The following is a 47,439-nucleotide window of genomic DNA, read 5'->3' as shown; positions in this document are numbered from 1 at the left end:
AGCCTTCCTAAGGAGATGCTACCTAAGCTATGTGACGAGCTACGTACTTACTTACTCAACTCAGTGAGCCAGTCAAGCGGACACTTAGCGTCTGGCTTAGGCACTGTAGAGCTGACTGTCGCACTGCATTATGTTTACAACACGCCATTTGACCAGTTGGTCTGGGATGTTGGCCATCAAGCATACCCCCATAAAATTTTGACGGGTCGTCGCGACCAAATGCCAACCATTCGTCAGAAGAACGGTCTACACCCATTCCCTTGGCGTGAAGAGAGCGAATACGACACCTTATCTGTCGGCCACTCCTCTACCTCAATCAGTGCGGCGTTGGGGATGGCGATCAGCGCCGGTAAAGAGGGCAAAGAGCGTAAAGTTATCAGCGTTATCGGTGACGGCGCGATTACCGCGGGCATGGCATTCGAAGCGATGAACCACGCGGGTGACGTTCACCCTGATATGTTGGTGATTCTCAACGACAACGAAATGTCGATTTCAGAGAATGTTGGCGCGCTGAACAACCACCTTGCTCAAGTCCTTTCTGGTAGCCTGTACACCTCTATTCGTGAGGGCGGTAAGAAAGTACTGTCTGGCGTTCCGCCAATCAAAGAGTTGGTTCGACGTACCGAAGAACACCTCAAAGGTATGGTAGTTCCAGGCACGTTGTTTGAAGAATTCGGTTTCAACTACATTGGCCCGGTTGACGGGCACGATGTTAACGAGCTGGTTAAGACACTGAAAAACATGCGCGAGCTGAAAGGTCCTCAGTTCCTGCATATCATGACTAAAAAAGGTAAAGGCTATGAGCCGGCGGAGAAAGATCCGATCGGTTATCACGGTGTACCTAAATTTGACCCAAGCCATAACTCACTGCCGAAAAGTAGCGGCGGTAAGCCAAGCTTCTCGAAGATCTTTGGTGACTTCCTATGCGATATGGCCGCGCAAGACCCTAAGCTCATGGCGATTACGCCTGCGATGCGTGAAGGCTCTGGTATGGTTCGTTTCTCAAAAGAGTATCCAGAACAATACTTCGACGTTGCTATCGCTGAGCAGCACGCAGTCACACTGGCGACAGGTATGGCAATCGCGGGCAACAACCCGATCGTGGCGATTTATTCGACGTTCCTTCAACGTGGTTACGATCAACTGATCCACGATGTAGCGATCATGAACCTGCCAGTGATGTTCGCCATCGACCGCGCGGGGCTCGTGGGCGCTGATGGTCAAACCCACCAAGGCGCGTTTGACCTAAGCTTTATGCGCTGCATTCCCAACATGGTGATTATGGCGCCGAGTGACGAAAATGAGTGTCGCCAGATGCTTTACACTGGCCATAAGCACAACGGTCCGTCTGCGGTTCGTTACCCACGTGGTACAGGCATGGGCACTGAGATTGAACAAGAGTTTACCGCGCTTGAGATCGGTAAAGGTCGTATCGCTCGTAAAGGTGAGAAAGTTGCTATCCTCAGCTTCGGTACGTTCCTAGAAAATGCACTGCAAGCGGCTGAAGCGCTTAACGCCACCGTGGCTGACATGCGTTTTGTCAAACCGCTAGATGAAGCCTTAATTCGTCAGTTGGTGGCCGAGCACGATGTCATTGTGACATTGGAAGAGAACGCGATTGCTGGCGGTGCAGGTGCGGGAGTGATTGAGTTTATGATGCAGGAAAAACTGCTAAAACCGGTTCTAAACCTAGGTTTGCCAGACCAATTCATCGCACAAGGCACCCAAGAAGAGCTGCATGAAGAGCTTGGATTGGACGCCAAAGGCATCGAAGCTTCGATTCGCCAATACATGCAAAAGTAAACGCCGAACTCAAAAAAGCCCTCCGACAATGGAGGGCTTTTTACTATTCAACGCCCAGCAACGACTAAGCGGTTTGTTTTAGTTCATTCAGCATGCGTTTCAAACTGCCATTTTCCGCAAATTCTGCCACCAGCTTGTCTTCAAAACGTAACCACTTGCGCTGCACTTTGCGTTTGCCGAAAAAGCCGATATAGCTGCTGAGAGGGATAAACTCAGCGTTGCCAATATTGTCAATCACAACCATCCGAGAAATACCTGCTGAGGTCTTCTGGCAGACGATATTACGGTGAGCAAGACTTTTGGTAATGATCCTATCGTGAAGCAAACCATCTTTTAGCTTAATGAGTGCATTTAGAAGTTGCTGGTAGTACTTGCCTGTCCTGCTCTCATCTGCAAGATAATAGCCTAATGTTTTCGACACGTTATCGTCGTCATCCAAGATCAAATCAAACATCGAGCCGACGCCCAAATCGGTTTGAATATCACCATAGTAGCGAGATAGCGATTCCCAGCGAATCCCGCGTTTCTCAAGGTGTTCGAAATAGGCGTTTTCACGCTCAATCTCGCGAGTGTCATAGTGTTCATCAACATTGATTTTTACGCACAGTGCTGATTGCTTGGGGTGACGGTAGACTTCTCTATGGTGACCTTTACCGACAAATTGTGACTTATCAATAATAATCATGGTTACGCTTTCACATAAACGGATACACGATGAGCAGCCACAAAGCCGCCCATCACTTACCTAAGTAGTCACTGTGTCATTCATCGATGAACAAACAATCACTACTGCCTAGAGGGCAAAGGTAGCTTGCCATTTTATTGATAAGAGTAATAATAAAAAATTATTAATAAATAAAAACCAGAAATGCACTTTAAGGACACATTTTTATATCCAATAAATTCAAAATGATAGTGAGCATTTTGCTCAAAAAGCGTTCACCCTACTCTGGTATTGCCCAACCAAACTCAGCGCATAGCCGTTGCCAAGTTTGATCCACACCCGCTTTAATGACGATTTCTTGCTGAGTAAACGGATGCACGAACTTCAACGATGATGAATGCAACAACAATCTATGTGAGTCAAAAACGTCTCTAAACAGCTTGTTATGTTTACCGTCACCATGAGTGGTGTCACCAACAATTGGATGACGTAGGTGCGCCATATGGCGTCTCAGTTGGTGTTTGCGTCCAGTTAGCGGCTGCATCTCCATAAGACAGTAACGTGTGGTAGGAAATTTACCCGTCGAGTATGGAATCTCCACCTTTGCCAACGGCCTATAATCTGTAATCGCCTCTTGCGCTTCTTTATCTTGGCTGGCGTGCTTATCGGCGATTTTGTCGAGCTCCACTTTTAAGGTGTAATCCAACCGCCCTTGCTCTTCAATCCAACCGCGGACGATCGCATGATAGGTTTTCTCCATTTCGTGATTGGCAAACATCGGCATCACTTGCGACGCCACTTCACTCGACAACGCAAAAATCAACACGCCAGAAGTTGGACGGTCTAATCGGTGTAGAGGAAACACATGCTGACCAATCTGGTCACGCAAGGTTTGCATCACGAACTGAGTTTCATGCTTATCTAACCAACTGCGGTGAACCAACATTCCCGCAGGCTTATTGACCGCAACGAAATACTCGTCTTGATAAATGATTTCCAACATTAAGCGCATACCTCGTCAATGGAACGTAACAAAGAGATTAGAGGCATGTACTCACCATGCTCTTTCCAGCATTCTTCAAAATAGGGGGAGATCGCAAATCCACGCGGTAAAGGAAGTTTTTGCTCAATGGTGACGAACATCTTAGGTATAAACACCCATTGAAGCCACTGCTCCGGCGCTAAGCTATCTAAGGCGAAGGGGTCGCTACTTTGCAACGCTTCCACTTGCGGCGCGTGTTCCTGCCACAGGTTTAAACGCTGCATCATTGGAGACAATTGGTCGAGAAGTAATAACAATTGTTGTTCTTTTGTCATAAACACATCATGGTGACCTTGAAAATAGGCGTAAGAGTACCATTTATAGAGGAAAGAAAGTTAGGACTATTCACTAATGGAAAACATACATACCCTTACCCAACTATTGACCAATAGCGATTGCCACTACCAAGTGTATGATCTTGGACGTCGTATCAGGCAGATAGACAATAAAGTCTTCGCTGACGTGGAAAAAGGACAGCTACCTTATCCATTTCCATTACAACGTAAAGCGCACTTGGCCATTGCTTACTGGAACGAACATAAACAACCGTGGATTTGGTTCTTGAAGTTCGAGTTGGATGAACGCGGTTTATTAAAACAAGCCGATGTGGGGAACTTCATTAAGTATGTTGTGGAAGCGATGGGAACCCGTCTAAGCCAAGAGATGAGTGAAGAGCAACAGCAAAAGCTGTCTAACAACCCTTATACCTTCAAACCAGCAGAAGAAAAAATGGCAGTGTTCCACAGTCAAGTACGCGCGCAGCTCGACTTGCCATGTAGCCAGTATTACGAACACGCCCAGCACTACTTCACTGGTGGTCTAGGCTGGGACAAGTGGCACACCGTCGGCCTACAAGGCGTAACGGATATCTGTGCGAGATTAGGCCAAGAGCAAAACGGCGTGAATTTGCGTAAAGCGTTACCCCACTTACCAAATGAGCCACTCTACGCACTGTTGGGCGCTTTGGAGCACACCAACTTGCCGGACAAGCTCGCGCAGCGAATTGCCGAACTGGCACTTGAGCAAATCAACAATAACGATCCAGACATTTTCTTGTTGGGCGCATTAGCGCGCGCACTTTCGGGGGCTGATGCTTCAATCGCGCAGCCAGTTATACAACAGATCCTCGCTTCTCCTCGTTTAAGTCACCAAGAAGTATTGATTGGGATTGCGGGACGAAGCTGGCACCTACTCGCCCAAGCAGAAATGGCAGAAAGCTTCTTATTACGCTTAGCGCAAACTGGCAACCAAGTTCTATTTAATCAATTGTTTGCTGATTTGGTTATGCTGCCGGAGTTACGTATGGTCCTATTGCCATTACTGCATTCCAACCCATCCCAAGAGTTAGCTAACGCACTGCTTTCTTTGCAACAATCCGCTAAGGGTAATGAATGATCGCTGACCTTCTCGCCATACTTGGCTTAACGCTGATCTGTTTCCTGTTTTGGCAGCAGAGACGCCAAGCCGAACTCGCAAAACTGTTCGCGACCAGAAAATGCGACCAGCTTGATTTGCAGCTCATCAGTATCGCGTTAAAAGGTCACAAGCTAAAAACGCCAGACGGTGTCTGGCGTTGGCATTCTGTCTATCAGTTTGAATTTTCTTCGCTTGGTGATGATTGTTACCAAGGCACGCTTATCATGCAGGGTTTTCACTTAGCGAAGTTTGATGTTCCACCACATCGGATGTAAAACGAAACTCGTCATAAGGACCGAATGTATCACGCTTGTGCGCCACTAATTTGAATCCGAGTTTTTGCAGTATTTTAATCGACGGTGTGTGCACACTATTCACCGTTGCGATGACATAGGATAAGTCTAAATCTCTTACTGCACGGTTAAAAAATGCGGTCAATACTTCGCTAGCGATCCCCTGCCCCCAGTACAACTTATCAAAGATGTAACCAAGCTCCGGTGCGCCGTCCAAATCGGAGATAAACACGTGCCCCATATATTCACGAGTTCGGCTATCAAGCACCGCGCGAGCATAGATAGTATCGTCGTGGATCATACGTGCGAAGAGTTGTTTTGCCGAAGAGACTGTATGCGGCCCATTCATTTGAGCTCTATTTTTTGCACAGCAATTTAGCAGTAAGAAGTCAGATTGTAACGACTCGTTATAGGGAACCAATAACGATCGGCGAGTCACTATTGTCATGAGACATCCTTGTAAACAGCAAGCTGTTTATTGTTTTATAAAAACAAAGCCGAAAAGTTATACCAACTTAATAATATTGTTATTGTTCTAGATTATTTTTCTTGGCATTAATGATGAAAATATTGTTAGAAACCAAGAAAAGCCCCGACACTTGCGTATCGGGGCTATAGTCTTACTCGCAGCAGTCCGGCTACAAAAGGTGCTCCATGCATCTTCCATAATAGTTACTGAATCCTTCAGTAAAATCCTATCCTCGCCGTCCTAGCGGTGTCCTAATCATCCTGATGGCTAACAATCCACGTTAGCGAACTTCACTTGTTCCTTGAGCGGTGTCCTTTGTATCATCCTGATACTTAATCCCGCCTCATCCTAGAGGTGTCCGTTCATTCCTTTGTCGCTGAAATCCTATCAACGAGCGTGTCCGTACACTGTCCTTCGCTTCATGCTGGTCAACTATCCTAGTTAACCAAATCTTCTTCCTGAAGATAACCAATCCTTGGTGAGTTCCTGTTCCGTGTCAGCATCCTTCCGACACCTACTAATCTACGCTTTATGACGAATTAGACAATGCCTCGGAAAAATATCTTTATTGAAACATCTATTAAACAATCGATAAATACCAATATTTTCATGACGTTAAAGGTTAAAATCGACTTTCGCCCAGATAACGCAATCGTTTTGTCTCACATCGCGTGTAAGAGATCTCGCACAACAAATTTCCGAATTCTCTATTCGCTATCGATAGCAAACGTCAGTATTATTGGCTAAGAAAGGAATTTGGAGGTTATATGCTTACCCAAGATGTCAGCCAAGAGCTCAAAGATGTATTGGAACAGTTACATCAAGAAAGAAAAGAACCCACTGTCGCGTTAGTCAAAGCGCGCTTGAATACGTCAATTCCGATGCCGGCGTTAATTACTGCATTAAAAAGCTGGAAAAGTGCTAATCGAGTACCAAAAGTAGAAATTGCAGCTAAACAGCAAAGCGATCAAGACAGAATCAGTGAACTGGAAAAGCAAGTTGCCGAGTTACAGCAACAGCTCACCGTGCTGGAAAGGAAGCTGGATTAACGATAAAACTCTGCGCGTATCGAACAAAGAAAACAAAAAAGGCTTGGCACATTGCCAAGCCTTTCTATTTAGCTATTAGCTAGTAGCGGTTGATTACCAACCTGTTACTTCACGTAGACCTTTACCGATCTCTGCTAGAGATTTAACAGTCTTAACGCCAGCCGCTTCTAGTGCAGCAAATTTATCTTCAGCAGTACCTTTACCACCAGAGATAATCGCACCAGCGTGACCCATACGCTTACCTGGAGGCGCAGTTACACCAGCGATGTAAGAAACCACTGGTTTAGTCACGTTCTCTTTGATGAACGCTGCCGCTTCTTCTTCTGCTGTACCACCGATCTCACCGATCATTACGATCGCTTCAGTTTCTGGGTCTTCTTGGAACAGTTTTAGGATATCAATGAAGTTTGAACCTGGAATTGGGTCACCACCGATACCAACACAAGTTGACTGGCCGAAACCTTCGTCAGTTGTTTGCTTAACTGCTTCGTAAGTTAGCGTACCGCTGCGAGATACGATACCTACTTTACCTTTCTTGTGGATGTGACCTGGCATGATACCGATCTTACACTCGTCAGGAGTGATAACACCCGGACAGTTAGGACCGATCATGCGAACGCCAGTTTCTTCTAGCTTCACTTTCACGTCGATCATATCTGTTGTAGGGATACCTTCCGTGATAGTTACGATTAGCTCGATACCCGCGTCAATCGCTTCTAGGATTGCATCTTTACAGAAAGGTGCTGGTACGTAGATTACTGTCGCTGTTGCGCCAGTCGCTTCTACTGCTTCGCGAACTGTGTTGAATACAGGAAGACCTAGGTGAGTTTGGCCGCCTTTACCTGGAGACACACCACCAACCATTTGCGTACCGTATGCGATAGCTTGCTCTGAGTGGAAAGTACCTTGACCACCAGTGAAACCCTGACAGATTACTTTAGTGTCTTTATTAATTAGTACAGACATTATTTAGCCTCCGCAGCAGCAACAACTTTCTGAGCAGCATCAGTTAGCGACTCAGCAGCAATGATATCAACATCAGAATTAGCAAGAACTTCGCGACCTAAGTCAGCGTTAGTACCTTCTAGACGAACAACAACTGGTACGCTTACGCCTACCTCTTTAACCGCACCGATGATACCTTCCGCGATCATGTCACAACGAACGATGCCGCCGAAGATGTTAACGAGTACCGCTTTCACGTTGTCATCAGATAGGATGATCTTAAATGCTTCAGCAACACGTTCTTTGGTTGCGCCGCCACCTACATCTAGGAAGTTAGCTGGTTTGCCGCCGTGTAGGTTTACGATGTCCATCGTACCCATTGCTAGGCCAGCACCGTTAACCATACAGCCAACGTTGCCGTCTAGTGCTACGTAGTTCAGCTCCCACTGAGCTGCGTGCGCTTCACGCTCATCTTCTTGTGATGGATCGTGCATTTCACGAAGCTTAGGCTGACGGTAAAGCGCATTTGAGTCGATGTTGATCTTACCATCAAGACATAGCAGGTTGCCTTCAGCAGTAATTACTAGCGGGTTGATCTCTAGTAGAGCAAGGTCGTACTGAGAGAACATAGTGCCAAGACCCATAAAGATCTTAACGAATTGTTTGATTTGGTCGCCTTCAAGACCAAGTTTGAACGCAAGCTCGCGACCTTGGTAAGCTTGTGGGCCTACTAGTGGATCGATTGCTGCTTTGTGGATTAGCTCCGGCGTTTCTTCCGCAACTTTTTCGATTTCCACACCACCTTCTGTTGAAGCCATGAAAACGATCTTACGGCTAGCACGGTCAACGACCGCACCAAGGTATAGTTCGTTAGCAATGTTTGAAGCTTCTTCTACAAGGATTTTTGTTACCGGCTGACCATTCGCGTCTGTTTGGTAAGTTACTAGGTTTTTACCTAGCCACTTCTGTGCAAACTCTTTTACACCATCTTTGGTATCGTGCAGTTCAACACCGCCCGCTTTACCACGGCCACCAGCGTGAACCTGACACTTAACTACTTTCTTCTCAGTACTGATGCGGCCAGCAGCTTCAAAAGCTTCTTGTGGGGTATCACATGCGTAGCCTTCAGGCACTGGCAATCCGAATTCTGCAAACAGCTGTTTGGCTTGGTATTCATGCAAATTCATTTTGATATTCCGTTTGTTCTTCCCTTGAGGGATTTATTATTTCCATAACGCTGCAGTCTTGGCTGCGTATGCGTCTGTAGGGCGTTTTCAAATAAGTCGTGAGACTACAATGAAGGCCAGATGTTGAGCAGTCTAGCCTTACAAACTATAGACGTCTAGCCACCTTGGGTGACTAGACGTTTTAGCGATACTAAACGTCTAATAGCAGACGTGCTGGATCTTCTAGTAGCTCTTTAATCGTTACTAGGAAGCCCACTGACTCACGGCCATCGATTAGACGGTGGTCGTAAGATAGTGCCAAGTACATCATCGGCAGGATTTCAACTTTACCATCTACCGCCATTGGACGCTCTTGGATCTTGTGCATACCAAGAATCGCTGATTGCGGCGGGTTGATGATTGGCGTAGACATTAATGAACCGAACACACCACCGTTAGTGATGGTGAAGTTACCGCCCATTAGCTCATCTACTGTCAGTTTGCCGTCACGACCTTTGATCGCTAGCTCTTTGATGCCTTTTTCGATGTCAGCGAAACCTAGTGTGTCACAGTCTTTTAATACTGGAGTCACTAGACCACGTGGGGTCGAAACCGCCATGCTGATGTCGAAGTAGTTGTGGTAAACGATATCATCGCCATCGATTGATGCGTTCACTTCTGGGTAACGTTTTAGCGCTTCAGTTACTGCTTTCACGTAGAAAGACATGAAGCCTAGACGAGTACCATGGCGCTCTTCGAACTGGTCTTTGTACTGCTTACGAAGATCCATGATTGGCTTCATGTTTACTTCGTTGAACGTGGTTAGCATCGCAGTGCTGTTTTTCGCTTCTAGCAGACGGTTCGCAACTGTCTTACGTAGACGAGTCATAGGAACACGTTTTTGGCTACGCGCCGCGGCAGGAGCTTCAACCGCTGGAGCCTCTGCTTTAGGCGCTGCTTTAGCGTTTGCTAGGTGCGCTTCGATATCTTCACGAGTGATACGACCACCAACACCAGTACCTTTCACTTGGCTAGCTTCAAGGTTGTGTTCTGCCAATAGGCGACGAACAGCTGGGCTTAGTGCATCGTTGCTTTCTTCAGTCAATGCCGCTTTGTGGCGCTTATCAGGAGAAGCCTCTGTACCTTCCGTTTTATCTGCGGTTGGCTCTCCCGCAACTGCACCAGGTTTTAGCTTAGCAAGCAGTTGCTTAGAAAGTACTGTTGCACCTTCTGCTTCGATGATCGCTTCCAAAACACCTGCTTCTGGCGCTGGTACTTCAAGGACGACTTTATCCGTTTCGATATCAACCAGTACTTCATCGCGCTCTACTACGTCGCCTGGTTGTTTGTGCCATGTTGCTACCGTAGCGTCAGCGACAGATTCAGGTAAATCTGGAACCAGAATTTCAATTGTCATATCTGTTTCTTCCTTTAACTTCTAGTTCTTAATCCGAAGTTTTTGTATTCACGTTTAGTGCGTCTTCAACTAACGCTTTCTGTTGTTTCAAGTGTACTGACATGTAACCTACTGCAGGAGATGCTGATGCTGGACGGCCAGCGTATTTGAGATCAGCGCCTGCTGGGATAGCAGCACGGAAGTTATGTTGGCTACAGTACCAAGCACCCTGGTTTTGAGGCTCTTCCTGACACCAAACAAAATCTTCTACATTGGTGTATGGTGCGATGGCTGCTTTTACGTCTTCCATTGGGAATGGGTAAAGCTGTTCGATACGAACAATCGCTACGTCGTCTTGTTCATTGTTACGACGCTGCTCAAGAAGGTCGAAGTAAACCTTACCTGAACAGAACACTACACGTTTCACTTTCGCAGGGTCCAGATTATCAATCTCAGGGATTGCTGGTTGGAAAGTGCCTTCTGCAAGATCTTCCATAGAAGAAATACATAGCGGGTGACGCAATAGTGACTTCGGAGACATAACAATCAGTGGACGACGCATTGGGCGTACAACCTGACGGCGAATCATGTGGTAAACCTGCGCAGGTGTTGATGGCACAACCACTTGCATGTTTTGTTCAGCACATAGCTGTAGGTAACGCTCAAGACGTGCAGATGAGTGCTCTGGGCCCTGACCTTCGTAACCGTGAGGTAGAAGCATCGTTAGACCACACAAGCGAGCCCATTTCTGCTCACCAGATGAAATAAATTGGTCGATTACTACCTGCGCACCGTTGGCGAAATCACCAAACTGAGCTTCCCAGATAGTTAGACCGCCTGGTTCGGCAGTCGCGTAACCATATTCAAACGCCAGCACCGCTTCTTCAGACAATACAGAGTCAAATACTTGGAAAGGACCTTGCTTGTCGTGAATGTTCGCTAGCGGGATGTAAACACTCGCATCGTTCTGGTTATGCAGTACTGAGTGACGGTGGAAGAAGGTACCACGACCAGAATCCTGGCCCGAGATACGGATACGCTTACCATCATCGACCAGTGTTGCGTACGCTAGAGTTTCTGCCATACCCCAGTCGATTGCTTTCTCGCCGCTCACCATCGCAATACGATCGTTGTAAAGCTTGTTTACACGGCTTTGTAGCTTGTGGCTTTCTGGGTACTGACAGATACGCTTACCTAATTCGATTAAGCGTTCTTTATCAAACTGGTTCGCCCATTCGGTATCCCAGTCGTGTCCTAAATAAGGTGACCAGTCAACAGAATGCAGAGCCATTGGACGCCACTCTTTCACCACAACTTCACCGTGGTCAAGAGCATCACGATATTCGTTTACCAGTTGCGTTGCTGTGTCGATACCAAGCACACCGCGCTCGATCAGTACGTCTGCGTATAGCTTACGTGGCGTCGGGTGTTTCTTAATTTTTTGGTACATCAGCGGCTGAGTCGCGTTTGGCTCGTCCGCTTCGTTGTGACCATGGCGACGGTAACAAACCAAATCGATAACAACATCGCGTTTAAATTCGTTGCGGTAATCCAGAGCGATACGTGTAACAAATGCGACGGCTTCTGGGTCATCCGCGTTAACGTGGAAAATCGGCGCCTGTACCATCTTCGCGATATCAGTACAGTACATGGTTGAGCGTGTATCACGTGGGTTAGACGTTGTGAAACCAACTTGGTTGTTCACTACGATACGCACCGTACCGCCGACTTGGAAACCACGCGCTTGAGACATGTTGAATGTCTCTGCTACCACACCCTGACCCGCGATAGCTGAGTCACCGTGAATAGTGATTGGCAGTACTGTGCTGCCGTCTTTGTCGCCTAAGCGATCCTGACGAGCACGTACCGACCCGATAACTACTGGGTTTACGATCTCTAGGTGAGATGGGTTAAATGCTAGAGCTAAGTGAACGTCACCACCTGGAGTCGCAAAGTCTGCTGAGAAACCTTGGTGGTACTTAACATCGCCCGTACCCCATGTTTCGTCGTGCTTACCCGCAAACTCATCAAACAGATCTTGTGGTTTCTTACCTAGAACGTTGACCAGCATATTCAGACGACCACGGTGGGCCATACCGATAACCACTTCACGCATTCCACTTGTACCCGCATGACGAATCAATTCTTTCGTCATTGGGATCAATGCATCACCACCTTCCAAAGAGAAACGCTTCGCACCTGGGAATTTAGCACCCAAGTAACGCTCTAGACCTTCAGCTGCAGTCAGCTCGTCTAGGAATGTGTGTTTTTCTTCTTCAGTAAAAGATGGCTGGCCGACGACTGATTCAAGACGTTGTTGAATCCAACGTTTTTGCTCAGTGTCTGTCATGTGCATGTATTCTGCACCGATTGAGCCACAGTAGGTCTTTTTCAGAGACGAGTAGATGTCTTTTAGCTGCATCGTTTCTTGGCCGATAGCAAAAGAACCTACGTTGAAAGACTCTTCAAAGTCGTCTTGGGTGAGATTGTGAAATGCAGGTTCTAGCTCAGCCACAGGTGGGCGTTGCCATAAACCTAGAGGGTCAAGCTGTGCCGCTTCGTGACCTCTGAAACGGTAAGCATTGATTAATTGAAGTACTTTAACTTGTTTAGCGTCGACATCTGGATCACTAACTTGGACACTGTAATGCTTTGTTTCTTGAGCGAGTCGTCGGAAGTAGTCACGGATACGCGAATGTGGTTGTTCTGCCACCTCTCCTGAAGGCTTAGGTAGGCCATCAAAAACGCGTTTCCACTCCTCACTTACCAGATCGGGATCACTTAGATACAGTTCGTAGAGGTCCTCTACATACGTTGCATTGGCGCCAGCCAAGTGTGAAGACTCGAGCCATGCCTTCATCACGCCGTTGTGCATATTTTCCCTTAACCAGTAGTTTTCACGTTTGCTTCGGTCTTTGCCGAGCTATTAAAAGCCGGTCACACCATCGTGACCGGCAATTTTGTTATTAAATTTAAACCGAACGATTCACAAGCATGGTCTTAATATGACCAATGGCTTTCGTTGGGTTTAGCCCTTTAGGACAAACACTTACACAATTCATGATGCCATGGCAACGGAAAACGCTAAATGCATCATCAAGATTTGATAAGCGTTCGTCTGTTGCTGTATCACGGCTATCAATTAACCAACGGTAAGCGGCTAGAAGACCAGCTGGGCCGATAAATTTATCTGGGTTCCACCAGAACGATGGACAAGATGTTGTACAACATGCACACATAATACATTCATACAATCCATCTAGATGCGCACGCTCATCTGGAGTTTGCAAGTTCTCGCGAGACGGTGGCAATGCACCATCATCAATCAAGAACGGCTTCACTTTCGCATAGTTATCGTAGAACTGCGTCATGTCAACGATAAGATCGCGAACAACTGGAAGCCCAGGAAGTGGACGGATTACAATTTTATCACCCTGCAGTGCAGATAGCGGTGTGATACATGCAAGACCGTTCTTGCCATTCATGTTCAGACCATCCGAACCACAGACACCTTCACGACACGAGCGACGGAAAGAAATGCTTGGATCTTGCTCTTTCAGTAGGATTAGAGCATCCAATAGCATCATGTCAGAGCCTTCTTCCACTTCAAGTGTGTACTCTTTCATGTAAGGCTTTTGGTCGACATCCGGATTGTAACGGTACAAAGAGAAATTCAGTTTCATATTCTTACCCTCCTTTCCTTAGTACGTACGTGCTTTTGGTGGAAATGCTTCACGATGAACAGGTTCCATGTTTACATCACGCTTGGTCATCGACTCTGTCTCAGGATTGTAGATAGAGTGACATAGCCACTGCTCATCGTTACGATCTGGGAAGTCAAAACGAGCATGTGCACCACGACTTTCTGTACGGTAGTTAGCCGCGACAGCTGTTGCAAACGCTGTTTCCATCAAGTTTTCTAGCTCTAAACACTCAATACGCTGCGTGTTGAACTCTGTCGACTTGTCCGCTAGGTGTGCGTTTTTCAAACGCTCACGAATAACTTTCAACTCTTCTAAACCTTTCGCCATTGCATCCCCTTCGCGGAATACCGAGAAGTTGTTTTGCATGCATTGCTGTAGGTCTTTACGAATCTGAGCTGGATCTTCACCGTCAGTGCTATTTTCCCAACGGTTGTAACGCTCAAGAGAACGTTCAATATCAGCTTCAGTAGCAGGTTTAGCGTCAGCTTGCTTAAGTAAAGTTTCACCAAGATGCAGACCTGTTGCACGACCAAATACCACTAAGTCTAGTAGTGAGTTGCCACCTAGACGGTTAGCACCGTGCACAGATACAGATGCGATTTCACCACAAGCGAATAGACCTTGGATTTCAACGTCTGCACCATTTTGATCTTGTTTGATTGCCTGACCTGAAACCTGAGTTGGAATACCACCCATCATGTAGTGACAGGTTGGAATGACCGGAATCGGTTCTTTAACTGGATCCACGTGTGCAAATGTACGAGAAAGTTCACATACACCCGGCAGACGAGATTCAAGCGTGTCTTTACCTAGGTGATCCAGTTTGAGTTTAATGTGTGGACCCCAAGGACCATCACAACCACGCCCTTCACGGATCTCAATCATCATTGAACGCGCAACCACGTCACGACCAGCAAGGTCTTTCGCGTTTGGTGCGTAACGTTCCATGAAGCGTTCGCCATCTTTATTAAGTAGGTAACCACCTTCACCACGACAGCCTTCAGTAACCAGAACACCAGCACCAGCGATACCTGTCGGGTGGAACTGCCACATTTCCATGTCTTGCATTGGTACGCCAGCACGTAGTGCCATACCAACACCATCACCCGTGTTGATGTGTGCGTTAGTTGTCGACGCGTAGATACGACCTGCACCGCCTGTCGCTAGGATTGTCGCTTTAGACTTAAAGTAACAAACCTCACCCGTTTCCATGCAAAGAGCAGTACAACCTAAAACAACACCGTCTTCATTTTTAACCAGATCGAGCGCATACCACTCAGAGAAGACGGTTGTTTTATGCTTAATATTTTGTTGGTAAAGCGTATGCAATAATGCATGGCCAGTACGGTCAGCTGCAGCAGCTGTACGTGCCGCTTGCTCACCGCCAAAGTTCTTCGACTGTCCACCAAATGGGCGTTGGTAAATTGTACCATTGTCAAAACGAGAAAAAGGAAGACCCATTTTCTCTAATTCGATAACCGATTCTGGACCATTCTTACACATGTATTCGATTGCATCTTGGTCACCGATGTAGTCAGAACCTTTAACAGTATCGTACATGTGTTGTTCCCAATGATCCTCATGCGCATTACCGAGCGCTACAGTGATACCACCCTGCGCAGATACGGTATGAGAACGAGTTGGGAAAACTTTTGATAGTAGAGCACAGCTTAGACCTTGCTCTGAGATTTGTAGCGCAGCACGCATGCCTGCACCACCAGCGCCGATTACTACGGCGTCAAATTCGCGAACTGGAATAGACACTTACGCACCCCACAAAATAAATAGACCAGAGAAGAAGTAACCGAATAGAACAGCAATAACACCTAGCTGTAGGCCACCACGAAGCTTAGCGCACTTAATGTAGTCTGTTAGCACTTGCCACAAGCCAATCCAGGCGTGGATAAGAACAGAAACCAATGCAAGCATCGTAAACACTTTAGTGAATGTGCCACCAAAGAATTGGGTCCAAGATACGTAAGAAATATCTGTGAAAGCGCAGAAGCTCACCAGATAAATAGTATAAAGCGTCATGATGATCGCGGTAGCACGAATCAGTAGGTAATCGTGTACACCATTACGACCAAATGAGGAAATGTGTTTTACCATACCAATACCCCTGCAAATAGTGACAGAACGGCTGTCGCTGCGAATGCAACCTTAGCGCTCATCGCACCAGATTCCAGCTCTTCAAAATGACCTAGGTCCATAAGTAGGTGACGGATACCGCCAGCAATATGGTAGGCCAACGCCGTTAGAATGCCCCACAAGATAAACTTCACAAAAAAGCCATCAACGATGTCGACTGCTTCTGCGTAGCCTACTGGGGAATTTAAGGATATGGATAGTAACCAAAGCAGGATCCCGACCGCGACAAACGTAATTACACCGGAGACTCGGTGTAAGATAGATGCGATTGCAGTGATCGGAAAGCGAATGGTCTGTAAATCTAAATTAACAGGTCTTGACTTTCTTTCTTTCACGGGCTTGCTCACTCAGCTCCATTGAGCATTTATAGTTATGAACGAATTTTGGTTGCAAACCTACAAAAGTTAACATTTATTTAACAACCACCCCCATCAAACTGCTGAGTATTTTGTAAAATTTTTGTTAACAACAAGGATTAAAACTTCACCTCACTTTTGTTTCAAGCCTTGAATTTATTAGGTTTCCACCAAAATTTACTGCGCCACTATACGGCTGGCAACATTCTAATACAATTGATGTAACAATTTTTGCTACACAGGACAGGTTTTTAGCGTTACGTGTTCAAAAAATCATAACAAGTGCACACATCAGAGGAGATAAATTGACTTTGATAACGAATGCACGTACAAAAATGTCACACAAACATCCTGGACGGATTAAATAATAAACAAAGGAGATTGTTATGGCAGATAAGAAAGCTACCCTTCATGTTGAAGGTCAAGCGCCGATCGAGCTGCCAATTATGGAAGGTGCTTTAGGTACCCCTGTAATTGACGTTCGTACACTGGGAGCAAATGGATTTTTCACTTTTGACCCTGGTTTTCTTGCCACTGCATCCTGTGAATCTCAAATCACGTACATCGACGGTGGAAAAGGTATTCTTCTACACCGCGGTTACCCGATTGATCAGTTAGCTAACAACGCTGATTACTTAGAAGTATGTTATATCCTTCTTTATGGTGAAGCCCCAACACGTGAACAATACGAACAATTCAAAACCACTGTAACTCGTCATACGATGGTACATGAGCAAATCGCAAGCTTTTTCCATGGCTTCCGTCGTGATGCTCACCCAATGGCGGTTATGTGTGGTGTGGTTGGTGCACTTGCTGCGTTCTACCACGATTCACTCGACATTAATAATGATGAACACCGTGAGATCGCGGCATACCGACTACTGTCTAAAATGCCTACTCTGGCTGCTATGTGTTACAAGTACTCAGTTGGTCAACCGTTTATCTACCCACGTAACGACCTAAGCTACGCAGAAAACTACCTACACATGATGTTCGCGAACCCATGTGAAGAGTACGAAGTTAACCCTGTTGTAGCTCGCGCGATGGATAAGATCTTTACTCTCCACGCAGACCATGAGCAAAACGCGTCAACATCGACCGTTCGACTAGCTGGTTCTTCTGGCGCGAACCCATTCGCATGTATTGCCGCGGGTATTGCATCCCTATGGGGTCCTGCTCACGGTGGTGCTAACGAAGCATGTCTGAAGATGCTTGAAGAGATCGGTAGTGTTGAAAACATTCCTGAGTACGTTGAACGCGCGAAGGACAAAGATGACCCATTCCGCCTAATGGGCTTTGGTCACCGTGTTTACAAAAACTACGACCCACGTGCGACAGTAATGCGCGAAACATGTCACGAAGTACTGAAAGAGTTAAACATTAAAGATCCACTACTAGACGTAGCAATGGAACTTGAACGTATCGCGCTTTCTGATGAATACTTTGTATCGAAGAAACTTTACCCGAACGTAGACTTCTACTCAGGCATCATCCTTAAAGCAATTGGTATTCCTGTCTCTATGTTTACGGTTATCTTCGCGATTTCACGTACTATCGGTTGGATTGCTCACTGGAACGAAATGCACAGTGACCCACTAAACCGTATCGGCCGTCCTCGCCAGCTTTACACTGGTGAAGAGCAACGTGACTTCAAACCTATGCACGAACGCGAGTAATCACTTTCATTAGTGATATAGAAGCAATAAAAAAGGTTGGCCAAGCGCCAACCTTTTCTTTTCTGCTTAGATTAAACCGGATTATCGATATCGATAAACGCCACATCTAATCCATGTTCGCGCGCAAGCCAATCGCCTAACGCTTTTACGCCATAACGTTCCGTCGCATGATGACCAGCAGAGAAGTAATGGATACCCATTTCCCGCGCGGTATAGGTAGTACGCTCCGAGATTTCCCCGGAAATAAACGCATCTAAGCCATTGGAAACCGCCAACTCTATAAAGTCCTGTCCGCCACCTGTACACCACCCCACGGTTTCAATGATTTTATCGCCATCTTCAGGTGCAATATGTAATGGAGATCGGTTAAGTACTTGGTTGATTCTATCGGCAAACTCTTTACCACTGAGCGACTGCTTTAAACGACCATACATCGCAACAGACTGAGGGTGCCCTTCTAAACCACCTTCCACTTCTATTTCTAGCAGACGAGCCAGTTCGGCGTTATTACCTAACTCGGGATGAATGTCGAGAGGCAAATGGTATCCATATAGATTGATGTCATTTTTGATCAAGGTACAGATTCGCTTACCTTTCATTCCTCGGATCGGCTCTGGTTCACCTTTCCAAAAGTAACCATGGTGAACCAATAATGCGTCGGCGTTTAGTTCTACCGCTTTGTCGATCAATGCTTGTGAAGCTGTGACACCTGTTACGACTCGTTTGATCTCCGCTTTGCCTTCAACCTGCAGCCCATTCGGTGCATAATCTTTGATCAATTGAGGAGACAATAGCTCGTTTAGTACTTTTTCCAGTTGTAAATTATTCATTCTGACTTCCGCTTACTTCGCCATTCACCCAGTGTATTCGAACGATATGGGTGATGCTAGACGCAATCAGAAATGGTTACAATAGAACAAGACGTTTACAGCAATAAGCCAAAAATCAGGATATAAGATGAACCAGCTGCAACGCTTTTATACATGGATTGCCAATACGCCATCACTTTTTGAGCTCACTCCACCGTTCGTCTCACTCGAAGACATTGACGTGCAGCCTTTAGAAAACAGTGAATACACAGGCAACCCCAGACTAGGTTTTCTTTACCAGCATTTGTGCACTGAATTACTCAAGCAAAGTGGGCGCTATTCCATCGAGCTTGATGAAGTGCAAATCAATCACAATAACGGACAAACTCTCGGCGCGATCGACCTTATCCTCAAAAACCACCAATCCGCTCAACTTGAACATTGGGAAGTCGCGATCAAGTTCTACCTGCTACATCAAGGCACATGGTTTGGCCCCAACGCCCATGATCAACTAGATAAAAAACTGGCGAGAATGCTCAATCACCAACTAAAGATGAGCGCCTCAGAACCGTTTAAGCATCAATATCCGCATCTGGACAATTTATCCGAACATCTGTTGTTACAAGGGCGCTTATACATCAACCCATTTACTCAAGAACCGATACCAACCGAATGCTTAGGCTTAACACTCAACGCCAGCCAAATTACAGGATATTGGTGTTATCAAAGTCAGTGGGAGCAAATTGGTGAAGAACTCTTCGAGTTGGATAAAGCTTGTTGGGCGACGGGCATCACCAAATTCAACCAGCCGTTAGAAAAACCACAAGGGCGATTTGTTCATGCTCAAACGCGCCAAGGCCAATTTTGGTTTGTCGTACCCGACACTTGGCCCAATACACCATCGTAGTAGCTAAAGAGCAACAAAAAAGGGTTGGTATCAACACCAACCCTTTGTTCTATTTTAGACTCAACTCAGTGTCTTTTATAAGCCTGCGTTTGCGAACACCTGATTCACAATCTCCTGCGCTTCCGCTTCGATTTGTTTTAGGTGTTCTTCGCCTTTGAAGCTTTCACAGTAAATCTTGTAGATGTCTTCTGTACCAGAAGGACGAGCTGCAAACCAACCGTTTTCAGTCGTGACTTTCAATCCACCGATTGCCGCGCCGTTACCCGGAGCATGAGTCAAACGTGCTGTAATGGCATCACCAGCCAACGTATCTGCAGTCACCATTTCCGCAGACAGTTTCTTCAACACATCTTTCTGAGGTCCGTTGGCAACCGCTTGAATACGGTTGTACTGAGACTCACCGTGTTTAGCGGCTAACTCTTCATAGTATTCTTGTGGGTTCTTGCCCGTTACTGCTGTGATTTCTGCCGCTAGCAAACACAGAATAATGCCGTCTTTATCCGTCGACCAAGGTGTACCGTCTTTACGTAAGAAAGAAGCACCCGCACTTTCTTCACCACCAAAGCCGAATTTGCCTTCGTATAGACCATCAACAAACCATTTAAAGCCAACCGGAACTTCACACAGTTCACGGCCTAGGTCTGCCACTACTCGGTCAATCAACGCACTTGATACCAGTGTTTTACCTACGGCAACATCTTTGCCCCAAGCTTGACGGTGGCGGTAAAGGTAATCGATACATACCGCTAGGTAGTGGTTAGGGTTCATCAGACCTTTTGGTGTCACAATGCCGTGGCGGTCGTAATCTGGGTCATTACCAAACGCGAGATCATAGTCGTCTTTCAGCGCTAACAAACCAGCCATCGCGTAAGGTGATGAACAGTCCATACGCACTACACCGTCTTTATCTAAAGACATAAACTGGAATGAAGGGTCAATGGCTTCACTTACCAGCGTTAGATTCAGATTGTACGCTTTCGCGATTTGGCGCCAGTAATCGATACCGCTACCACCTAATGGGTCAACACCGATCTTAAGATTAGCTTTTTGAATCGCTTCCATATCGATGACGTTCACCAAGTCATCAATGTACGGCTTCACTAAATCCAATTCGACAAACAGTGGCGAGGCTTTCGCTTCAGCAAGCGGCATGCGCTTCACGCCTTGTAGGCCTTCGGCGATAAGCTCATTGGCACGGTCTTGAATCGCTTGGGTCAGTTCACCCTCAGCAGGACCACCATGGGTTGGGTTGTATTTGATACCACCATCTTGTGGCGGGTTATGCGACGGCGTAATCACGATGCCATCTGCTTTTTGTTGGTTATTTAGGTTGTACGTCAAAATTGCGTGAGAAATACCTGGCGTTGGCGTGTAACCGTTTTCTTGCTGAGCAATAACGTTTACACCATTTGCAACCAAGACTTCCACCACACTTGAGAACGCAGGTTCAGATAAGGCATGCGTATCTTTACCAACAAACAAAGGTCCAGTTGTGCCTTTTTCAGCACGTACTTCAGCGATAGCTTGCGCGATAGCGAGAATGTGGTTTTCATTAAAGGTGGATTTATCGGCTGTGCCTCTATGGCCTGAAGTACCAAACTCAACTTTGTGTGCCGGATTTGCTGGGTCTGGTTGAAGGAGAAAGTAGTTGGATACTAAAGCAGGAATGTTGTGTAAGTCCTGTTGTTGCGCTTTCTGTCCAGCGCGCGGGTGTATAGCCATAGTGACATCCTTTCTTAAAATAACAGAAGTAAAAACCTCATAATAACGAAGACAGGCCACGCATTATGAGGTTTTAATCAGACTTCTCTAAATTGAGTTAGCAACCTTTTCAGTCAGATCAGCAGGAAAGCTCATGCGAGCCATCAATTGATCGACCATTTGGCGCTTGCGGCTAGTGTTATTATTAGTGATAACCCAGAAAGGGGAGCCTGGAATCGCTTTTGGCTTAGTCGTATTGCCGCTCTCTAATAAAGTTTGCTCATTGTCAGCAAAGTAAACGCGCTTGCGGCCTTTAACTTGAGTTGCTTCAGAAAAACCAGTTGGGTCGATACGGTGTAATGTAGAAAGCACCAGCATGAATCGATCAATCGCTTTTTTCAGTCCTGCAAACTCATCGGAAATCAGTAGAGAACGCATCTCTTTTACGCCATCAATTTTTTCTTCTTTGATCGCGTCTCGGCTTACCACAATTCCTTGTGGTTGAACCGGTACTACTGGTGTTGGCTGTCGATTTTTACCATCAACTTCCAAAAGACGACGTAAAATATCTGACGCACTCTCACCAATATGTTGGGTTTGACTTGCGATGTAACGGTATAGATCCTCATCAACCTCTATTGTTTTCATTCGCTTTTCACAATCTCTATGTTTAAACTCTGGGGGATTATATACCCAAGTAACCTCAAGATGCGAGTTTCAGATCCTATATCTAAAGCAGAATGAAGCCTTTAGTGAGACTCTAGGTTCAACCACAACGAATAAAATAAAATGTCACAACTGCTCAACTACAAAATTGAAGGTGAGGGTCACACCACCATTTTGATCCACGGACTGTTTGGAAACTTAGATAATTTAGGTTTGCTGGCAAGAGACTTGCGCCAAGATCATCAAGTCGTCAGCGTTGATTTGCGCAATCACGGCCTCTCATTCCAAAGCGACGAGCACAATTACGAACTGATGGCGCAAGACGTGTATCAGTTAATCCAGTCACTAGGGTTAGAGCACTACTCAGTGATTGGCCACTCTATGGGTGGCAAGGTCGCGATGAAACTCGCAGTGCTCGCTCAAGAACAGATCACTCAGTTGATCGTTTTGGATATGGCGCCAGTCAAATACAGCCAAAGCCGTCACGATAACGTGTTTGCCGGGCTAAAAGCGGTATTGGCGCAAAAGCCAACTATACGTAAACAAGCTCTGGAGATTTTGGCCCAACATATTGAGTTAGAAGGCGTACGACAATTTTTGGGTAAGTCGTTGTATAACAGCGGTGAGCATCTTGAATGGCGTTTTAACGTTGAAAGCCTTTGGAATAACTATTGGGAGATTCTGGGTTGGAATCCGATTGAGAAAATCACCACGCCTACCCTATTTATCAAAGGTGGCGATTCTGACTACTTAACCGCAGAGCACCAAAGCGAAATCCAAAAGCAATTTGCCAATGCGAAAGCGCACGTGATCGCTAATACGGGACACTGGTTACACGCGGAAAAACCGGCGGAAGTGCTAAGAGCAATTCGCAAGTTTATCTCGTAAAAACAGAATGAGAGGTCTGTTGCACCCTGCCCGTTAACTTTATCTATTAACAGTGGTATAGTGCAGCGCAAGTAATTTGGCATAAAGGGATTCCATGCTCTACGACTATATGAACATGCTCGAGTCGATTGGTCTCGACTTACTTTTTGCGTCTATCTTTTTCTTAATTGGTATGGCGATTAAAGATGTCCTCAAAGCAGGCAATGTTCCTCCTTTTGGTCGTCGCATAGTATGGCTAGTTCTATTCTTAGGCTGTGCGGGTTTCATTGCCAAAGGCATTATTCAAATCAGCTGGGAAGGCACAGGACTGGGTTGATCTCCGGTTTAGCCACAACAAAAAATAGTAAAGGTAACGAATCTATGGCAAGTGTAGGTATCTTCTTCGGTAGCGACACAGGTAACACTGAAGCTGTTGCAAAGATGATTCAAAAACAACTAGGTAAACAACTAGTTCACGTTCAAGATATTGCTAAGAGTAGCAAAGAAGACATCGATAACTTCGACCTGCTGCTACTAGGCATCCCAACTTGGTATTACGGCGAAGCACAGTGCGACTGGGATGACTTTTTCCCTGAGCTAGAGCAAATTGATTTCTCTACAAAGCTAGTTGCTATCTTTGGTTGTGGTGACCAAGAAGATTACGCAGAATACTTCTGTGACGCTATGGGTACCGTTCGTGACATCGTTGAAGCGAAAGGCGGCACTATCCTAGGTTACACTTCTACTGAAAGCTACGAATTTGAAGCGTCAAAAGCACTTGTTGAAGGCGATGACAGCCAATTCGTTGGTCTATGTATCGATGAAGACCGTCAGCCAGAGCTAACCGAAGAGCGTGTTAACAACTGGTGTAAACAAATTCATGAAGAAATGTGTTTAGCTGAACTAGAAGGCTAATCTTCATTTTGATTAAAAAACCTCCACGATGGAGGTTTTTTTGTATCTGGACGTTAAGCGGTTTGCTCTTGCACACACTCACGGTATTGCGGCTTCTTACGTACATAAAGTTGGCGCTGAACTTCAGATACCACGTTACCATCTTTATCCTTCACGTGAACAATAAATTCAGGAAAGCACTTTTCCCCACTCGCGGTTTGTTGCAGGATATCGTCGAGCAACGGCTGAGAAATGACGAAATCAGCGTATAAGTCACTTTGACCTGGCTTGATGAAGTTGATGCTCGCCTGCTTATCCCAAACATAGTACTGCTTGCCCAAAATCCCCATAAGCATCAGTGCGTACACAGGGTCGGTCAGTGAGAAAATACTGCCTCCATACTGAGTACGGTTGGCATTTTTGTTCCACCAGCGTAATTTAAGCTTCACTTTGACTTGGCGAAAATCGTCACTTATCGAAAGAATCTTAATGCCCGAGCCCCAGAATGGCGGCCATAAGTTCAATGCATGCCTGACAACATTGGGCTTATCAGCGATATCCATCCATGATTTCATTTTTATTCCCTGAGATTATTCGTTACAATGTTAATTAATTGTAACTGGTCAGAGTTGTATGATCAGTGACTTGGCACGGGTTTATAATAAATCCCTAGTAACCCTTTGAAGTTCGTGGTTTATTGTTATCTCCTACTGCCCTATAATGATAGGAATATTGAATTCTGTTAATTACTGCAGATCATCAACAGGAAAGTATATGTCAGACAACAACCAAGCGCTTAAGGATGCTGGTCTTAAGGTTACACTACCAAGACTGAAGATTTTAGAAGTACTACAGCAACCAGAATGCCAACATATTAGTGCTGAAGAGCTATATAAAAAGCTGATTGATCTAGGAGAAGAGATTGGTCTAGCTACCGTATACCGCGTATTAAACCAATTTGATGATGCAGGTATTGTGACTCGCCACCATTTTGAAGGCGGTAAGTCTGTATTTGAGCTATCGACGCAACACCACCACGATCACTTAGTTTGTCTGGACTGTGGTGAAGTGATTGAATTCTCTGACGACCTCATCGAAGAACGTCAGAAAGAAATTGCGGCGAGATACAACGTGACACTGACTAACCACAGCTTGTACCTATACGGCAAGTGTGGCGACGGCAGTTGTAAAGAGAACCCTGACGCACACAAGCCGAAGAAGTAATCTTTGATTTAAGAGCGCTCAATGAGCGCTTTTATTTTATCTGTCGTTTATCGCCAGACACAAAAAAGCCAGTCCGAAGACTGGCTTTTTCATATCTCTAGAAGTTACTGCGCTTCAATTTTAGCCCAAGTATCGCGTAGGCCAACCGTGCGGTTAAACACTAAAGCATCCACTTTAGAGTCTTTTGCGTCAGCGCAGAAGTAACCCATACGCTCAAACTGATAACCTTTCTCTGCTTCTGCAGAAGCTAGACTTGGTTCCACATAACCGCGCTTCACTTGTAGCGAATCTGGGTTGATGGTTTCAGCAAAGTTATCCGCTGCCGCCGGGTTTGGTACAGTGAACAAACGATCGTACAGACGAATTTCAGCAGGAAGACCTTTATCCGCAGAAACCCAGTGAATAACACCCTTCACTTTACGGCCATCTGCTGGGTTTTTACCTAGCGTTTCATCATCGTAAGAACAGAAGATAGTGGTAATATTGCCTTCTGCGTCTTTCTCGATACGCTCTGCTTTGATCACGTAAGCACCACGTAGACGAACTTCTTTACCCAGAACCAAACGCTTGTACTTCTTGTTCGCTTCTTCGCGGAAGTCTTCACGCTCAATCCAAACTTCGCGAGTGAACGGAACTTCACGTTCGCCCATTTCTGGCTTATTCGGGTGGTTCGCTACCGTTAGCATTTCGACTTTGTCTGCGTCGTAGTTTTCAATCACGACTTTCACAGGATCCAGAACTGCCATCGCGCGTGGCGCGTTTTCGTTTAGATCATCACGAATACAAGACTCTAGTGAACTCATCTCGATCATATTGTCTTGCTTAGTCACACCGATACGCTTACAGAACTCGCGGATTGAGCCAGGCGTGAAACCACGACGACGCAGACCAGAGATAGTCGGCATACGTGGGTCATCCCAACCGTTTACAAGGTTTTCGCTCACCAACTGGTTTAGCTTACGCTTAGACATCACTGTGTACTCAAGGTTTAGGCGGCTAAACTCATACTGATGCGGCTGGCAATCAATCGTGATGTTTTCCAATACCCAATCGTAAAGACGACGGTTGTCTTGAAACTCTAGCGTACAAAGCGAGTGCGTAATGCCTTCCAGAGCATCGGAAATACAGTGCGTAAAGTCGTACATTGGGTAAATGCACCACTTGTCACCTGTTTGATGGTGAGTTGCAAAACGAACACGGTAAATCACAGGATCGCGCATCACCATGAAAGACGAAGACATATCGATCTTCGCGCGAAGACACGCTTTGCCTTCCTCAAAGCCACCGGCACGCATTTTTTCAAACAGCGCTAAGTTTTCTTCAACGCTACGGTCACGGTAAGGACTTGGTTTACCAGGTGCAGTCAGTGTGCCACGGTATTCGCGGATCTGCTCAGGACTTAGCTCTTCAACGTACGCTAAGCCTTTGTTAATTAATTCCACTGCAAACTCGTAAAGCTTGTCGAAGTAGTTTGATGAGTAACATACGTCACCATCCCACTCGAAGCCTAACCAGCTCACATCATTCTTAATTGACTCAACGTATTCTACGTCTTCTTTTTCAGGGTTAGTGTCGTCAAAACGCAGGTTACATTTACCCTGATAGTCCTGAGCAATACCAAAGTTCAAGCAAATTGACTTAGCGTGACCGATGTGCAGATAACCGTTTGGTTCTGGCGGGAAACGAGTATGCACGCTTGTGTGTTTGCCATCCGCTAAATCTTTATCGATGATTTGGCGAATGAAATTCGATGGACGAGCTTCAGCTTCACTCATCTATAGCACCTCAATTGTTGTAGTATTGTTCAGAGAAAATCTCGTGCAGTGGGGATATTTCCCACCAACGTATATAACGTCTAATGATCCACAATTCTTAGCCTTAGCACAATAAGAACTCTTGTTTAATTCGCAAATATTGCTCGATTTCCACCGATTGATAGCAAACTCGCTTAGCTTTTCGCCAGTTCTATAATTGTTGCGCATAAAAGCAAAAAGCCTCCCGAAGGAGGCTTTCATCGATATTGAGACTAACACATTACGTTATGGTAGTTTCACGTCCGACAGGTCTTCATTAGCACCGATTGCTTTCATTTCGCCAGCAACGATTTCCGCTAGAGGACCAAGGATAACTTGTAGGTTGTTCTCACCTAGTTTCACTACACCTTTCGCACCTAGTTTCTTAAGCACTACTTCGTCCGCAACAGAACGGTCTTTCAGTGTTAGACGTAGACGAGTGATACAAGCGTCGATTGAAGTTAAGTTCTCATGACCACCTAGAGCTTTTAGGTATTGACGCGCTAGGTCGCTTTTCTTAGCTTCGCCAGCAGGCGCTGCTACTGCTTCATCATCATCTTCACGGCCTGGTGATTTCAGGTTGAATGCACGGATAGCGAATGTGAAAGTGAAGAAGTATAGAGCACCGAAGCCTAGACCGATTAGTAGTAGTACGAACGGTTTAGTTGCTAGACCCCAGTTCAATACGAAGTCGATTAGACCCGCAGAGAAGCCAAAGCCGTGTAGCGTGCCGAACATGTTTGCTACAACTAGAGCAAGACCAGTGAATACTGCGTGCATTGCGTATAGTGCAGGTGCTAGGAACACGAACATGAATTCTAAAGGCTCTGTGATACCAGTTAGGAATGAACAGAACGCTACTGAGAATAGTGCACCACCCACTTGATGACGTTTTTCAACTGGTGCTGCGAAGTACATCGCTAGAGCCGCACCTGGTAGACCGAACATCATTACAGGGAAGAAACCGTTCATGAATACGCCAGCAGACTTATCGCCGCCGAAGTAACGGTGTAGGTCACCAGATTTAACTGTTTCAGTTACTTCTTTAACCGTTGCAGTGATTTCTGGAGTTACAGAGTTAGCGAATTCAAAAGTATGAGTTTGACCAGCAACAAGCGTCTTAGCTAGAGCAGGGTCAACACAAAGCTGTTGTAGAGCAGGAAGAGCGTTACCAGCTGCTTGCGCGCCAGTGACTAGAACTTCTTGACACGAGCCCATACCGAACCAGAAGTATGAGTTAAGAACGTGGTGAAGACCTACAGGGATAAGTGCACGGTTAAGAGTACCGTATACGAACTGACCTACAGCGCCTGACGTTGATACCGCGTGAGCAAGAGCATCAAGACCACCTTGGATGCTTGGCCAGACAACACCAGCAATCGCACCAGCTACTAACGAGAATAGACCCGCCATGATAGGAACTAGACGTTTACCAGAGAAGAATGCCAACCACTCAGGAAGACGTGTTGCATGGAAAGCGTTGTATGAGTGACCAGCGATAATACCAGCGATGATACCACCGAAGAATGACATGTTGATGTCAGCGTTGATTGTTGTTGCTGTCGCAGTGATAACGAAGTACGCAACTGCACCAGCTAGGCCTGCAGCACCTTGACCGTCTTTTGATAGACCGATCGCGATACCTAGACCGAATAATAATGGAAGTTGACTGAAGATCGCACCACCAGCTTGCGCCATGAATGGGATGTCCAGTAGGTCGCCTTGACCCAAACGTAGTAAGAGCGCCGCAACTGGAAGCGTTGCGATAGGAAGCATAAGTGCTTTACCTAACTTTTGCGCATATCCAAGAATATTCACCTTTAGTTCCCCCTATAGGATTTGTATTTTGGTTGAGCGACTTTTTTTAGCTGCTCAATTTAGTCCTATTCAGTTTATGAGATTAATTTTGCTCCGCAAATTAAAACCTCTTCATTTGTGATCATAATCACCAGAAATGAGTAGGGATAAAGGATTTTGCTAGCGAGATCATAAAACTTATTTTACAATACAAAAAAATGGTAATCGTAAGATAAGATTCGCAGTATCCTTTATACGGTTAGATTGGCGTTATCCCCTATCAAACAATGCATTAATAATTGGTAGGCCACTATATGAGTCACTCGTAGAGCCACTGGTTCTTCTTGTAAAATGCCATTCTGATCAGGAAGAATTTATCGTTTGCTAAAAGATAATTTGCGATCTAATTGAATGTCACAAATAAAGTCCGCCCATCTGTGCTTATACTTCAATTAGACGACTGAAAAGTATTAAGAATCTCAACATAAGGATTAACTAACCATGTACGCGCTTACAAACTGTAAAATCTATACTGGCAGCGATGTTCTGGTTGACCACGCTGTGATCATCAAAAATGAACTGATCGACAAGGTATGTCCAGTTTCAGAACTTCCCAAAGACATCGAAACTCGCGACCTAAATGGCGCCAACCTAAGCCCAGGTTTCATTGACCTGCAGTTAAATGGCTGTGGTGGCGTGATGCTCAACGATGAGATCACAGCAAAAACGATGCAAATCATGCACGAAGCAAACCTAAAATCCGGTTGTACTAGCTTCTTACCGACTCTTATCACCTCTTCAGACGAAGACATGAAGCAAGCGATCGCTGCAGCTCGCGAATACCACACTCAGTATCAAAACCAGTCTTTAGGTCTGCACCTTGAGGGGCCATACCTTAACGTTGCGAAAAAAGGCATCCACAGCGTCGATTACATCCGACCTTCTGATGACAGCATGATCGATTACATGTGTGAAAACGCAGACGTGATCACCAAAGTGACACTGGCACCAGAGCACAATGAACCTGAGCACATCGAGCGCCTGAAAGATGCCGGTATCGTGGTATCAATTGGCCACACTAATGCAACCTACGCAGAAGCTCGTCGTGGTTTTGAAGCGGGTATCTCATTTGCGACTCACTTGTTCAACGCGATGACCCCAATGGTTGGCCGTGAACCAGGCGTTGTCGGGGCGATTTACGATACTCCTGATGTTTACGCGGGTATCATTGCCGACGGGTTCCATGTCGACTATGCAAACATTCGTATCGCTCACAAAATTAAAGGTGAAAAATTAGTATTAGTGACGGATGCCACAGCTCCTGCAGGCGCCGACATGGATTACTTTATTTTTGTTGGTAAGAAAGTATATTACCGAGATGGTAAGTGTGTTGATGAAAACGGCACGCTTGGCGGCTCAGCACTAACTATGATTGAAGCAGTTCAAAACACAGTTGAGCACGTCGGTATCGCTTTGGACGAAGCACTTCGAATGGCGACTCTCTACCCAGCGAAAGCAATCGGTGTAGACGAAAAGCTAGGCCGTGTGAAAAAAGGCATGATTGCAAACCTCACGGTATTCGACCGTGACTTCAATGTTCAAGCGACTATTGTTAACGGACAGTACGAGCAAAAATAAGAATGAATGGCGGACAAATAGGTAACGTAGATTTAGTAAAACAACTAAACAGTGCAGCAGTATACAGACTGATTGACCAGCAAGGTCCTATTTCAAGGATTCAAGTTGCTGATGTTAGCCAGCTGGCACCTGCTAGTGTTACAAAAATAACCCGCCAACTACTTGAGCGCGGCCTAATCAAAGAGGTCGCGCAGCAAGCCTCAACAGGCGGTCGTAGAGCAATTTCTCTTACGACAGAAGTCGAGCCTTTCCACTCAGTCGCAGTGCGTATCGGTCGAGACTACATGCAATTCAGTCTTTACAACCTTGGTGGAAAAGAACTCGTGTCTGACTACACTGAGTTTTTCTACACCACTCAAGAAGAGTTGGTTGACGGTCTGATCGCCCATCTTAAGCAGTTCATCTCTTCCAATCAGAATGTCATCAATCAACTTATCGCTATTGGTATCTCTCTACCCGGCCTGGTTAATCCAGAAGACGGCGTGGTGGAGTACATGCCGAACATCTCAATTGATAAGCTGAGTCTTTCTGAATTGATCAACAACACTTTCCACGTGCAATGTTTCGTTGGTAACGACGTTCGTGGCATGGCGTTAGCAGAACATTACTTTGGTGCAAGCCGAGACTGCCAAGATTCAATCTTAGTCAGCGTACACCGTGGTACCGGTGCTGGTATTATCGTTAATGGTCAGGTGTTCTTAGGTCATAACCGTAACGTTGGTGAAATCGGACATATTCAGATCGACCCACTCGGTGAGCAATGTACCTGTGGTAACTTCGGCTGTCTTGAAACCGTTGCAGCTAACCCTGCGATTGTTGAGCGCGTGAACAAGCTAATCTCTCAAGGTTATGAATCAAGCTTAACCACACTGGACTCTATTTCGATCGGCGACGTGTGTGAACACGCCAATCTTGGTGACGAGTTGGCAAAACAAAGTTTAGTCCGCGTCGGTAACCAACTTGGTAAAGCGATTGCGATTACGATCAACTTGTTTAACCCACAAAAAATCGTTATCGCGGGTGACATTACTCAATGTGAAGATATTGTTTTCCCTGCAATTCGTCGTAACGTAGAAAACCAATCTCTCACTACTTTCCATAGTGATTTGCCTATCGTCACCTCAGAAATCGACAAACAACCGACACTGGGTGCGTTTGCGATGATTAAGCGAGCGATGCTGAACGGCGTTTTGTTACAAAAATTACTTGAAGATTGATCGCCTACGCAATCAGTTGAGTTAGAATACGGGCTGCGTCGAAAGACGCAGCCTTTTTCTTTGGGACAAAATCATAAGAATAACTATGGAACTGATACTCATATCTGCTGCTTTTTTAGCTGGTTTTATTGCGCTCAAGCTCAACCTTCCTCCTCTCGTTGGCTTTCTGCTTGCCGGATTCGGACTCAACGCATTTGGTTTTGAAAGTGATGCAACGATCGTCACTCTCGCAGACTTGGGGGTGACGCTACTACTGTTCACCATCGGTCTAAAACTTGAAATTAAAACCCTACTCTCCAAAGAAATTTGGGCGGGTTCTACCATTCATAACCTTTGTTCAACGGCGATATTCACTGCTGCGCTGCTGTGCTTTAAGTTCTTAGGCATCAGCTCACTCGCTGCAATGTCGATTGACCAACTTTTGCTGCTTGGCTTCGCTCTGTCGTTCTCTAGTACAGTGTTTGCCGTTAAGTCGCTGCAAGAAAAAGGTGAAATGAACGCAACGTACGGCACGCTCGCGATCGGTATTCTGGTTATGCAGGATATCTTTGCCGTGATCTTCCTAACAGCCTCTACCGGCAAACTGCCTGAATGGTACGCAATCGGCTTGTTCGCGCTGCCGTTACTCAGACCTGTGTTCTACAAAATCCTAGATTGGGTAGGCCACGGTGAGATGCTGGTGTTGTTTGGTATTTTCTTCGCGCTTGTCGTCGGTGCTGGCCTATTTGAGTTAGTTGGTATGAAGCCCGATCTCGGCGCGCTTATCTTAGGTATGCTACTCGCAGGCCACAAGAAAGCCTCTGAGCTATCCAAGTCACTGTTTAACCTCAAAGAGCTGTTCCTTGTTTGTTTCTTCTTAAACATCGGCTTATCCGAGCAACCAACATGGTCTGGTTTTGCGCTTGCGATCTTGTTCCTATTACTACTACCACTGAAAGGCATTCTGTACTTCTTGGTGATCAATGCATTTAAGTTCCGCGTGCGCACTTCGCTACTCGCCTCATTGAGCTTGTTTAACTACAGCGAGTTTGGCCTGATCGTCGGCGGCTTGGCATTTAAGATGGGATGGATGAGCGGTGATATTCTGGTTGCGATTGCCATCGCAGTATCCATTTCGTTTGTTTTGGCAGCGCCTATCAACCGCTATGGACACCGAATCTATCAACATTCTAGCCACTGGTTACGTGAGCACGCAGCGGAACAACTCAACACCAGAGATAAATTGATCAACCCAGGGCATGCACAAATCCTTATCCTCGGAATGGGACGCATCGGCACTGGCGCGTATGACGAACTCAAAAACCGTTATGGCAGCATTAGTTTAGGGATTGAAGTGCGTGAAGACGCAGCGAAGCAACATCGAGAAGAAGGCCGTAACGTTATCGCAGGCGACGCAACCGACTCGGATTTCTGGGAACGAATTCTCGACACGGCCAATGTGAAGCTGGTACTGCTTGCCATGCCGCATCACCAAGGTAACCAAATTGCATTAGACCAGCTACAACGTCGTAATTTCAAAGGACAAATAGCGGCAATCGCCGAATATCAAGACCAGCTAGATAGCTTAACGGAAAAAGGCGTTGATGCTGCGTTTAACATTTACAGCGAGGCTGGTAGCGGTTTTGCTCGCCATGTTTGCAAGCAACTCCAACCGTCATTTAGCCCTCCTACTCGCTAACTTTTTATAAGGCTGCCACTACGGCAGTCTTATTTTTTGAGCAAAAAACCAACAAAATATAGATTTCATACAACAAAACATAAATAAAATTAGAAAAAATTCACTTCAATGGTTGTTCTATTATTTTTTTACTCAATGTTGGTTGCTTTTTTTAATCAAGATGGCAAATTGGAGTCAACGAGTTAAATAAATTTTAAAGGGAAGTTGTATGTGTTCTATCTTCGGCATTTTAGATATCAAAAGTGATGCTCAGGCGCTTCGCCCTGTTGCACTGGAAATGTCCAAAAAACTGCGCCACCGTGGCCCAGACTGGTCAGGGATCTATGCCTCTGACAAAGCAATTCTTGCTCATGAGCGTTTAGCGATTGTAGGCCTAAACAGTGGTGCTCAGCCTCTAATTAGCCCAGATAAAAAACACATCCTTGCAGTGAACGGTGAGATTTACAACCATAAAGAGATTCGCGCTCGCTACGAAGGTAAATACGATTTCCAAACAGACTCAGACTGTGAAGTTATCCTCGCGCTTTACCAAGATAAAGGTATTGAGCTGCTTGAAGAGTTAAACGGTATCTTCGCTTTCGTCCTATACGACGAAGAAAAAGATCTATACCTAGTTGGTCGCGACCACATCGGTATTATTCCTCTATACCAAGGTTACGATGAACACGGCAACTACTACGTTGCTTCAGAAATGAAAGCACTGACGCCGGTATGTAAAACCATCAGCGAGTTCCCTCCAGGTTGTTACTACTCGTCAGCTGACTCTGAACCACAGCGATACTACACTCGCGATTGGAACGAATACGACGCGGTTAAAGACAACATAACAAGTAAAGAAGAACTGACTGAAGCGCTAGAAGCTGCAGTTAAACGCCAGCTAATGACAGACGTACCTTACGGTGTACTGCTTTCTGGTGGTCTTGATTCTTCTATAACTTCAGCGGTTGCAAAACGATTTGCTGCAATGCGTATTGAAGACGATGAGAAGTCAGAAGCTTGGTGGCCTCAGCTCCACTCATTCGCCGTTGGTCTTGAAGGCGCACCAGATTTGAAAGCCGCTCGTGAAGTGGCTGACAAGATTGGTACCGTACACCACGAAATGACGTACACCATCCAAGAAGGTCTAGATGCAATTCGTGACGTGATTTACCACATCGAGACTTACGACGTAACGACTATTCGTGCCTCGACGCCGATGTACCTAATGGGACGTAAGATCAAAGCGATGGGCATCAAGATGGTCTTGTCTGGTGAAGGCGCTGATGAAATTTTCGGTGGCTACCTATACTTCCACAAAGCGCCAAACGCGAAAGAGTTCCACGAAGAAACCGTTCGTAAGCTTCTAGCATTGAACATGTTTGACTGTGCACGAGCGAACAAGTCTCTTGCCGCTTGGGGTGTAGAAGGTCGTGTACCTTTCCTAGACAAAGAATTTATCGATGTGGCAATGCGTCTAAACCCAGCGGATAAGATGTGTGGCAACGGTAAGATGGAAAAACACATTCTACGCGAGTGTTTTGAACACTACCTACCAGATTCAATTGCATGGCGTCAGAAAGAACAATTCTCTGACGGTGTAGGCTACAGCTGGATTGATACATTGAAAGAAGTCGCTGAAGCGAAAGTAACGGATCAGCAAATGGAAACAGCCCAATACCGCTTCCCTTACAACACACCAACGACAAAAGAAGGTTACGTTTACCGCGAAATCTTTGAAGAGCTATTCCCTCTTCCATCAGCAGCAGAATGTGTTCCGGGTGGTCCATCCGTTGCGTGTTCATCTGCAAAAGCGATTGAATGGGACGAGTCATTCCAAAACTGTGTTGACCCATCAGGTCGCGCCGTGCAAGCCGTACACAACGACGCATACTAATCAAAAAAAGAGGCACCCATCGGTGCCTCTTTTTATATCTCTAGGTGTCTGTTTTCGACACTCACCTCAACGGGTTTACTGAGCATTTTAACCAACAGAATAGAACGTGTTTCCCCGTCTGCTTCTTGGTAAATCGCTTCAATACCCGAGAACTGTCCACCAGCAACTCTCACCACATCACCTTTCGCAGGCAAAGAATCACATTGCGAATGCAACTGCATTTGCTCAATCTCTTTCAAGGTTTCGATCAATGTATAGTCCAACACTTGTGGCGTCGCGCCTTTACCAACAAAGTCAATGACACCACGTGTAGAGCGGATCGTTGTAAATGTTGGACCAGATTCAGGGTCGAATTGAGCGAATACGTAAGAAGGAAACAAAGGCTCGCTTTTAATCTGTCTTTTACCCCGAACGATTTTCTCAATCGCCGTTTCAGGGTAATAACACGCGACGCCTTGGTTCTCTAAGTGCATCTTGGCACGCTTTTGCTCGCTGCGCTTACAATAAAGTAAATACCATTGTTTCATATATATAGCCAACCGTGTTTTTTGCACATCCTAGCATTTTGTCGCTTATATGTATGTTCGAAATTGTAAGGACGTTTCGCACTATCATTTGATCAATTTTACAAGTCACCAAATTGGAAAATTAGTTTTCCCACCGCTTAACCAGTGCGTTTAACTAAACTTTTTTTATTATTTTTCATAAACTTATCAGCTAATCTTCATAAAGTCTTAAAATTACCCCAATTGAAGTCGTTTTATCTAAGATGTATACGTAATGACAAATTAAAAACTCTTATACACGGCATTAACAAAACTTATGACAAAACAACATCAAATTCTTGGCCACCCTCGCGGCCTGTTCCTGCTTTTCGGTACCGAGTTGTGGGAACGCTTCTCATACTACGCAATGCGCGCCATCTTAGTACTTTACTTAACCGACACAACAATTAATGGTGGTATGGGTTGGTCAACCAAAGATGCACTTGATCTTTACGGCATCTACACTGGTTTGTTTTACATCACGCCACTGATTGGAGGCTGGTTAGCCGACAACTATTTAGGCCAACGCCGTGCGATTCTCATTGGTGGTGCATTGATGGCCGTCGGTCAGTTCACTCTGGCGATGCCAGCAGACGTATTAGGTCTTAGTGCAATCCACACTTTCTACCTTGGTCTGGCACTATTGATCTCGGGCAAGGGCCTTTTTAAACCAACCATCTCACCCAGGGTTGGTGTTTTGTACCAAGAAGGCGACAACCGCCGTGACGGTGCATTTACGATTTTCTACATGGGTATCAACCTCGGTGCACTGCTTGCTGGCGTTGTATCTGGCTCTGTCACCAACGAATTTGGTTGGAAGGCCGGTTTTATCGTTGCCGGTGCAGGCATGGTTATCAGCTTAATCATGCAAATGAGCTTGGCTCAGTCCTGGTTGGGTGATATCGGCGTTGAGCCTGCTGCTGTGCGCGATTTAGAAAACAAGCAAGCGCAGAAAAAGCAACCATTGACCAAGCAAGAAGTCGACCGACTCAAAGTGATTATGGTTATGGGCCTGTTTGTGATCGTATTCTGGGCGGGATTTGAACAAGCGGGTGGTCTTATGAACATTTACACCCAGCAATACACTGATCGTATGATTGGTTCATTTGAAGTCCCAGCAGCTTGGTTCCAATCGCTCAACCCATTCTTCATCATTACTTTAGCACCAGTTCTGGCTGCGCTATGGGTGAAACTGGGTAAGAAGGAACCGAGTTCTCCGGTTAAATTCGCACTGGCTCTGTTCTTCTTAGCGTTAGGTTTTGTTTGTATGGTTGGTGCGGTCATGCAGCAAGGCGGTGACACTAACGTGAAAACTTCGATGCTATGGTTAGTCGGTGCATTCTTCTTCCATACATTGGGTGAACTATGCTTATCACCAATCGGATTATCCATGGTCACTAAACTGGCTCCGCTGCGTTTAGCATCATTAATGATGGGTGCTTGGTTTGGCTTCAATGCAATCGCGAACTATGTCGCAGGCCTTATCGGCTCACACGTGGGCGAGTTGGGTGCGCTGTCTATCTTTGGTGGTATCGCAATTACTGCTACGCTCTCCGGCATCCTAGTTCTGATGTTCTCCGGCACTCTAGTTCGTTGGATGCATGGGGCAGAATCTTCGAGCCAACTAGCAGATGAAGACGAGCCAGCAGCGCAGCCTGCTTAAGGCCTAACGCCAAATTGCTAAATAAAGTACAAGCGGTCGTTCTAATTCCAGGAGCGACCGCTTTTTATATCCTTCGCCAATCTGCAATGAATGTTCGTCCCACATAGCCTTACCCAGCTCTCATTCCGACGCAGCAAAATATTCAGCCTCTAAGACTCATTATATACTTGAAGCCAGATATCATTATTCGAATAAGGACATGGCATGTATAGAAGTCTGTTGGCGCTACTACTTTTTGTCTCCACATCAATAAACGCGGAACCGCTCTACTGGCAAGCTGAAAAAGGAGGAGTGACTTATCTTATTTTAGGTTCTGTACACGTAGGTGACGAAACCATGTTCCCTCTCCCATCGACGATTAACGACAGACTGCAAACAAGTGATGGCTTAATCATTGAAGCGGATGTGCGTAAAACCCAAGGCGTCGTCTATCCTGAAATCACCATTCAAAGTAAAGATGTACTGAGTAAAGAGCAGCAAACGCGCTTGAAACAGATCGCTTCCCAGTTATCGATGAATCCAGAACAGTTACTCAACACCGCGCCATGGGCGGCTGCGATTGGAATTCAAATGAAGCAAATTGAAAGCTTCGGCTACCGCACTGATGATGGCGTCGACTTGAGGTTGATATACAAAGCGACCACAAAAAATATCCCAGTACTCAGCCTAGAATCGGTTCAGTTTCAAATCGACTTACTGACAGGTCAAGCGGAAGGAGGCAAAGAATTTCTGCTCAGCGTGCTGGACGAATTTGAAGACGGCGAAATGGCAACGCATTGTCTTATCAACAGTTGGAAAGCAGGAGATCTTAACAAGCTGAATGAGTTTGCAACGCTAACAGAAATGTCACCAGAATTTGAAAATGCGTTTATTTACCAGCGGAATAAAGATTGGGTCAATAAACTCGCAGAACCGAGTTGGCTTCCTAACCCGAAAGGTTCATACGTCATGGTAGTTGGCACACTTCACCTAGTCGGTGAGCAGAATGTGCTGAGTTTGCTTAAAGACAAAGGCTTTAAAGTTACACAGCTATCGCAGAGCGGAAGCGTCGACTGTCAGTATCAGAGTTAACAGCTCTCGTTACAACAAACATAAAACGAAAAAGCCCCAGCATTTCTGCTGAGGCTTTAGAATGTGGTCGGTGAAGAGGGATTCGATCGGACTGGCGTTCCAGCCCCCGCCCTCTTCTCATAAATACCGATAAGCATAAAACGAAAAAGCCCCAGCATTTCTGCTAGGGCTTAGAATGTGGTCGGTGAAGAGGGATTCGAACCCCCGACCCTCTGGTCCCAAACCAGATGCGCTACCAAGCTGCGCTATTCACCGAGATGTTTTATTCGAGCATTTTGCCCGTCAACGGATGCGTATATTACGGATTCTGGTCCTTAACGCAAGCCATTTCCCGACTTTTTTCAAAAATTCCGTCCACTTGGCTAAAACGCCATCAATGGGCTACAAAATGTGAGCAAAAACACACCAACAAAAACAAGTGCGCAACCAAAAGACAACAATTGATCCAGATCAGTGTTGCATATTTAACCTCAGTTTACCTTTATCCCTGTCAACACACTTTGTATTCATTGGAGGAAATATGGACTTTTGGCTTGAACTCCTATTTGGTAATGCGGTAGGTCTGTCTTCAATGCTAGTAATATTCGGCGCTTTGGGTCTAATGCTGTTTTACGGCGGCTACTTCGTTTACAAAGTGATGAACGACAAATCTCCTCACTAGAAATCGCTTAGCCCTATTCTCGTAATAGACGTTCGCTTTGCACCGAAGTAGATACATTGTCTACTTCGGTTTTTTATTTTTTGCTCCCACTTAACCCTATCATTGATATACTGACAACACTGTTTCCTTACTCTGAGATGCCGTTATGTCTCACGATGATGATTTAGCCCTGTTTCAAGAAATGATGGGCGATGTTAAACCAATCCAACAAGACACTGCCGAACACAAAAAACAACATAGTGTCTCTGATGCTCAATTGGCAAAACGCGAAGCTGCGATTTGGTTGACGGAGGATGACCCTGAATACCTTTCTGTCGATCACGCGCCAATGATCAAACCAGAAGACATGATTGAGTTTAAACGTGACGGCGTACAAGAAGGGGTTTACCGCAAACTTCGTCTAGGCAAGTACCCTATCCAAGCTAGACTGGACTTGCATCGACGTACACTGAAGCAGGCAAGAGACGAAGTCGTCCAGTTTCTGAAACAATGTATGGCGATGGATATCCGCACAGTGGTTATCGTTCACGGACGCGGAGAGAAATCGAATCCACCCGCGTTAATGAAGAGCTTTGTTGCTCAGTGGTTGGAACAAATCAACGAAGTCCAATGCGCCCACAGTGCACAACGGTTTCATGGTGGAACGGGCGCCGTTTATGTTTTATTGAAGAAAAGCGCAGACAAGAAAATCGAAACTCGCGAACGCCACCAAAAGCGTTTGGGTTAAACAAAGCCTCAGTGCTAGAATATTACGGCAGCCTTCACGGCTGCTTTTTCATTTCCATCAACATGCCGTTGTGAAACGTTAGAGAGAACCAACATGTCACAAGATTTAGCCAAAAGACTCAACAAATTCATCAGTGAAACTGGCTTTTGTTCACGCCGAGAAGCAGACAAACTTATCGAACAAGGCCGCGTTACCATCAACGGTAAAGTGCCAGAAATGGGCACCAAAGTTGTTGCTGGTGATGATGTTTATGTCGACGGGAAACCCGTTAGTGCCAAAGAGAAACCGATTTATATTGCGTTAAACAAGCCGACTGGCATTACCTGTACCACTGAGCGTAATATTCCAGGCAACATCGTTGATTTCATCGGCCATAAAAAACGCATCTTCCCTATTGGTCGCCTAGATAAACCTTCTGATGGTTTGATCTTCCTAACCAACGATGGCGATATCGTTAATAAGATCCTTCGCGCAGGAAACAACCACGAAAAAGAGTACGTGGTACGCGTTGATAAACCGATCACCGACCAGTTCATTCAAAAAATGAGTTCGGGTGTTGAGATCCTCGATACAGTGACCTTGCCGTGTAAAGTAACCAAAGAAACCAAGTACGCGTTTCGTATCGTGCTGACACAAGGTTTAAACCGTCAGATTCGTCGTATGTGTGAAGCGTTAGGTTACGAAGTATTCAAGCTGCGCCGCGTGCGCATTATGAACATTACACTGGATGGGATTCCAAACGGTCAGTGGCGCTATTTAACCGAGGCAGAGGTCGCGGAAATTCTCGCGATGTGTGAAGGCTCAATCAGCACGGAAGAAGCCTCGAAGCTCGATAGCCGTGGTAAACAGATCCGCAAAGCGACCGATGCAAAGCTATTTGATAGTCGTGATGAAAATCATGACTCGAAAGCACGTCGTAATCAAAAGCCACACACTTTCAAAGGTCGCAATGCCGATGAACTTCGCCATGCACCAAACTCAAAGAAAGGGCGTCACGGCAAACCAAATGCCAATCAGCACTCTGATTCAAGTAAAAGTAAAACGGCTTACAAACCGAAAGCGGGCAATCAACCACGCTCGACAAATAAACCAAGAACAAACGGCACCTTGAGCTTGAAAAAGTAATCAAGTAGCCAAAAACAACAAAGGGGAGCATCCGCTCCCCTTTTTTCATGTTAGATTACGTTAATTTTTCAATTACTTAGTACCGAAAATCTTATCTCCCGCATCACCAAGGCCCGGTACGATGTAGCCTTTGTCGTTTAGCTTCTCATCGATCGCCGCAGTGTAAAGTTCCACTTCAGGATGCGCTTTTTCTAATGCTTCAATACCTTCAGGTGCCGCAACAAGAACCAATACTTTAATTTGGTTACAACCTTTTTCTTTTAGCAAATCAATCGTTGCGATCATTGAGCCGCCAGTGGCTAGCATTGGGTCAACAACCAGCGCAATACGCTCGTCGATGTTTGACGCTAGCTTGTTGAAATAAGGAACAGGTTCTAGTGTTTCTTCGTCACGGTAGATACCAACTACGCTGATACGTGCGCTTGGCATGTGCTCAAGAACACCATCCATCATACCCAGACCTGCGCGTAAGATCGGCACTACTGTTACCTTCTTACCTTTAATTTGGTCAACTTCCACTGGACCGTTCCAACCGTCAATGGTTACTTTTTCCGTTTCAAAGTCTGCAGTCGCTTCGTAAGTCAGTAGGCTACCTACTTCTGTCGCCAGCTCGCGAAAGCGCTTAGTGCTGATGTCACCTTCTCTCATTAGACCAATTTTGTGCTTAACAAGAGGGTGTTTTACTTCAACAACTTTCATTTCCATCTCCGGGTATATGATGATTTTTAAACAAACCTTCAGATTATAAACGATTTCATTAACAATTTCTTGCGATAGAACAAAAGAAAAAACCCACGCAAACGTTTGCTATATGGGTTTATCCACTGTTAGAATAGCGCCGTTTTCATACCCACTTTCAAAACCGAGGACTTCACTGTGAGTGCTAATAACACTTCTCTAAGCTATAAAGATGCTGGCGTTGATATTGATGCAGGCAACGCTCTTGTTGACCGTATTAAAGGTGCAGTAAAACGCACGCGTCGCCCAGAAGTAATGGGTGGTATTGGTGGCTTTGGTGCACTATGTGAACTGCCAACCAAATACAAGCACCCTGTTCTAGTTTCAGGCACTGACGGTGTAGGCACGAAGCTCCGCCTTGCTTTGGATATGAACAAGCATGACACCATTGGTATCGACCTAGTCGCAATGTGTGTAAACGACCTGATCGTACAAGGTGCTGAGCCACTATTCTTCCTCGACTACTACGCAACGGGTAAGCTAGACGTTGATACCGCGGCAGACGTAGTATCTGGCATTGCTGATGGCTGTCTACAAGCAGGTTGTGCACTGATCGGTGGTGAAACTGCTGAAATGCCAGGCATGTACGAAGGCGAAGACTACGACGTCGCTGGCTTCTGTGTCGGTGTTGTTGAGAAAGAAGACGTTATCGACGGCACTAAAGTCGCAGCGGGCGATGCGCTGATTGCGGTTGGCTCAAGCGGTCCTCATTCAAATGGTTACTCGCTTATCCGCAAGATTCTAGAAGTATCTGGTGCGGATAAGAACGAACAGCTAGCAGGTCGCACTATCGGTGAGCACCTTCTAGAACCAACAAAGATCTACATCAAGTCAGCGCTGAAAATGATCGAAGCGCATGACATTCACGCTATCTCTCACATTACTGGCGGTGGTTTCTGGGAAAACATTCCTCGCGTACTGCCTGAAGGCACGAAAGCGGTTATCAATGGTAACAGCTGGGAATGGCCAGTAATCTTCAAATGGCTACAAGAGAAAGGCAACGTAGACACTCACGAAATGTACCGCACCTTTAACTGTGGTGTTGGCCTAATCGTCGCGCTACCGCAAGACCAAGCTGAAGCAGCAGTAAAACTACTGAACGCAGAAGGTGAAAATGCGTGGGTGATTGGCGAGATTGCACAAGCTGAAGCTGGCGAAGAACAAGTAGAGATCAAATAATAATGAAGAGTATTGTTGTTTTAGTTTCAGGGAATGGTTCAAACTTGCAAGCGATTATCGATGCTTGTGAAACCAGCATTGATACCGGACGAGTGACGGCTGTTTTTTCGAACAAAGCAACAGCTTATGCGTTAGAAAGAGCAAAGAAGGCTGGCGCTGCTGGCCACTTTCTTGACCCAAAAGCGTTTGATACACGTGACGCTTTTGACCATGAACTGATGAAGCAGATTGATGAATACCGACCTGACGTGATTGTTTTGGCGGGTTACATGCGAATCCTTAGTAGTGAGTTTGTGCGCCATTACATGGGGCGTATGATCAATATCCACCCTTCTCTGCTGCCTAAATATCCGGGGCTCAACACTTACCAGCGTGCAATCCACGCTGGTGATGAAGAACACGGTACTAGCGTACATTTCGTTACAGAACAGCTGGATGGCGGCCCTGTCATCCTACAGGCTAAAGTGCCGATCTTTGATGAAGACAACGTAGAAACGCTCACGGCTCGAGTACAAACTCAAGAGCATAAAATCTACCCACTGGTTGTTAAGTGGATGGTTGAAGATCGTTTAGAAATGAAAAACGGCAAAGCGTTTCTTGATGGCGAGCAGCTCGGCATTCACGGCTACGCGCAAGAATAACCTTTCGTTATCAATGTATTTGGCGAGCCTAGTGCTCGCCATTTTTTTATCAATTAATCTTAGGTTCATACATGACTCGCTATTCTGAGCGACATCAGGAGGTGGTCTATGGATCTTAAAAATCTACTCAACCAAGCATTAAACTCTGACCTGCTCAAACAAGGTCAACAGCAACTCAAACAACAATCCAGTTCTGGCACATTCAAGTCATTGGGCGCAGGCGCGGTTGGCGGTGGCTTAGTTAGCTTGCTTATGGGCTCTAAAAAGAGCAAAAAGCTCGGCAAGAAAGTTGGCAAAAACGCGTTGAAAATTGGTGGTGTCGCGGCATTAGCAGCTCTCGCTTACAAGGTTTATAACGATTCGCAACATAAACAAGGAGCGTCACCAGTCGAAGACAACTTCAACCCTGAAGACAATGTCCACAGCGAACTGATTCTCAAAGCAATGATTGCAGCGGCAAAAGCCGACGGTCACGTTGACCAACAGGAAATGCAACGTATCGAAGCAGCGGTTAAAGACGCCGGGGCGGACACTCACCTGCAAGCCCTGCTGCATTCAGAACTAAACAAACCACTCGACCCAGCTGATGTGGCTCGCTTAGCACAAACACCGCAGCAGGCGTCTGAGATTTACCTTGCCTCGTTAATTGTCGTTGACGAGCAAAACTTTATGGAAAAAGCGTATCTTCAAGAGCTAGCCAAGCAACTGCAGTTGTCATCTGATGTGACCTATCAACTTGAACAACAGCTGAAAAGCTAGGGCGTGTGCGCAAAGAAAAAGCAATTGTCACATCCCCTTGAGATAGCTCAATCTCTGGCTTTGAGTTTCCGCTGTGGGATGTGTATATTTGAGAGCAGTTATCATTTATTTAGGGTTTAACCATGCAAGTATACGGATGCTGTGAACTGATTCGCGAACTTTATGCTCAGATCGGCAGTGGCGATCAGGCTTATGTACCAAAAGCGATCTCATGTGCAGTTGAAGCGTTGAATGACATTGCTGCTGACGAATCTTTACCAATCGAAGCGCGAGAAAAAGCAGCGTTTGCGGCGGCCAATCTATTGATTTCAGACTTTGAGGACTAGAGATGAACCTAGCTAACTTTGAAAGCATGGATCCTGTCATGCTGATGAGCATTGTGAATATGAAGCTTCGTGATGACTTTGCTGGTGATCTCGATAAATTGGCAAACTTCTTCGATATCGACAGAGCAGCCTTAGAAGCTAAACTCGCGAGTGCAGGGTTTGATTTCTTGCCACAAGCAGGACAGTTTCGTTAAGACAAATACAAAAAAGGTTGACGATATCGTCAACCTTTTTGCATCAAGCGTGTTATTCAGCGTTGCGCGCTTTTCTTTGCGCAGACTTGCGAGAGTTTCGCTCAGTTTGGTTTTTGATAAAACCTGCTAACTCTTGTTCGCCCCAAGCTTTAGCCAGCTCTTCTGACTCAAAACCGGTTTCTCTTTTTGATACGACCGTTTTTCTCGATGTTACTTGGCGCGTGATTTCCGCACACCAGCCACCGCGTTTTTCCGATACACGTACAGCGAATTTAGACATTTGATTACCCTCAAGGAAGTTGTTTGTTTTGCTTTGAGCTACCAGCTATCCATCGGTATGAAGCTCATTTCGCCCCTTCCCTTGGCAAGCGCGGTATTAGAGCATAAATGTTGCTGCTAAGCTGTAAAAAATTTACTTTATCGCAAGAATTTTTCTCAGTCCCAAATAAAAAGCGCAAACCACTTGGCTTGCGCTTTCTTCTTCAAACATTTAACTAGCAGTTAGCCAATGTTCTTGCGTGCGTTTTGGAACATACGCATCCAAGCGCCATTTTCACCCCAGCCTTCTGGAGCCCAAGAGTTTGCAACCGTGCGGAATACACGCTCTGGGTGAGGCATCATAATGGTGACACGACCGTCAGCTGTAGTTAGACCGGTAATCGCATTTGGCGAACCGTTCGGGTTGTTCGGGTATTGTTGCGTTGGGTTGCCGTTGTTGTCGACGTAACGTAGCGCGACGGTACCTGACGCTTCGATTGCGCTTAGGTGCTCACCATCACGAACTTCAACACGACCTTCACCGTGAGAAACCGCGATAGGCATACGAGAGCCAGCCATGCCATCGAAGAACACGGAGTCTGACTTCTGTACTTCAACTAGGCTAAAGCGCGCTTCAAAACGCTCAGACTCGTTACGAACAAAACGTGGCCACAAGTCAGCACCTGGGATCAGCTCTTTCAGGTTAGAAAGCATCTGACAACCGTTACACACACCTAGAGAGAAGGTCTCTTCACGGTTGAAGAATGCTTGGAACTGCTCACGAGCTTGTGCGTTAAACAGGATAGACTTCGCCCAACCTTCACCTGCGCCTAGTACGTCACCGTAAGAGAAACCACCACAAGCGACCAGACCTTGGTACTCATCCAATACCGCTTGACCAGTCAGAATATCGCTCATGTGGATGTCGGTAGCTTCAAAACCAGCACGGTCAAACGCTGCTGCCATTTCAACGTGAGAGTTAACACCTTGCTCACGCAGAATCGCCATCTTAGGTTTCGCGCCTTTTGCGATATAAGGAGCCGCGATATCTTCGTTGACATCAAAGCTTAGAGATACATTCAGACCTGGGTCAGTGTTGTCTTTCTTCGCTTCAAATTCTTGGTCTGCACATGCCGGGTTATCACGTAGCGCCTGCATTTTATGCGTTGTTTCAGCCCAGATAACACGTAGTTCGGTACGTGAACGTTCAAGTACAACTGCATCACCAGACGTGATAACAAAGTCGTCTGAAGCTTCAACAGAGCCAATCACATGTGAGCATGCTTCTAAACCGTTTGCCGCTAGCGTAGATAGCACTGAATCCAGGTCGTCGTTCTTAACCTGAACGACCGCGCCTAATTCTTCGTTAAATAGAACCGCCAGCGCATCGTCACCCAGCTCTGCGATGTTCGCTTTGACACCACAGTGGCCGGCAAATGCCATCTCAGCAAGTGTCACAAATAGACCGCCGTCACCTTTGTCGTGGTAAGCGACTAACTTGTCATCACGAACCAGTGTTTGCATCGCATCGAAGAAGCCTTTTAGCTGTTCTGCGTTGTCTACGTCCGCTGGCTTATCACCAAGCTGTTTGTAAACCTGCGCCAACGCTGTAGCACCCAAACGGTTTTTACCGTTGCCAAGGTCAACGAGCACGAGTGAAGATTCACCCTTGTCGGTACGAAGCTGAGGAGTCACTGTCTTACGTACATCTTCAACACGACCGAACGCAGTGATAACCAGCGACAGTGGAGAAGTCACTTCTTTGCTCTCGCCATTATCTTCCCATTTAGTCTTCATTGACATCGAGTCTTTACCAACCGGGATAGTCAGACCTAGTGCCGGACACAACTCTTCACCTACTGCTTTCACTGCTTCGTAAAGACCGGCATCTTCACCTGGGTGGCCCGCTGGAGACATCCAGTTTGCAGACAGTTTAATGCGTTTGATATCACCGATGTCAGTCGCCGCAATGTTAGTCAGAGACTCACCGACCGCGAGACGAGCAGACGCTCCGAAGTCTAGTAGAGCGACTGGAGTACGCTCACCCATCGACATCGCTTCACCGTGGTAGGTGTCGTAACTTGCGGCTGTTACCGCACAGTTCGCCACTGGAACCTGCCAAGGGCCGACCATTTGGTCGCGAGCAACCAAGCCTGTAACCGAGCGGTCACCGATGGTGATCAAGAATGTTTTCTCAGCGACGGTTGGTAGACGAAGAACGCGGTCAGCCGCTTCGTTGATTTCAATACCATCACGTGCAATCGCTGGGCTATCGACTTTCAGCGTTTTCGCATCGCGGTGCATCTTCGGAGTCTTGCCAAGCAGAATGTCCATTGGCATATCAATTGGCGTATTGTCGAA

Annotated in this window: 45 protein-coding genes, 1 tRNA gene and 1 pseudogene (1 of these 47 running past the window's edge); 24 read left to right on the top strand and 23 right to left on the bottom strand. The window is 46.0% G+C overall.

Going from position 1 to position 47,439, the window contains the following annotated elements:
* On the top strand, positions 1-1,803 hold a 1,803-nt coding region (gene dxs / locus HCZ42_RS07855; RefSeq protein ID WP_167420160.1), incomplete at its 5' end, for a 1-deoxy-D-xylulose-5-phosphate synthase.
* A 64-nt stretch (positions 1,804-1,867) separates the two neighbouring features.
* Here the strand turns inward: dxs and HCZ42_RS07850 are convergent.
* The 3 genes from HCZ42_RS07850 to HCZ42_RS07840 form a co-directional block, all read right to left on the bottom strand.
* On the bottom strand, positions 1,868-2,488 hold the full coding sequence (locus tag HCZ42_RS07850; RefSeq protein WP_167420159.1) for a YrbL family protein: 621 nt from the start codon (positions 2,486-2,488) through the stop codon (positions 1,868-1,870).
* A 259-nt stretch (positions 2,489-2,747) separates the two neighbouring features.
* Positions 2,748-3,470, bottom strand: coding sequence for a tRNA pseudouridine(65) synthase TruC (gene truC / locus HCZ42_RS07845; RefSeq protein ID WP_167420158.1), 723 nt, complete (start codon positions 3,468-3,470; stop codon positions 2,748-2,750).
* A complete protein-coding gene (locus tag HCZ42_RS07840; protein WP_167420165.1) occupies positions 3,470-3,784 on the bottom strand; it encodes a YqcC family protein in 315 nt (104 codons plus the stop codon). Before HCZ42_RS07840 ends, truC begins: the two co-directional genes overlap by 1 nt.
* Positions 3,785-3,860: 76 nt before the next feature.
* Between HCZ42_RS07840 and HCZ42_RS07835 the strand changes: the two genes are divergently transcribed.
* Together HCZ42_RS07835 and HCZ42_RS07830 are read left to right on the top strand one after the other, a co-directional pair.
* Positions 3,861-4,904 carry a DUF3549 family protein gene (locus tag HCZ42_RS07835; RefSeq protein WP_167420157.1) on the top strand — a complete coding sequence of 348 codons (1,044 nt, stop codon included), beginning with the start codon at positions 3,861-3,863 and terminating at the stop codon, positions 4,902-4,904.
* Positions 4,901-5,200, top strand: a complete 300-nt coding sequence (locus HCZ42_RS07830; RefSeq protein WP_167420156.1) for a DUF3301 domain-containing protein — start codon at positions 4,901-4,903, stop codon at positions 5,198-5,200. The genes HCZ42_RS07835 and HCZ42_RS07830 overlap by 4 nt, the downstream gene beginning before the upstream one ends.
* Here the strand turns inward: HCZ42_RS07830 and HCZ42_RS07825 are convergent.
* A complete protein-coding gene (locus tag HCZ42_RS07825) occupies positions 5,148-5,666 on the bottom strand; it encodes a GNAT family N-acetyltransferase (RefSeq protein WP_167420155.1) in 519 nt (172 codons plus the stop codon). The two genes, HCZ42_RS07830 and HCZ42_RS07825, sit on opposite strands and share 53 nt — an antisense overlap.
* Positions 5,667-6,454: 788 nt before the next feature.
* Between HCZ42_RS07825 and HCZ42_RS07820 the strand changes: the two genes are divergently transcribed.
* A complete protein-coding gene (locus HCZ42_RS07820) occupies positions 6,455-6,736 on the top strand; it encodes a hypothetical protein (protein ID WP_167420154.1) in 282 nt (93 codons plus the stop codon).
* A gap of 93 nt (positions 6,737-6,829) precedes the next feature.
* Here the strand turns inward: HCZ42_RS07820 and sucD are convergent, their stop codons facing one another.
* The 8 genes from sucD to sdhC form a co-directional block, all read right to left on the bottom strand.
* Positions 6,830-7,702, bottom strand: coding sequence for a succinate--CoA ligase subunit alpha (sucD, locus tag HCZ42_RS07815; protein WP_045953798.1), 873 nt, complete (start codon positions 7,700-7,702; stop codon positions 6,830-6,832).
* On the bottom strand, positions 7,702-8,868 hold the full coding sequence (gene sucC, locus HCZ42_RS07810) for an ADP-forming succinate--CoA ligase subunit beta (protein ID WP_053409546.1): 1,167 nt from the start codon (positions 8,866-8,868) through the stop codon (positions 7,702-7,704). Before sucC ends, sucD begins: the two co-directional genes overlap by 1 nt.
* A gap of 190 nt (positions 8,869-9,058) precedes the next feature.
* A complete protein-coding gene (gene odhB, locus HCZ42_RS07805; protein WP_167420153.1) occupies positions 9,059-10,264 on the bottom strand; it encodes a 2-oxoglutarate dehydrogenase complex dihydrolipoyllysine-residue succinyltransferase in 1,206 nt (401 codons plus the stop codon).
* Between the two features lie 28 nt (positions 10,265-10,292).
* Positions 10,293-13,118 carry a 2-oxoglutarate dehydrogenase E1 component gene (gene sucA, locus HCZ42_RS07800; RefSeq protein ID WP_167420152.1) on the bottom strand — a complete coding sequence of 942 codons (2,826 nt, stop codon included), beginning with the start codon at positions 13,116-13,118 and terminating at the stop codon, positions 10,293-10,295.
* A 97-nt stretch (positions 13,119-13,215) separates the two neighbouring features.
* A complete protein-coding gene (locus HCZ42_RS07795; protein WP_167420151.1) occupies positions 13,216-13,926 on the bottom strand; it encodes a succinate dehydrogenase iron-sulfur subunit in 711 nt (236 codons plus the stop codon).
* 18 nt (positions 13,927-13,944) lie between these two features.
* On the bottom strand, positions 13,945-15,711 hold the full coding sequence (gene sdhA, locus HCZ42_RS07790) for a succinate dehydrogenase flavoprotein subunit (RefSeq protein WP_167420150.1): 1,767 nt from the start codon (positions 15,709-15,711) through the stop codon (positions 13,945-13,947).
* Positions 15,712-16,056: a succinate dehydrogenase, hydrophobic membrane anchor protein gene (gene sdhD / locus HCZ42_RS07785; RefSeq protein WP_167420149.1), complete on the bottom strand. Its 345-nt coding sequence runs from the start codon at positions 16,054-16,056 to the stop codon at positions 15,712-15,714.
* Positions 16,050-16,442: a succinate dehydrogenase cytochrome b556 subunit gene (gene sdhC, locus HCZ42_RS07780; protein WP_167420148.1), complete on the bottom strand. Its 393-nt coding sequence runs from the start codon at positions 16,440-16,442 to the stop codon at positions 16,050-16,052. Before sdhC ends, sdhD begins: the two co-directional genes overlap by 7 nt.
* Positions 16,443-16,837: 395 nt before the next feature.
* Between sdhC and HCZ42_RS07775 the strand changes: the two genes are divergently transcribed.
* Complete coding sequence (locus HCZ42_RS07775) at positions 16,838-18,127, top strand: citrate synthase (protein ID WP_053409553.1); 1,290 nt, start codon at positions 16,838-16,840, stop codon at positions 18,125-18,127.
* Between the two features lie 71 nt (positions 18,128-18,198).
* Here HCZ42_RS07775 and HCZ42_RS07770 read toward each other — a convergent pair whose 3' ends face one another.
* Positions 18,199-18,957, bottom strand: a complete 759-nt coding sequence (locus tag HCZ42_RS07770) for a Nif3-like dinuclear metal center hexameric protein (protein ID WP_167420147.1) — start codon at positions 18,955-18,957, stop codon at positions 18,199-18,201.
* Positions 18,958-19,084: 127 nt separating this feature from the next.
* Between HCZ42_RS07770 and HCZ42_RS07765 the strand changes: the two genes are divergently transcribed.
* Positions 19,085-19,843 (top strand): DUF1853 family protein, encoded by a 759-nt coding sequence (locus HCZ42_RS07765; RefSeq protein WP_167420146.1) that lies wholly within the window; start codon positions 19,085-19,087, stop codon positions 19,841-19,843.
* A 75-nt stretch (positions 19,844-19,918) separates the two neighbouring features.
* Here the strand turns inward: HCZ42_RS07765 and pgm are convergent, their stop codons facing one another.
* Positions 19,919-21,565, bottom strand: coding sequence for a phosphoglucomutase (alpha-D-glucose-1,6-bisphosphate-dependent) (gene pgm / locus HCZ42_RS07760; protein WP_167420145.1), 1,647 nt, complete (start codon positions 21,563-21,565; stop codon positions 19,919-19,921).
* Positions 21,566-21,652: 87 nt separating this feature from the next.
* A complete protein-coding gene (seqA, locus tag HCZ42_RS07755) occupies positions 21,653-22,192 on the bottom strand; it encodes a replication initiation negative regulator SeqA (RefSeq protein ID WP_167420144.1) in 540 nt (179 codons plus the stop codon).
* 141 nt (positions 22,193-22,333) lie between these two features.
* On the opposite strand from seqA, the gene HCZ42_RS07750 reads away from it, so the two are divergent.
* The 3 genes from HCZ42_RS07750 (at position 22,334) to fldA (ending at position 23,992) form a co-directional block, all read left to right on the top strand.
* Positions 22,334-23,098 (top strand): alpha/beta fold hydrolase, encoded by a 765-nt coding sequence (locus tag HCZ42_RS07750; protein WP_167420143.1) that lies wholly within the window; start codon positions 22,334-22,336, stop codon positions 23,096-23,098.
* A gap of 94 nt (positions 23,099-23,192) precedes the next feature.
* Complete coding sequence (locus HCZ42_RS07745) at positions 23,193-23,414, top strand: DUF2788 domain-containing protein (RefSeq protein ID WP_053409559.1); 222 nt, start codon at positions 23,193-23,195, stop codon at positions 23,412-23,414.
* A 44-nt stretch (positions 23,415-23,458) separates the two neighbouring features.
* Positions 23,459-23,992, top strand: coding sequence for a flavodoxin FldA (gene fldA, locus HCZ42_RS07740; protein WP_053409560.1), 534 nt, complete (start codon positions 23,459-23,461; stop codon positions 23,990-23,992).
* 53 nt (positions 23,993-24,045) lie between these two features.
* On the opposite strand, the gene HCZ42_RS07735 is transcribed toward fldA, so the two are convergent.
* Positions 24,046-24,546: a DUF4442 domain-containing protein gene (locus HCZ42_RS07735; protein ID WP_167420142.1), complete on the bottom strand. Its 501-nt coding sequence runs from the start codon at positions 24,544-24,546 to the stop codon at positions 24,046-24,048.
* A 199-nt stretch (positions 24,547-24,745) separates the two neighbouring features.
* On the opposite strand from HCZ42_RS07735, the gene fcrX reads away from it, so the two are divergent.
* Positions 24,746-25,195: a ferric iron uptake transcriptional regulator FcrX gene (gene fcrX, locus HCZ42_RS07730; protein WP_053409562.1), complete on the top strand. Its 450-nt coding sequence runs from the start codon at positions 24,746-24,748 to the stop codon at positions 25,193-25,195.
* A 104-nt stretch (positions 25,196-25,299) separates the two neighbouring features.
* On the opposite strand, the gene glnS is transcribed toward fcrX, so the two are convergent.
* Positions 25,300-26,970, bottom strand: a complete 1,671-nt coding sequence (gene glnS, locus HCZ42_RS07725) for a glutamine--tRNA ligase (protein WP_167420141.1) — start codon at positions 26,968-26,970, stop codon at positions 25,300-25,302.
* 264 nt (positions 26,971-27,234) lie between these two features.
* Positions 27,235-28,806, bottom strand: coding sequence for an N-acetylglucosamine-specific PTS transporter subunit IIBC (nagE, locus tag HCZ42_RS07720; protein WP_167420140.1), 1,572 nt, complete (start codon positions 28,804-28,806; stop codon positions 27,235-27,237).
* A gap of 480 nt (positions 28,807-29,286) precedes the next feature.
* Here nagE and nagA point away from each other — a divergent pair, with 480 nt between their 5' ends.
* The 4 genes from nagA (at position 29,287) to asnB (ending at position 35,191) form a co-directional block, all read left to right on the top strand.
* Positions 29,287-30,423 carry an N-acetylglucosamine-6-phosphate deacetylase gene (gene nagA / locus HCZ42_RS07715; RefSeq protein WP_167420139.1) on the top strand — a complete coding sequence of 379 codons (1,137 nt, stop codon included), beginning with the start codon at positions 29,287-29,289 and terminating at the stop codon, positions 30,421-30,423.
* A gap of 2 nt (positions 30,424-30,425) precedes the next feature.
* A complete protein-coding gene (gene nagC / locus HCZ42_RS07710) occupies positions 30,426-31,640 on the top strand; it encodes a DNA-binding transcriptional regulator NagC (protein WP_167420138.1) in 1,215 nt (404 codons plus the stop codon).
* Positions 31,641-31,725: 85 nt separating this feature from the next.
* Positions 31,726-33,318, top strand: a complete 1,593-nt coding sequence (locus HCZ42_RS07705; protein ID WP_167420137.1) for a cation:proton antiporter family protein — start codon at positions 31,726-31,728, stop codon at positions 33,316-33,318.
* A gap of 208 nt (positions 33,319-33,526) precedes the next feature.
* On the top strand, positions 33,527-35,191 hold the full coding sequence (gene asnB, locus HCZ42_RS07700; RefSeq protein ID WP_167420136.1) for an asparagine synthase B: 1,665 nt from the start codon (positions 33,527-33,529) through the stop codon (positions 35,189-35,191).
* Positions 35,192-35,223: 32 nt separating this feature from the next.
* On the opposite strand, the gene rfaH is transcribed toward asnB, so the two are convergent.
* Positions 35,224-35,718, bottom strand: a complete 495-nt coding sequence (rfaH, locus tag HCZ42_RS07695) for a transcription/translation regulatory transformer protein RfaH (protein WP_167420135.1) — start codon at positions 35,716-35,718, stop codon at positions 35,224-35,226.
* Between the two features lie 295 nt (positions 35,719-36,013).
* On the opposite strand from rfaH, the gene HCZ42_RS07690 reads away from it, so the two are divergent.
* Both HCZ42_RS07690 and HCZ42_RS07685 read left to right on the top strand, forming a co-directional pair.
* Entirely contained in the window at positions 36,014-37,399 is a 1,386-nt protein-coding gene (locus HCZ42_RS07690) for a peptide MFS transporter (RefSeq protein WP_167420134.1), read from the top strand.
* Between the two features lie 204 nt (positions 37,400-37,603).
* Positions 37,604-38,470, top strand: a complete 867-nt coding sequence (locus HCZ42_RS07685; RefSeq protein WP_167420133.1) for a TraB/GumN family protein — start codon at positions 37,604-37,606, stop codon at positions 38,468-38,470.
* A 178-nt stretch (positions 38,471-38,648) separates the two neighbouring features.
* Here the strand turns inward: HCZ42_RS07685 and HCZ42_RS07680 are convergent.
* Positions 38,649-38,725 (bottom strand) — tRNA-Pro (locus tag HCZ42_RS07680).
* Between the two features lie 265 nt (positions 38,726-38,990).
* Between HCZ42_RS07680 and HCZ42_RS07675 the strand changes: the two genes are divergently transcribed.
* The 3 genes from HCZ42_RS07675 to rluF all read left to right on the top strand — a co-directional run bounded on the left by HCZ42_RS07675 (position 38,991) and on the right by rluF (position 40,983).
* Positions 38,991-39,131: a DUF3149 domain-containing protein gene (locus HCZ42_RS07675; RefSeq protein WP_072161340.1), complete on the top strand. Its 141-nt coding sequence runs from the start codon at positions 38,991-38,993 to the stop codon at positions 39,129-39,131.
* Between the two features lie 145 nt (positions 39,132-39,276).
* Complete coding sequence (gene smrA, locus HCZ42_RS07670; protein ID WP_167420132.1) at positions 39,277-39,858, top strand: DNA endonuclease SmrA; 582 nt, start codon at positions 39,277-39,279, stop codon at positions 39,856-39,858.
* A gap of 93 nt (positions 39,859-39,951) precedes the next feature.
* Complete coding sequence (gene rluF, locus HCZ42_RS07665) at positions 39,952-40,983, top strand: 23S rRNA pseudouridine(2604) synthase RluF (RefSeq protein WP_167420131.1); 1,032 nt, start codon at positions 39,952-39,954, stop codon at positions 40,981-40,983.
* Between the two features lie 72 nt (positions 40,984-41,055).
* Here rluF and upp read toward each other — a convergent pair whose 3' ends face one another.
* A complete protein-coding gene (upp, locus tag HCZ42_RS07660) occupies positions 41,056-41,682 on the bottom strand; it encodes a uracil phosphoribosyltransferase (protein WP_053409574.1) in 627 nt (208 codons plus the stop codon).
* Between the two features lie 177 nt (positions 41,683-41,859).
* Here upp and purM point away from each other — a divergent pair, with 177 nt between their 5' ends.
* From purM to HCZ42_RS07635, 5 genes are all read left to right on the top strand, one after another.
* On the top strand, positions 41,860-42,900 hold the full coding sequence (gene purM, locus HCZ42_RS07655) for a phosphoribosylformylglycinamidine cyclo-ligase (RefSeq protein ID WP_167420130.1): 1,041 nt from the start codon (positions 41,860-41,862) through the stop codon (positions 42,898-42,900).
* 2 nt (positions 42,901-42,902) lie between these two features.
* Complete coding sequence (purN, locus tag HCZ42_RS07650; protein WP_167420129.1) at positions 42,903-43,541, top strand: phosphoribosylglycinamide formyltransferase; 639 nt, start codon at positions 42,903-42,905, stop codon at positions 43,539-43,541.
* Between the two features lie 108 nt (positions 43,542-43,649).
* Complete coding sequence (locus HCZ42_RS07645; protein WP_167420128.1) at positions 43,650-44,300, top strand: tellurite resistance TerB family protein; 651 nt, start codon at positions 43,650-43,652, stop codon at positions 44,298-44,300.
* A gap of 122 nt (positions 44,301-44,422) precedes the next feature.
* Positions 44,423-44,626, top strand: coding sequence for a YaeP family protein (locus HCZ42_RS07640; RefSeq protein WP_167420127.1), 204 nt, complete (start codon positions 44,423-44,425; stop codon positions 44,624-44,626).
* A gap of 2 nt (positions 44,627-44,628) precedes the next feature.
* Entirely contained in the window at positions 44,629-44,820 is a 192-nt protein-coding gene (locus HCZ42_RS07635) for a DUF4250 domain-containing protein (RefSeq protein ID WP_167420126.1), read from the top strand.
* A 55-nt stretch (positions 44,821-44,875) separates the two neighbouring features.
* Here HCZ42_RS07635 and HCZ42_RS07630 read toward each other — a convergent pair.
* Both HCZ42_RS07630 and purL read right to left on the bottom strand, forming a co-directional pair.
* Positions 44,876-45,100 (bottom strand): annotated as a pseudogene (locus HCZ42_RS07630) (DUF3622 domain-containing protein); the annotation flags it as partial.
* 221 nt (positions 45,101-45,321) lie between these two features.
* Positions 45,322-47,439 carry the 3' portion of a phosphoribosylformylglycinamidine synthase gene (gene purL, locus HCZ42_RS07625; protein ID WP_167420125.1) on the bottom strand. Its footprint extends 1,776 nt past the window's final position, so only the last 2,118 of its 3,894 coding nucleotides appear in the window; its start codon lies off the right edge, out of view; its stop codon occupies positions 45,322-45,324.

The sequence above is a fragment of the Vibrio hepatarius genome, from assembly GCF_011806575.1.
In the GTDB taxonomy this organism is placed as follows: Bacteria; Pseudomonadota; Gammaproteobacteria; order Enterobacterales; family Vibrionaceae; genus Vibrio; species Vibrio hepatarius_A.
The sequence above is the reverse complement of the archived record's forward strand: the minus strand, read 5'-3'. Positions and strand labels throughout refer to the sequence as shown.

Coding starts and splice junctions, on each gene's coding strand:
- HCZ42_RS07835 (WP_167420157.1), top strand. CDS start 3,861: ATGGAAAACATACATACCCTTACCCAACTATTGACCAATAGCGATTGC.
- purN (WP_167420129.1), top strand. CDS start 42,903: ATGAAGAGTATTGTTGTTTTAGTTTCAGGGAATGGTTCAAACTTGCAA.
- HCZ42_RS07705 (WP_167420137.1), top strand. CDS start 31,726: ATGGAACTGATACTCATATCTGCTGCTTTTTTAGCTGGTTTTATTGCG.
- HCZ42_RS07850 (WP_167420159.1), bottom strand. CDS start 2,488: ATGATTATTATTGATAAGTCACAATTTGTCGGTAAAGGTCACCATAGA.
- HCZ42_RS07735 (WP_167420142.1), bottom strand. CDS start 24,546: ATGAAATCATGGATGGATATCGCTGATAAGCCCAATGTTGTCAGGCAT.
- fldA (WP_053409560.1), top strand. CDS start 23,459: ATGGCAAGTGTAGGTATCTTCTTCGGTAGCGACACAGGTAACACTGAA.
- HCZ42_RS07770 (WP_167420147.1), bottom strand. CDS start 18,957: ATGAATAATTTACAACTGGAAAAAGTACTAAACGAGCTATTGTCTCCT.
- HCZ42_RS07645 (WP_167420128.1), top strand. CDS start 43,650: ATGGATCTTAAAAATCTACTCAACCAAGCATTAAACTCTGACCTGCTC.
- nagA (WP_167420139.1), top strand. CDS start 29,287: ATGTACGCGCTTACAAACTGTAAAATCTATACTGGCAGCGATGTTCTG.
- rfaH (WP_167420135.1), bottom strand. CDS start 35,718: ATGAAACAATGGTATTTACTTTATTGTAAGCGCAGCGAGCAAAAGCGT.
- rluF (WP_167420131.1), top strand. CDS start 39,952: ATGTCACAAGATTTAGCCAAAAGACTCAACAAATTCATCAGTGAAACT.
- HCZ42_RS07795 (WP_167420151.1), bottom strand. CDS start 13,926: ATGAAACTGAATTTCTCTTTGTACCGTTACAATCCGGATGTCGACCAA.
- sucD (WP_045953798.1), bottom strand. CDS start 7,702: ATGTCTGTACTAATTAATAAAGACACTAAAGTAATCTGTCAGGGTTTC.
- HCZ42_RS07825 (WP_167420155.1), bottom strand. CDS start 5,666: ATGACAATAGTGACTCGCCGATCGTTATTGGTTCCCTATAACGAGTCG.
- odhB (WP_167420153.1), bottom strand. CDS start 10,264: ATGACAATTGAAATTCTGGTTCCAGATTTACCTGAATCTGTCGCTGAC.
- HCZ42_RS07820 (WP_167420154.1), top strand. CDS start 6,455: ATGCTTACCCAAGATGTCAGCCAAGAGCTCAAAGATGTATTGGAACAG.
- asnB (WP_167420136.1), top strand. CDS start 33,527: ATGTGTTCTATCTTCGGCATTTTAGATATCAAAAGTGATGCTCAGGCG.
- smrA (WP_167420132.1), top strand. CDS start 39,277: ATGTCTCACGATGATGATTTAGCCCTGTTTCAAGAAATGATGGGCGAT.
- HCZ42_RS07775 (WP_053409553.1), top strand. CDS start 16,838: ATGGCAGATAAGAAAGCTACCCTTCATGTTGAAGGTCAAGCGCCGATC.
- HCZ42_RS07830 (WP_167420156.1), top strand. CDS start 4,901: ATGATCGCTGACCTTCTCGCCATACTTGGCTTAACGCTGATCTGTTTC.
- fcrX (WP_053409562.1), top strand. CDS start 24,746: ATGTCAGACAACAACCAAGCGCTTAAGGATGCTGGTCTTAAGGTTACA.
- HCZ42_RS07675 (WP_072161340.1), top strand. CDS start 38,991: ATGGACTTTTGGCTTGAACTCCTATTTGGTAATGCGGTAGGTCTGTCT.
- sucC (WP_053409546.1), bottom strand. CDS start 8,868: ATGAATTTGCATGAATACCAAGCCAAACAGCTGTTTGCAGAATTCGGA.
- upp (WP_053409574.1), bottom strand. CDS start 41,682: ATGAAAGTTGTTGAAGTAAAACACCCTCTTGTTAAGCACAAAATTGGT.
- seqA (WP_167420144.1), bottom strand. CDS start 22,192: ATGAAAACAATAGAGGTTGATGAGGATCTATACCGTTACATCGCAAGT.
- glnS (WP_167420141.1), bottom strand. CDS start 26,970: ATGAGTGAAGCTGAAGCTCGTCCATCGAATTTCATTCGCCAAATCATC.
- HCZ42_RS07685 (WP_167420133.1), top strand. CDS start 37,604: ATGTATAGAAGTCTGTTGGCGCTACTACTTTTTGTCTCCACATCAATA.
- sdhD (WP_167420149.1), bottom strand. CDS start 16,056: ATGGTAAAACACATTTCCTCATTTGGTCGTAATGGTGTACACGATTAC.
- HCZ42_RS07765 (WP_167420146.1), top strand. CDS start 19,085: ATGAACCAGCTGCAACGCTTTTATACATGGATTGCCAATACGCCATCA.
- pgm (WP_167420145.1), bottom strand. CDS start 21,565: ATGGCTATACACCCGCGCGCTGGACAGAAAGCGCAACAACAGGACTTA.
- nagC (WP_167420138.1), top strand. CDS start 30,426: ATGAATGGCGGACAAATAGGTAACGTAGATTTAGTAAAACAACTAAAC.
- HCZ42_RS07635 (WP_167420126.1), top strand. CDS start 44,629: ATGAACCTAGCTAACTTTGAAAGCATGGATCCTGTCATGCTGATGAGC.
- HCZ42_RS07750 (WP_167420143.1), top strand. CDS start 22,334: ATGTCACAACTGCTCAACTACAAAATTGAAGGTGAGGGTCACACCACC.
- HCZ42_RS07745 (WP_053409559.1), top strand. CDS start 23,193: ATGCTCTACGACTATATGAACATGCTCGAGTCGATTGGTCTCGACTTA.
- HCZ42_RS07640 (WP_167420127.1), top strand. CDS start 44,423: ATGCAAGTATACGGATGCTGTGAACTGATTCGCGAACTTTATGCTCAG.
- HCZ42_RS07840 (WP_167420165.1), bottom strand. CDS start 3,784: ATGACAAAAGAACAACAATTGTTATTACTTCTCGACCAATTGTCTCCA.
- truC (WP_167420158.1), bottom strand. CDS start 3,470: ATGTTGGAAATCATTTATCAAGACGAGTATTTCGTTGCGGTCAATAAG.
- HCZ42_RS07690 (WP_167420134.1), top strand. CDS start 36,014: ATGACAAAACAACATCAAATTCTTGGCCACCCTCGCGGCCTGTTCCTG.
- sucA (WP_167420152.1), bottom strand. CDS start 13,118: ATGCACAACGGCGTGATGAAGGCATGGCTCGAGTCTTCACACTTGGCT.